This is a genomic window from Pannonibacter sp. Q-1, from assembly GCF_054073275.1.
In genome coordinates this window covers 228,722-285,215 of record NZ_JBSXNB010000006.1, presented here as the reverse complement: position 1 = coordinate 285,215, position 56,494 = coordinate 228,722, and the positions used below count along the sequence as shown (strand labels likewise).

The following is a 56,494-nucleotide window of genomic DNA, read 5'->3' as shown; positions in this document are numbered from 1 at the left end:
GTTTCAGGGGCCGGCTTCAGACGATGCTGCCGAGCTTCATGGCAACGGCCATGTTGCCCTCGACCTTGATCTTGCCGGTCATGAAGGCCATCGTCGGGTTCAGCTCACCAGCCAGAAGATCGGCGAGGTTATCCGACGAGATCTTGATGGTGCAGTCGGCGTCCTTGTCCTCGTTGGTGACGGTCGAGCCGTCGAGGAAGATGACGCCATCGCTGCCGCAATCAAACTTCACGGTGTCGTCGATGCCGCCGCCAGCCACTTTTGCACGTACGGCTTCGGTCAGTTCCTGCAGGCTCATTCGTTCCATCTCCCGTGGCGCAGGGCAAATCTTCGCCCTGCCGTTAAAGTCATGAGGCTTCAATTTCCTCTGCGCTGACCCAAGCATACCGTTTACGTAATCGTCAAGTGGGCAATCGGCCAGCGGAAACGACTATGCCACGGCAATGTTGCAAAAGGCTCAAGGCTTCCAGCGCTTCAGCAGGCCCGCGTTGGTGACAACGGAAACCGAACTGAGCGCCATCGCTGCCCCGGCAAAGGCGGGTGACAGCATGCCAAAGGCCGCCAGCGGAATGCCGATGACATTGTAGGCGAAGGCCCAGAACAGGTTCTGCCGGATCTTCGCCAGCGTTGCCTTGGAAACGCGCACGGCCGCCGCCACCATCAACGGATCCGAGCGCATCAGCGTGATGCCGGCTGCTTCCATGGCCACATCAACGCCGGAGCCCATGGCAATGCCGATGTCGGCGGCAGCAAGCGCTGGCGCATCATTCAGCCCGTCGCCCACCATGCCGACGGCGCCGCCAGCTTCCGCACGCAGGGCCTCGATTGCCTTGGCCTTGCCATCCGGGCGCACGCCTGCGCGCACCTCGTCAAGACCGGTTTCAGCGGCCACCTTGCGGGCAACGGTCTCGCTGTCGCCGGTGATCATCACCGTACGGATGCCCATCTCCCGCAGTTCCTGAATCGCTTGCGCCGAGGTGTCACGCAGCGTGTCGGAAAAGGCGATGACGCCGACGGCACGGCCATCCAGGGCGGCAAGAACGCTGGTCTTGCCTTCGCTCTCCAGCGACTTGCGGATGGAGTCTGCGGTCATGCTTTCCACCTTCAACCGGTCCATCAGGGTCCGGTTGCCGATGACCAGCGAATGCCCGCCCAGCATGGCGGCAATGCCTTCGCCCGGCACGGCCTCGAACTCGTCCGGAGTGGACAGCGGCAGGCCTTTGGCTCTGGCGGCTTCGACCATGGCCCGGGCCAGCGGATGTTCGCTGGCGAGCTGGGCGGAGGCGGCGGCTGCCAGCAGGCCGTCATTGTCCCGGTCAAAGGCGATGACATCGGTGACGGCAGGAGCGCCGCGTGTCAGGGTGCCGGTCTTGTCGAAGGCCACGAGCTTCAGCCGGTGCGCCACTTCCAGCGCTTCGATGTCGCGGATGAGAATGCCGGCCCGCGCCGCAGCGCCTGTTCCAGCCACAAGGGCCGTGGGTGTGGCAAGGCCCAGGGCACAGGGGCAGGCGATGACAAGCACGGCCACACTGGCGCCAATGGCCGCATCAAGGCTGCCGCCCCAGATCATCCATCCGGCAAAGGTGAGAAGGGCGAAGACGATGATCACCGGCACGAAAATCGCCGATACCCTGTCGACGAGCTTCTGCACCGGCGCCTTGCGCCCTTGCGCTGTCTCGACCAGCTTGATGATGCGGGCAAGGACGGTTTCTTCCCCCAGCGCCAGCACTTCAACGGTCAGCGCACCGGAGCCGTTGATGGTGCCTGCGGTGATGTGATCGCCGGCAGAACGGGTCACGGGCAGGCTTTCGCCGGTGATCAGCGTTTCGTCCAGCTCGCTCTTGCCCTTCTCGATCTGGCCGTCCACCGGCACTCTTTCGCCGGGGCGCACCAGCACCCGGTCGCCCAGGCGGATCTCGGTGATGGGAACGGTGGTGACCGTATCGCCGTCAATCTTGTTGGCGGTTTCCGGCCGCAGTGCCATCAGCGCCCGCACGGCGGCAGAGGTGGCCCGGCGGGCGCGGTTTTCCAGCAACTTGCCGAGCAGGACCAGCGTCAGGATCACCATGGACGCTTCGAAATAAAGATGCTCCACGCCAGACGGGTCCGGCACGAAGATGCGGTAGAGGCTGTAGCCATAGGCGGCAGACGTGCCGAGGGCGACCAGCACATCCATGTTGGCACCGCCCGAAAGCACGGCCTTGAAGGCGCCCCGGTAGAAGCGGGCGCCCAGCAGGATTTGCACCGGGGTTGCCAGCAGCAGCTGCACCAGCCCGGGGATCATCCAGTGGATGCCGAAAGGCATCAGGGCCATGGAAATGACCAGCGGCAGGGAAAAGGCAGCGCCCATCACGAACAGCAGGAAGGCCTTGCGGTCTTCCGCCCGCGCGGCGGCTTCTGCCTTTTCGCGCTCTGCCCGGGCCTTGGCGGCTTCATCCTCATGCAGACGGGCCGAAAAACCGGCCTTTTCCACGGCGGCAATCAGGTCCGGCATGGGAATGTCCCGCACCAGCGCCAGCCGGGCATTTTCCATGGCAAGGTTCACATTGGCTTCCGCCACCCCGTCGACGGCGGACAGGGAGCGCTGCAGGCGCGCGGCACAGCTGCCGCAGGTCATGCCGGAGATGTCGAGGGTCAGTTCGCGGGCGCTCGAAGAGCTTGCGGATCGCATGCCGGTTACTCCTCCCGCAGCCGGGCAGGGAAACCGGCATTTTCCAGCACGGCAACCAGTTCCGGTACGGGCACATTCTTTGTGACCGTTACGGCCGCGCTTTTTGCGGCGAGATCGACGCTCGCCGCCGAGACGCCGTCGACGCCGGTCAGGAGCCGCTGCACGCTCGCGGCACAGCCGCCGCAGGTCATGCCGGAAACGTCGAGCATCAGCTGGCGGGGGCTGGAAAGGTCTGCGGATGTCATGGCTGCTTGGTCCTTATGCCTGCACCGGGCCATCGCTTTTGCGGGGCCGGTGTCTTGAATCGCGGGATCTTGCCCAAAATAGGGCTTCCAGCTGCTGGAAGGTCAAGGGTTGTTGCGATGCAGCACATTTCGGCAGGTTGCGAGCCTTTTTGCTCAATATTTCCTCAATTTGAGGCTTTAATTTATTGTGCAACGCGGTAACATCATCTTGTGGAATTTAAGTAGGCCCGGCGTATTTGAGGGCCAGATTTTAGTCCAAGTCATTGAACGGGCGTTAAGTGTTGGGGGGAGGCCATGTGCTTCCCCCCTTTTTTCGCGCTGCTGCCGCCTGGCCAAAGTCAGTCCGCAATCAGGCCGCAATCAGGCCGGACAAAGTGCCGCAGGCCGGTTATTGCTGCCGGATGAAGCGGAACAGGAACTGGTCATCGGCCCGCTGCTCCACATGGAACCGGTTTGAAACACCCCAGGCCAGCTTCTGCTGATGCAGCGGGATATAGGCCACATCCCCGTTGAGCAGGGTGTAGATCTGCGCGGTGATGTCCGCACGCCGGTCCTTGTCTTCCTCGCTGGCAAGCTGGCGGATCAGGGCGTCTGCCTGCTCGTTGCAGTAGCCGCCGATGTTGAAGGCGCCTTCGCCCGTGGCCGTATTCCGGCACATGGCAACCGCCTGCAGCAGGCTGAGGCTGTCGAAGTCGGCCGGAGTCCAGCCAAACAGATAGAAGGACGTGTCATAGCCGCCGGTGGGCAGGATGCGCCCGAAGTATTTCGCCTTCGGCTGGATGTCCGCCCGGGTCCTGATGCCAACCTTCGAGAGCATGGCTGCAACGGCCTCACAGATGCTGGCGTCGTTGACATAGCGGTCATTCGGGCAGTCGAGCGTCAGGGCAAAGCCGTCCGGGTAGCCCGCCTCAGCCAGCAGGCGCCGGGAGGCTTCCGGGTCGTAGGGCAGGCGCGAAAATTCGCCCGCGCGGGCAAACAGTGCCGGGCTGACGAGAAGGGCGGCAGGTTCGGCTGTGCCGCGCATGATCTTGCTGGTGATGGCGCCAGTGTCGATCGCCTGATAGACGGCCTTGCGCACGCGCACATCCTTGAACGGGTTGCTGCCCTTCACGTCGGAGTAAAGCAACTCGTCACGGCTTTGATCGAGGCCCAGAAACAGCGTGCGCAGTTCCGGTCCGCTGAGCACCTGGGTGGACGGGCTCTGGTCCACCCGCGCGATATCCTGCACCGGCACCGGATAGATCATGTCCAGTTCGCCGGAGAGAAGCGCGGCAACGCGGGTGGGGCCGGATGTGACGGCGGAAAACTCCACCCGGTCCGGCAGGCCGTCCGTGGCATCCCACCAGTCGGGGTTCTTGCCGTAGACGGTTTTCAGGCCTGGCTCGTGGCTGATGATCCGGTAGGGGCCGGTGCCGTTGGCCTTGAGGGCAGCAGCGCCCGGCGCCGCGCTGGACGCCGAGGTGACCGGAACGGCGCCGTTTGCCTCCGTCCATTCCTTGTCCATGATGTACCAGGTTTCCCATTCGGCGGGCAGCGCCGGGGCAGGGGACGTCAGATGGAAGTCGATGGTATGGCTGTCAACGGCCACCACTTCCGTGCCTGCGGGCAGCCGTGTGCCCACGTCAGACCCTTGCGACCGGACGCGTGTGGCGGAGAACACCACGTCCTCGGCTGTCAAAATGCCGCCGTCGTGAAAGCGCACATCCTTGCGCAGGTGAAAGCGCCAGTGGACCGGGCTCAGCATCTCCCAGCGTTCGGCGAGCGCGGGCTCCAACTCCAGCTTCGCGTTCCGCCGCACCAGCCCCTCATAGACATTGCCGAGAGCGGAGAGGGAGAAGGTCTCATTGAGGGAATAGGGATCAAGGCTGTTCAGCCCGCCCTGATAGGCATAGCGGAATGTGACCGGTTCCGCATGGAGAAGAGTTGCAGAGGCGGCTAACAAGCCGCCTGCGAGAAACTGTCTGAAGATCATGGGTGCCCCGCCCGTGTCCTGTTTTGCCTGCCCTTCCCAATGGTCCGGGCCGGAGATAGTCGGGCGGGTCAGCTGGGTCTGGCGGCGTGTGTGCCGGTCATCCTATCATCGCAAGAGTGGTGCAGGCCGTCCAGAGCTAGAAATTTGTATTTCCTCGCTTTTCCTGTCCAGAATCCGGCATTTGACGCATCGGCAGTTTCAAAGCGGGAGGCGCCGGCATCGAAAGGCCCGGGATCAGGCAGCCTTGTTGCCGGCGAGGGCTCTCTGCAGCAGTGCCAGGTTCTCCACGCAGGCCACTTCCAGTGGTTCCTTCCGCCCGCGGATCGGCACCTGATGGAAGGGGCGCAGCGGTTCCAGCCACAGGCCCGAGGCGTCCAGAATGTCGCGGGAGACGGCGCAGGTGGCGTTGTGCTCCTTGGCAACGCCTTCCAGCCGGCTGGCGACATTGACCACATCGCCAAGGGCTGTCAGGCCCGAGGCAACGCCGTTGCGCCCGTCAAGGCCGATACGGCCCAGGATGGCCGGGCCGCCATGCAGGCCGACGGCAATCCGCAAGGGACCACTGAGCTGCGATGCAAGATCCCGGTTCACATGCTTGAGTTCGGCCGACAGGCTGACAATGGCCTGCAGCGCATCCCGTGAGCCCTGCTCAAGGGTGCTTTCAATGCCGAACAGGGCCATGATGCCGTCGCCCATCACCTTGTCGATCATGCCATTGTGGCTGCGGATGACGCGCACAACGCTGTCGACATAGCGGTTGAGGATGAAGACGACATCGAAGGGAAGCCTGCCTTCGCTCAAGGCCGTGAAGCCGCGCAGATCGACGAACATCACTGCCACCGGCTGTTCCGTGCCCCAGCGGTAGCGGTCCTGCAGGCCTTCGCGGGGAATGGCCGTGCCGCCATGGAGCAGGGGGCGGACGACCAGATCCGTCTCCGGCCGGATCTGGCAGGCGAGGCGTACATTCTTGCCCGCGTGTATGCGCTTGAGCACATGCGCCTCAGTCTCCCCGGGCGCATGCAGTTCCGCGTTGCCGGAGACGATGAGCGTGCGGCAGGTGGAGCAGCGGGCGCGGCCGCCGCAGACGGACATGACGGGCACACCGCGCATGCGGCTGATCTCGAGCAGGGTTGGACCGGGTCTGGCGCGGACGGTCTTTTCGCCCAGATAGTGCACGGTGAAAGCCTTGCGCCCGGCCGGCGCCAGCTGGCGGACCAGCGAGATGATCAGAACCAGCAGCAGAAGCGAAAAGAACACCACACGGCTGATATCGGTATAGACCTGCAGCTGGGCGGTCTGTTCCGCCGTGACCTTGAGCTGGTACTGGCCTTCCAGAACCAGCCGTCTTGCGCCATTGATCCAGCCCGTCAGCGACAGAACCGGGACAGCTGCGGCCAGCGTCAGCAGCGTGCCGCTCCAGCGCGGATACCAGGGCTTCAGCCGCAGCCAGAAATGAATGCCGATGCAGCCATGCAGCCAGACGAGCATGAGCAGAAGGCTTTGCGTGACGCCGGCACCGGGCCAGAGCACCGACAGTTCATGCTGATAATCCATATAGGCGTGATAGACCTCGACTGCGCCGCGGGTCATGTAGATGTGCCGGATCAGCAGATAGGGAATGGACAGGCCCAGCAGGATCTGGATTGCCTCCCAGACGGGCATCCGGAAGGTGCGCCGCGCTGCGATGCGCCACAGGGCCAGCCCCACGTGCACGGCCAGGGCGCCGTAAAGAGCCACTGTTCCAGGCCATGACCACCAGATGATGAGGCGCAGATCCTGGCCTTTCTGCATCCAGTCCAGCGATATGTTGCCGAGGGCATGGTTGAGAAAATGGGTGCTGGCAAAGACAAAGAGGATCAGCCCGGAATAAAGCCGCAGCTGCTGCTGAAACGGGCCGTTGCCGGGCGGCGTGCGCATCTGCCGTGGTGCCATGGAACTGTCTCTTGAAACAGGGATTTGAGTAAATACACGTAAGCGGCCGCAGTTTGAGCCTGCGCGGGAAACATGCAAGCGGAATGATGCAAATTGCGGAATGCAGCAGCTGTTGAAGCAGGTCACCCGCATGGGCGCCACAGCCTGATAAATCTGCTATGAGGCCGTCAATGTCCATCAACGTGAAGTGAGGCTCGTATGATCGTCTATGGAATCAAGAACTGCGACACGGTGAAGAAGGCCCGCGCCTTTCTGGATGGGGCCGGTGTGGCCTACACCTTCCATGACTACAAGAAGGACGGCGCGGACGCAGAAAAGCTGACGCAGTTCGTCGAGGCCTTCGGCTGGGAGCAGGTTCTGAACCGCCGCGGCACCACCTGGCGCAAGCTGCCGGATGAGGTGCAGGATACGGTCAAGGACAATGCCAGCGCCATCGCCCTGATGCTGGAGCACCCTTCAGCGATCAAGCGTCCGATTGCCGAAGCCAAGGGCCGCACCCTGCTCGGCTATGATCCGGTGGCCTGGGAAATGGCGCTGGAAATGGGCGAACTGGGCTGACACGGACGAGGGCTGGGGCACCCAGGTCCCGGCCTGCTTACCGGCCTGCCTACCATGTCCTGCGGGGGCCGTTGTCGATGTGGTAGAAGCCGCTGGAGTAGCGCTTGTAGCCGCCAACTTCGGGCTGGGCCTTCAGGAAAGCCAGAACCTCTTGCGGGTTGCCGTTCACGCGGAAATCCACGGCGCGGCAATTGAGATGGTAGGAGTTGCTGGCGCCGCCCTTCCACCAGTTCTCCAGCCACCAGCGCTTGGTGGAGATCACCGTCACCCGTCCGAAACGGTCGGACAGGCGGTTGAGGACGCGCTTGAGATCGCGCGGAACGCACCATTTGGTGTCGTTGTAGATGACCTTGTCCGAGGACGGGGTCATCCAGCCAAGCCCGGTGATGCCTGACACCGTGCCGCACCCACTCAAGGACAGAGCGGCGGCAAGAAGGATGGCATGTGTGGACAGTCGGCGGGTCATGAATTCGGCCTTGCTAGGTCAGTGTCCCCTTGCCCCAAGACTCGGCCCCGAAAGTTAAAATTGTCATGAAAAACAAGGTTAACGGTTCATGTAGATGCTGCCGGCTGCATGCGTGCCTGGTGCTTTGCCCATGCAAAAGGCCCGGAAGCTTCAGGCTTCCGGGCCTTTTTCGTAACATCTGTCCGCTTAGGGCAGCTTCGGCTCTTCCACCTCGCCGCCCGTGGCGATCCAGCTCATGATGCCGTCCTGCACATTGGCCACCCTGGTCAGGCCTGCCTGTTCGGAAAGATACTTGGCCAGCATGCCGCTGCGGTTGCCGGTGCGGCAGAGCAGGATGACTTCATCGTCCGGCGAATCGATGATCTTCTCCAGTTCCGGCCCGAAATCCGGGTTCACCTGACCGGCGGCGTCGAAGAAGGTGACAAGGTGCGAGCCGGGGATGATGCCGGTTTCGCGCCATTCATCGGCGGTGCGGATGTCGATCACCGGAATGCCTGCGGCAATGCGGGCCTTCAGGGCGCCATTGTCCAGGTCGGTAAAGCTCTTGGCCTTCACGTCCAACAGTTCGATCTCGAAGCGCAGGGTGGCATTGGGCGGAATGACACCGCCGGCGCCGCGCGGGCCATAGGCCAGTTCCGGGGGAATGACCAATTCGCGCTTGCCGCCGACTTTCATGCCGACGACGCCCTGCTCCCAGCCCGGGATCACGCGGCGCTCGCCCAGCGTGAAGCTGAAGGGCGTGCCACGGTCGACGCTGCTGTCGAACTTGGTACCGTCCATCAGCCAGCCGGTGTAATGCACGAAGACCGTGTTGCCCACATCGGCCTCGGCTCCGGTGCCGATCTGAATATCCTTGATCTGCATTTCCTCAGCCTGAGTCTGTGCCGTCAGGGCAAGCATCAGCGAAAAGACTGCGGCCACAAGTGGCTTCAACATGACTGCCTCACGACTAACGCCGGGTCACGATGAACCGGCTCTTGGCCTGAACTGTTCAGACCCCGCCGCTCAAGTCAAGGGCAGGACCTTTCCTGTGTCCGGTGCAAAGGCCTGCTGCCTCAGTCCTTCAAAGCGTAGTAGCGCCGCGTCAAAGCCCGCTGGCGGTTTTGGGAAAACAGCGCAGCTTTGGCGGGCGGGACATCATACTGGATGCCGGCATTGCAGCCCGACCGCCAGCGCAGGCTTGCGAGCGCCACGGTGTTTTCCAGTTCGTCAAAGAGGACGATTTCCTCCGGCAGGTCCACTTCGGCAGGCAGCTTCAGCCGGGCTCCTGCCGGTGACATGTCGCTGATCAGGCAGTCACACAGGAACGTGTTGCTGCTGTCGGCAACCCGGCCCGCCCTGAGGCGTGTTCTCTGACGCTTGTGCCGGCGCGGTTCCGCCGGTTTGCTGAGCTGACGCAAGGGCTCATCTCCTCATGGCTCTTCTTCCCAGATGCAGGAGCGGCCTTGCGTCAGCCTTGCAGGCCGGGCTGGTCGCACCGGGCTGGCCGGGCCGCGCCGGCCGTTCAGGTCCGGGGAAACGGCGTTTCGGCGACCGGGGTCACCGGTTTGCCGGTGCTGAACCAGCTCTTGAGATTGTCGACCACAAGCTGTCCCATGGCATCGCGTGTGGCGACGGAGGCCGAGCCCACATGCGGCAGAAGCACAGCGTTTGGCAGGTCCTGCAGGGCTTGCGGCACATGCGGCTCATGCTCGAACACGTCGAGGCCGGCCGCCATGATGGTGCCCTTCTTCAGAGCCTCGATCAGAGCCGTCTCATTGACCACCGAGCCGCGGCCGATGTTGATGAGAACGCCGTCCGGCCCCAGCACCTCCAGAACGCGCTCGCCCACCATGTGCTGGGTTTCCGGGCCGCCGGGGGCGACGATCATCAGCGTGTCCACGGCTTCGGCCAGCGAGACCAGGCTGGGATGATATGTGTAGTCCACGCCCGCCTGCTGATTGCGGCCGTAGTAATGCACGCTCATGCCGAAGGCCTCGGCGCGGGTGGCAATGGCCTTGCCGATGCGGCCAAGGCCGAAGATGCCAAGGGTGCGGCCGCGCAGGGTGCCCGGCGTCAGGCGGTAGGCGCCTTTCTTCTCCCAGTTGCCATCCCGGAGCCAGCGCTCGGCGGCAGACAACTCGCGGATGGTCATGATCATCAGGCCGATGGCCGTGTCGGCGACTTCCTCGCTCAGCACGTCCGGGGTGTTGGTGACGATGATGCCGCGCGTGCCGCAGTGGCGAGCGTCCACCTTGTCATAACCGACGCCGAAGTTGGAGACGATCTCCAGGTTCGGGAAGCGGTCGATGAAGGGCTGGTCCACGTTGAAGAAGCTGACGGCGATGCCCCGGATGATGGCTTCGCGTTCCTTCAGGAAGGCTTCCGCATCTTCGGCTTCATAAAGCTTGTGCAGGGTGAAATGCGGCTCGAGGCCGTCGATGATCATGTCCCGGAGCGGGGAGGGGATGAGAATGTCGGGCTTGCTCATGGCGTTTCCTTGGACGTTTTCCGTTGTTCTGCTGTTTGGGGCGTCAGGCGCTCATGCGCTGGCAGACCAGAGGCGGGAGAGATCGAAGGCGTGAATGTCCTTCAGCAGCTCCACGAAGCCTGCTGCGGCATGATCCAGCGAGGCCTTGCCCTTTTCCGCCGTGGCACGGGCGGCATTGCCGACGGCGCCTGCCGGGTTGAGATCCTGCGCCTTCCAGCCGAACTGCTGCTGGCCATGGCCGCGCAGATACTTGAACTCCTTGATGAAGTCCTGCTGGGTGGAGGGGAAGTCGATGGCCTTGTCCATGCGCACCAGGCCGGGCTGCAGGTGCAGCATGATCGAGGTTTCGATGTCGCCGCCGTGGATGCCATAGGTGAATTCATCCGCAGGGAACAGGCCCTCCGGCTGGCCGAAGCGGGACCAGGCGGTGGCGGTGACCAGCATCTCGTGGCTGATGCGCAGCTCACGCGCCACGATGTCGATGATGGGCACGTTGCCGCCGTGGGAGTTGATCAGCACCAGCTTGCGGATGCCTGCGCGGGCGACGCTTTCGCCAATGTCGATCCAGGCGCGGGTCAGCGTGTCCCAGGAAATCGTCAGCGTGCCGGGCGAGGAAATATGCTCGTTCGACTTGCCGATCTGCTGCACGGGTAGAAAGGTGACCGGCAGGTCCTCGGGCAGAAGCTCCAGCGTGCGGGCGATCTGGCCCTCGGCAATCGCCGTGTCGGTCCATACCGGCAGATGCGGGCCATGCTGCTCGATGGCCGCCACCGGCAGGACGGCTATCCAGTTGCGTGTGTCGGAGCCGGAAAATTCGGCCGTGGTCATCTCATGCCAGAAACGGCGCGGCAGGGCGGGCATGTTGTGAAACCTTCTGAAGGAACGATCAGGACAGGATGGGCAGACTAGCCGGGCTGAAGCCCGCCGTCATGCCCCTTGTTGCGGCACGCGCAGGCTTGCCGATGCTCCGCCTCACGCAAATCTGATCAAATGACTTAACGCCCGTTAAGAAACCGGCAATCGGGGCGCGGTACCTTTTGCGGTATGGTGAGTGTGCTTGCAGGACTTTCCGCCGGCATTGGCTCCCGTGCCGATCCGGTGTCTGCTGCCATACGGGACGCCGCCCCTCAAGGTGAACGCGAGGGGCGGGACGATGCTGCACGCCGGAGTGCGGCCAGTACACAGGCCACGGCCGCACTTTCGGGCGCCGCCCCGACGCTCCGCGCGGATGCGGTTCAGTTTCTTCAAGGATTGAACGAGGACGGCAGCAGCCTGCGCGATGTCCGCCGCAGCCGCAGTGCTGAGGGTGTAGAGCCGCAGGCCCAATCTGCAACAGGCGCTCGCAGCGGATCTGCCGGCGAAGAGGATACAGTTTCTGCCGGGGCGCAGCAGCGTGACGGGAGCGCCAGCGCTCAAGCTCCCCCTCCTGCCGGTGGTTCGCCCGCCGCGGAGGAGGGGGAAGGCACCGGCAGCGGCGGCACGGCCGGAGCGTCCGAGCTGACCGAGGAAGAGCAGAAGCAGGTCAAGGAGCTTCAGGCCCGCGACCGGGAAGTCCGGGCGCATGAGCAGGCCCATGCCCGGGTGGGCGGCGCCTATGCCGGTGCGCCCAGCTACACCTTCCAGCAGGGGCCGGACAAGAAGCGCTATGCCGTTGGCGGCGAGGTGCAAATCGACACTTCGAAGGAGCGCACGCCGGAAGCAACCGCCCGCAAGATGCAGATCGTCATCCGTGCTGCCCTGGCCCCCGCCGAGCCCTCCTCGCAAGATCTGCGTGTTGCCCAGCAGGCCCGTGCCAGCCTGCAGGAGGCCCAGGCCGAGATGCGGGCGCAGGCTGCCGAAGAATTGCGCGGCGGCGATGAGGCCGAAGGATCCGGCGATGCCGCCCCGGCGGATGAACGGCGCCCTGCCGGAGAAGAAGCCCGTGAGGCGCCGCGTGAGGAAGACAGCCGCCGCGCCGACCGGGCTTCGGCCCGCACGGCCTATGAACAGGCCCGTTCCCTCTTTGGCGGTGGCGGCTCCAGTGCTCCGCCGGGGCTTGTGGCCTGAGCCGCGTCACCATATCTTCACTTGCAAGCGTCTGCCCGGTTGCCTAGTTAGCGGGCACCTCTATGCCGCTCCATTGCTGGCGGCTCCCTTTCAGGATCAGTTCCGATGTCTGCTATCCGCCGTGCGCGCCATGCTGTTGGCGTGGTTTTTTTCGTCATTGGCACCATGATCGGTGTGTGGGCTTCGCGTATCCCGGATATCAAGATCATCCTTGGCGTTGACGAGAGCGGCTTCGGCATGGTGCTGCTGGTGATGGCCTCGGGCGCCTTCATTTCCCTGCCGGTGACGGGCCGCATGGTCGATGTGTGGGGTGGCGCCCGCATGGCGAAGGTGGCTGTCGCCGTCACGCTGGCCCTGTTCGCCAGCCTTGCCTTCGGCACCTCCGTTGTGGTGATTGCGCCCCTTGCCTTCCTCTTCGGATTCTCGATGGGCTGCCTCGACGTGTCGATGAATGCCTGGGGCGTCGAGGTGGAACAGGCGCTGGGCCGCCCGGTCATGTCCTCCTATCACGGGCTTTACAGCCTCGGTGCAGGCGTTGGTGCCGGAGTGGGGGCGGTTGCCCTCAAGCTGGATCTGACGGTGCCGCAGCATTTTCTGGGCTGGAGCGTGCTGCTGCTGGCGGTGGTCCTGTGGGTCCACCGCACGCCATGGGTATCCGAGCGGGCGGCAAAGGGCAGCGAAAAGGCACCGCTCTTCGCCATTCCGCGTGGCGCGCTGTTCTTTGCCGGCATCATGGCGCTGGTGGCGGCGCTGGCCGAAGGCGCCATCACCGACTGGGCCGCGCTCTATCAGATCCAGGAACTGGGCTTTGACAGTTCGACGGCTGCGGTCGGCTTTGCCGTGTTCTCCGTTGCCATGGTGGTGATGCGCCTGTCCGGTGATCAGCTGATCGCCCGCTTCGGCCCGGTGCCGGTGGCGCGGATCAGCGGCCTTGCGGCGGTGAGTGGCGCTGCGCTTCTGGTCATGGGTGGACCTGTCTGGGTGATCTGGACCGCATGCCTGATCATGGGGCTCGGCAATGCGGTCATCTTCCCGCTTGCCATGTCGCGCGCTGCGGCAGAACCCGGCACCTCCAAGGGGGCGGCGCTGGCCTCCGTCGCCACGCTCGGCTACGGCGCCTTCCTCTTCGGCCCGCCGGTGCTGGGCTTCATCGGCCACGCCCTGTCGCTGCGCACATCCTTCCTTGTGGTGGCCCTGCTGGCCCTGCTGATCCCGCTTCTGGCCGGAACACTGAAGGTCAACCGCGAGGCCTAAAGGACTGCGCACGGCGGTGCCATTCCCGAGGCCGTCACCCCGGCCTTCGAGCCGGGGTCTACTCGTTTCCAGAGCGGTGAAGCTGACGCGTGGCGCGGAGGCCTGCTCCGGCCGGGTGCCTGCCGCAAGACTGTGGAAGCAAGCCTCTCTCTGCAATCGAGTAGGCCCCAGGTCTGCGCTTCGCTTCGCCCGGGGCGACGCCGAGGCAAGGGGCGGAGCCCGTTACAAGCGCGGCGTTGCGCCTATGCCTTACAAGCTTTCCAGAAACCGTTTTGCCGCCTCGCCGTGCTCGTGGCGCAGGCGGGCGGTGTCGACGCCGTGCGGCTGGCCATCCGTCACCTGCCACGCGCCGCCCACCATCACCCGGTCGGCCGCATGGGCGCCGCAGAGGATGAGGGCGGCCAGCGGATCGCCGGCGCCGGAAAAGCGCAGCTCATCCAGCGTGTAGAAGGCAAGGTCGGCCATCAGCCCCACCTTGATGGCGCCGATGTCATCGCGGCCAAGGCAGCGGGCCGAGCCTTCCGTTGCCCAGCGGAACACGTCGTGATGGGTGACCGAGGCCGCATCATAGGTGAGGCGGTTGATCATCAGCGCGTGGCGCAGGCCTTCCATCAGGTTGGAATTGTCGTTGGAGGCCGAGCCATCGACGCCAAGGCCAACGGGCGAACCGGCCGCTTCCAGCTCTTTCGTGCGGCACTGGCCGGAGGCCAGCACCATGTTGGAGGTGGGGCAGTGGCACACGCCGACACAGGCATGGCCGAGGCGCTTCACCTCGTCATCGGTGAAGTGGATGCCGTGGGCCAGCCACACCCGGTCCGTCAGCCAGCCGCAGTCCTCCAGATAATCCACCGGGCGGCAGCTGAATTTCTCGACGCAATAGCTGTTCTCGTCGTGGGTCTCGCCCAGATGGGTGTGCAGGCGGCAGTCGAAACGCTCGGCGAGCGCCGTGCTTTCGCGCATCAACTCCCGCGTCACCGAGAAGGGCGAGCAGGGCGACAGCGCCACCTGCAGCATCGAGCCCTTCGAGCGGTCGTGGAACTTTGACAGCACCCGCTCGCAGTCGGCGAGGATCTCGTCCTGATCCTGCACCACGCTGTCCGGCGGCAGGCCGCCGTCCTTCTGGCTGAGGTTCATGGAGCCACGCGTGAGCGTCATGCGGATGCCGAGGCGTTCGGCCTCTTCGGCCTGTATGTCCATCGCCGCCTCAAGGCCTGTGGGGTAGACATAATGGTGGTCGGAGGCCGTGGTGCAGCCGGACATCAGAAGCTCCGTCAGCGCCAGCCGGGTGCCAAGGCGGAAGGTTTCCGGCGTCACATTGCGCGCCCAGATGGGGTAGAGCGCCTGCAGCCAGGGAAAAAGTTCCTTGTTGATCGCCTGCGGATGGGCGCGGGTCAGCGTCTGGTAGAAGTGGTGATGGGTGTTGATGAGGCCGGGGATGACCACGTGCCGCGAGGCATCAAAGGTGGCCTGAACCGGCAGCATGGGCTCGCGGCCCCGGCCCACCAGTTCCACGATAATGCCGTCTTCCACGACGATGCCCCGTTCCGCCCCTTCGGAGAGAATGGCAATCGGGTCCTTGATCCACAAACGCATGTCCGGTCTGGTCCTTCTGAAGCTGGACCTGCGGGCTTGGATGGCAGGCACTGACCCGCCCGAGTTCCGCACAGGATTTCACCGGGGACGCATCCTGTCACTGCAGGCCTTTGGTGTTACAGGCAGTCCTGAATGCGCGCGCGGGTTTCTGGCACAGCTTCAAGGCTTCTGTCGAGGCGTTCGCGCCATTTGGGGCCATTGCCCCGTGCGTCTTCCCAGGCCTCTGCCAGATCATCGGGCCTGTCTTCGGCCAGCGCCTCGATCAGAAACGCGGCCTGCAGCCGGTCCTTGCGCGCCTTCAGGCTTCCCGGCCCTTCGCGGCGCCGGTCTGCCACGATCAGCTTGTGAATGGCAAAGCGCTCCGGCCTGGGGATCTGCACCAGCACGCCGGAGCGGTAAAGCACGGCAGCGGGAATAGGCGCGGCAATGAGGTAATTCAGGAAATGCAGCGACTGCGCGCTGACGCCAAGCGCTTCCAGCGGGCGCAGATCCTCCTCCGGGCGGAAGGAGGGGGTGAGAAATTCCACCTGAGTGTCGTTGCGGGTCTGCCGCCAGCGCCAGACCCGGCCCGGATCAAGGCTCGGCACCGGATCAAAGGCAAAGCCGGAAAGCACGTCCTGCATGGAGGTGGATACCTGCTCATCCTGCGACAGGGAGAGGGAAAGCCGCTCGAAGCTGGCAATGTCCATGTCCTGCGTCATGGCCGTCTGGTCGAAACGGTAGCGGACGCCGAGTTCCCCTTCATAAAGCCGGAAGGCATGGGTGCCGATAACCGTGCCACCCAGCCGGAACACCCCGGCACCGGCCATGGCCGCCAGCAGGCTGCCGGTTGCGCCATCCGTGCCGAGAAAACCTTCTGCCCGCAGCAGGCGGATCAGGCGCGACCGCTCCTTCCGGCGCGCTTCCGCCTCTTCCTTGAGCGCCTCATGACGGGCAATGCGGGCCTGAAGTGCCTCGCTGTCCTCGCCGATGTAGTGTTTGCGCACATCCGTGCCGACCCGGTAGGTGTCGTACCAGTAGGCCTTGCCATTGCGGGTGACGCGCGTCGGCGTGCCCCTCAGTCCGGCCACTGCCTCATCGAGCAGGGAGCGCAGGAGATCGTGATAGGCTGCGTGACTGACCGGAGAATGCCTTTGCATGGGCTCATGTTCAACGAATGGAAATTTTGTTGAGCATAGCATTTTCAGCGATGTTCAACAAAAATAATTTTTGTTGAACATCGGTATTCCGTGCAGCTCAGTCCGCTCTTGCGGCGATCACTTCCACTTCCACCAGAAATTCCTCCCGGGTGAAGCCGCCGACGATCATCAGGGTGGAGGCCGGGGGCGGCGTGGCGGTGAATTCGTCGCGGGTCTTCATGTAGCCGGGCATGTGCTCGCGCCCTGTGACGAAGGCATTGATGCGCACGATGTCGGCAAGGCTCATGCCGGCGGCTGCAAGAATTTCACGGATGTTCTGAAAGCAAAGCCGCGTCTGCGCCTCGACGCCGGGCGGGATCACGTCATCCGGCCCGATGCCGAGCTGGCCGGAGGTGAAGACCAGTCTGTGGCCGGCGGGCACCTCAATGCCGTGGCTGTAGCGGGCAAAGGGCGGGCGGATGGTGGTGGGCGTGACGGGATTTGACATGAGGCTTTGGGCAGTCCTGCTGGAAAGTCGGCGCATTTGTGCAAGCCAGAGTGCAGCCGGTTTTGCAGTTGCGCAAGGGTTGTGCATGCTGAACCGAGTGGCAAATGCCTGCTGTTTGTGCAAGCTTACGCCTGTCTAGCCAGGGTTCGGAGGGGGCGGGGCTGCCTGTGCAGCAGGCGAATGACGGGAAACCGCCGCCGGGGGCGCCGGTCAAGGCGTTGAAGCGGCTGGCATGGGGTTTGCACCATCAGTTCAGCGTGATTGCCTGAACCGCTCCAAGGGCCTGAGGAGGCACAGCGGCAGAGCTTTAAAAAGCAATACGGAGGCGGAAGACAACATGCGCTTTTTGACTTCTCTTGGCGGGGCTGCGGCCCTTGGCCTCGTGCTGTCCAGTCAGGCCTTTGCTCTGGATGAAATCAAGTTCGCCACCAACTGGCTGGCCCAGGCGGAACATGGCGGCTTCTATCAGGCGGTCGCGGACGGCACTTATGAAAAATATGGCCTGAAGGTCGAGATCGTGCAGGGCGGCCCGCAAGCGGCCAGCCGGGCACTGATGCTGGCCGGAAAGGTCGAGTTCTACATGGCCGGCAACATGCTGCAGCCGCTCAATGCGCTGGCAGAGGATATTCCGGTCGTTGAAGTGGCCGCCATCTTCCAGAAGGACCCTCAGGTTCTGATCACCCATCCCGATGCCGGGCTGGAAAAGTTCGAGGATCTGGCCAAGCTCCCCACGATCTTCATGGGCACAGATGGCTTTGCCTCCTTCTTCCAGTGGATGAAGTCGGCCTATCCGGGTTTCAAGGATGAGCAGTACAAGCCCTATGCCTTCAACCCCGGCCCGTTCCTGGCCGACAAGCAGTCGGCGCAGCAGGGCTATATCACGTCCGAGCCTTTCGCCATCGAGACGGAAGGCGGCTTCAAGCCGAAGCTGTTCCTGCTGGCGGATTATGGCTTCGAGACCTATTCCACCCTCATCGAGGGGCGCAAGGATTACGTCGAGGCCAACAAGGACCTGACCCAGCGTTTTGTCGATGCCACCATCGAGGGCTGGTACAATTATCTCTACGGCGACAATGCAGCCGCCAATGAGCTGATCAAGAAAGACAACCCGGAGATGACCGACGACCAGATCGCCTTCTCCATCGAGACCATGAAGTCCTTTGGCCTCGTGGAATCGGGCGAGGCGCTGGAAAAAGGCATCGGCTGCATGACCGACGAAAAGCAGCAGGCCTTCTACGAGAGCATGGTCAAGGCCGGTGTGGTGAAGGACGGGATCGACATCAAGTCGATCTACACCACGGAATTCGTCTGCAAGGGCGTGGGCATGAACCTGAAGAAGTGACAAGCTGCTCCGGCGGGCGGCATTCGCGTGCCGCCTGCTGCCAGCCGCCGCTCATGTGATGCAGTCAATGCGTCCGTGAGCCGGCGTCCTGTTGTCCATCTGTCAGGGAGCCTGTGTCAGGGCATGTCCGAATTGTCTCATTCTGCCGCTTTGGCTGCAGCCGCGCCCCATGCTGCCTCTTCCCGTCCGCTTGTCCGTCTCAACCGCATTTCCAAGGTCTTTTCCAGCGGCACCGTGGCGCTGAAGGACATGACGCTGGACGTGAGGCAGGGCGAGTTCATCAGCCTTCTGGGCCCCTCCGGCTGCGGCAAGTCCACGGCGCTGCGCATCATTGCAGGCCTTGGCGACACGTCTTCCGGAATGCTGGAATGGCCGACCTCGGATCATGACGCGCTCGGCAAGGCTCATCCGGAAATCAGCTTCGTCTTCCAGGAACCGACGCTGATGCCCTGGGCGACCGTCTTTGCCAATGTCTGGCTGCCCTTGCGGCTCAAGGGCATTTCGAAGGATGCCGCGCGCGAGCGGGTGAGCGAAGCGCTGGAGATGGTCGGGCTTGGCCAGTTCCACGAGGCTTTCCCGCGTGAACTCTCCGGCGGCATGAAGATGCGCGTCTCCATTGCCCGCGCGCTGGTGACACGGCCCAAGCTGCTGCTGATGGATGAGCCTTTCGCGGCGCTGGATGAAATCACCCGCTTCAAGCTGAACAATGATCTCCTGCGCCTGTGGGAGCGGTTCGGCTGGACGGTCATCTTCGTCACACACTCCGTCTATGAGAGTGTCTATCTGTCGAACCGCATCGTCGTCATGGCGGCCCGGCCGGGCCGGGTGGTGAGTGATCTGGCGGTGGATGCGCCCTATCCGAGGGACGAGGAGTTCCGCACGTCATCCGTCTACAACGACTACTGCCGCCAGACCTCGGCGGCCCTGCATGCGGCCATGGATGTGAGGGACCATCTATGACAGTGGTTGAAAAAGAAGCTGCGGCGCCCGTTGCATCTGCGCAGACTGCGGCGCTTTCGCCCGTCTCCGGCGGGCCGGATCTGACGGGGCGGCTGCTGCGCATCGCCATTCCGGTGCTGATGCTGGGGCTGCTGGTGCTGGCCTGGGCCTGGTATGTCAGCGCCTATAACGTGCCGCATTACATCCTGCCCAGCCCCGCCCGGGTGGCGCAGTCGCTCTACAATGACTGGGGCACCCTGTCCGGTGCGCTCTGGGTCACAGTGAAGATCACCCTCACCGCCCTGCTGTTGGCGCTGGTGGGCGGCGTGGGGCTGGCCGTGCTGATGACGCAGTCGCGCTGGATCGAGCTGGCGATCTACCCTTACGCGGTGATCCTGCAGGTGACGCCGATCGTCGCCATTGCGCCGCTCATTCTCATCTATGCGCCAACCACGCAGACCGCGCTGTTGATCTGCGCCTTCATCGTCGCCTTTTTTCCGGTGCTGTCCAACACGACGCAGGGGCTGAAGTCGACGGATCATAACCTCCTGAACCTGTTCGAGCTTTATGGTGCGAGCCGCTGGCAGACGCTGCTTTATCTGAAGCTTCCGGCGGCCTTGCCCTACTTTCTCGCAGGCCTTCGCATTGCGGGCGGGCTGGCGCTGATTGCCGCCGTGGTCGCCGAGTTTGCCGCAGGCTCCGCCGGGGCGCAGTCCGGCCTTGCCTACCGCCTGCTGGAGAGCCAGTTCCGGCTCAACATTCCGCGGCTTTTTGCGGCCTTGATCCTCCTGTCCCTGACGGGTGTAGTGATCTTCGCGGCGACCAGCCTTGTTTCGCATCTGTTGCTGCGGCGCTGGCACGAAAGCGCCATCCGCAGGGAGAACTGACATGACCTGGCTGCTGAAGGCCCCGGTGCGCGGCACGGCCCGTTTCCAGCGCGCAAGAGTGCCCGCCTCCCTCCTGCCTGAGCATGTTGCAGGCAGCGATCCTGCCGCTCTGGTGCAGGTGGATATCGAGGTGCGGGATGGCCGCATCGAGATGATCCGCCCCTCCGGCGGCCTTCCGGTGGCGCCCTGCGGCGACTGCCATGATCTCGATGACGGCATGGTGCTGCCGGGCCTCATCGACATGCACACCCACCTCGACAAGGGCCACATCACCCCGCGCCGCCCCAACCCGGATGGCACCTTCATGGGGGCGCTGATGGCGGTGGGAGAGGACCGCATGGCCAACTGGACGGCGGCGGATGTGCGGGCGCGCATGGAGTTTTCGCTGCGCTGCGCCTATGCGCAGGGCACGGTGCTGATCCGCACCCATCTCGACAGCCTGCCGCCGCAGGAGACGATTTCCTGGCCCGTGTTCCAGGAGGTGCGCGAGGACTGGGCGGGCCGGATCGAGCTGCAGGCGGCCTGCCTCTTCGGCATCGACCGGCTGGATGCGGATGACGGCTATCTGACGTCCATGGCGGACCGGGTCTCCCGCGCCGGGGGCGTGCTCGGGGCGGTCACCTACATGATCCCGCGTCTCGACGAGCATCTGGACGCGATGTTCCGTGCGGCGGCCGAACGGGACCTGCCGCTCGACTTCCATGCGGATGAAACCGGCGACACGGGCGCCCGTACCCTGCGCCATATTGCCGAAGCGGCCCTCCGCAACGGCTTCAAGGGGCAGGTGGTGGTGGGGCATTGCTGCTCCCTCGCGCTGCAGGAGCCGGACGAAATCGGCCGCACGCTGGATCTGGTGGCGCAGGCCGGGCTCGGCATCGTGTCCCTGCCCATGTGCAACATGTATCTGCAGGACAGGCAGGCCGGGCGCACGCCGCGCTGGCGCGGTGTCACGCTGCTGCATGAGATGAAGGCCCGCGGCATTGCCGTGGCCGTTGCCTCCGACAACACCCGTGATCCCTTCTATGCCTATGGCGACATGAACCTGATCGAGGTCTACACCCAGGCAACGCGCATCCTGCAGCTGGATCACCCTTTCGGCGACTGGATCAACACGGTGACCCGGACGCCGGCGCAGCTGCTGGGCCGGTCTGATCTCGGCTGTCTGAGAGAAGGCGCGCCTGCCGACATGGTGCTGCTGCGCGCGCGCAACTGGGGTGAGCTGCTCTCCCGCCCGCATGGGCTGAAGGCGGTTTTGCGCCATGGCCGGACCATCGACATGACCTTGCCGGATTACCGCGAACTCGACCCATTGATGACCAATGCCGTGACACTTGAACGGGGAGCTGCAGAATGAGTGCGCTCGAAAAGCTGAAGTCGGACCTTGCCGGGATTGCCATGGAGGACAATCCGCAGATCGTGAAACAGAAGAGCCGGGATTTCTTCTGGTACTCGCCGGTGCTGAAGCAGCAGCTGGATCACGTGACCGGCGATCTGGTGGTAACGCCGAAGTCCGAGGCGGAGGTGATCGAGGTCCTGAAGGCCTGCTATGCGCAGGACGTGCCGGTGACGGTGCGCGGCGCAGGGACCGGCAACTACGGTCAGGCCATGCCGCTGTCCGGCGGCGTCATCCTCAATCTGGCCGAAATGAACAAGGTGAAATCCATCCGCCCCGGCGTTGTGGTGGTGGAGCCGGGCGCCATCATTTCAAAGATCGATGACGAGACCCGCGCCCATTCCGGACAGGAGCTGCGGCTGCACCCCTCCACCTACCGCACGGCCACCATCGGCGGCTTCATTGCCGGCGGCTCCGGCGGCGTCGGTTCCATCAATTGGGGCGGGCTGCGCGACCTTGGCAACGTGCTGCGCCTGCGCGTCATCACCATGGAAGCCGAGCCGAAGGTGCTGGAAATGACCGGCCATGACCTGCACAAGGTCATGCATGCCTATGGCACCAACGGCGTCATCACCGAAGTGGAGATGCCGCTGACGGCCGCCTATGACTGGGTGGACGTGGTCGTCGGCTTCGATGCCTTCATGGACGGCGTGCGCTTTGCCGATGCGCTGGGCAATCAGGACGGCCTGCTGGTCAAGGAAATCGCCCCCATCGCCGCGCCGGTGCCGCATGACTATTTCCTGCGGCATCAGAAATACATCCGGCGCGACCAGTCGGTGGTGGTGGTCATGGTGGCCTCCTTCGCCATGGATGCCTTTGCCGCCTTCACCGCAGCAGACCGGCGCGCCTCGATCCTCTACCGTTCGGATCTGGCGGACGAGGCGACGCGCAAGGCTCTGCCGCCGGCCTATGAGCTCGCCTGGAACCACACCACGCTGCGCGGGCTGCGGGTCGATCCGTCGATCACCTATCTGCAGGTGCTCTATCCCTTCCCCGATCACGTGGAGAAGGTGCGCCGCATGTGCGACCTCTTCGGCGACGAGGTGCCGGGGCATCTGGAATTCGTGCGGTTTGACGGCAAGATCACCTGCTTCGGCCTGCCCATCGTGCGCTACACCTCCGAAGAGCGGCTGAACGAGATCATCCGCCTGCATGAGGAGGGCGGCTGCCCGATCTTCAACCCCCACCGCTACACGCTGGAAGAGGGCGGCATGAAGCAGACCGACGAGGTGCAACTGGCCTTCAAGCGGCAGGCGGACCCCAAGGGTCTGCTCAATCCGGGCAAGATGATCGCCTGGGAAGACCCGTCCTATGATTTCCGCAGTGGCAAGGTCTTCCTCTTCCCGGGCCTTGCCCGCGCCTGAGGCAAAAAACTCCGTCCGGGCCGTTGCAAGGCGGCCCGGACGCCGGTCTGCCGGGCAGGCCGCTTTGAAGTCCGGTTTTCTCTTTTGCAGCCCCGCCCGTTTGGCCGCCCTTCCTCAATAAACAGGAAGGGCCGTCCCTTCCGGCTGTCCGGCGCAACAGGCAGGAGGTGTGAGACAGTCCGATGCGTGTTCTGGTGCTCTTCGCTCATCCGGTTGAGGACAGCTTTTCCGCAGCCCTGCATGCAACTGTTCTGGAGGGGCTTCAGGCTGCCGGGCATGAGGTCGATGATCTTGATCTCTACAAGGAAGACTTCGATCCCCGCCTCAGCCGGGAAGAACGGCTGGCCTATCATGACCTTGATGTGAACCGGCAGGCCGTCGCGCCTTATGTCGACCGGCTGCTGGCGGCCGAGGCGCTGGTGATCGTGCATCCGGTGTGGAACTTCGGCTATCCGGCGATCCTGAAAGGCTTCTTCGACCGGGTGTTCCTGCCCGGCGTCTCCTTTGGCCTGCGCAATGGCAAGGTCGTGCCCATCCTGCACAATATCCGCAGGCTTTCCGTTGTCACGACCTATGGCGGCTCGCGCCTCAGGGCGCTGCTGGTGGGCGATCCGCCGCGCAAGGTGGGCACACGGGTGCTGCGCGCCGTGATCAAGCCGGGGGCAAGGGTGGATTATCTGGCGCTTTATGACATGAACCGCGCAGACGGTGCGCAGCGCGGCGGATTTCTCGGCAGGGTCCGTAAGGTGATGGAGGCATACAGGTGAAGGCACTCGTCGTTTATTCGCATCCCGTCCCGGAAAGCTTCAACGCCTCCATGCGTGATCACGTTGTCTCGGTGCTGAAGCAGGCCGGACATGAGGTGCGGCTGCTCGATCTTTATGCCGAGGGCTTTCAGCCGGCGATGAGCGCGGACGAGCGGCGCGGCTATCACGATGTGGACAGCAACGTGCTGCCCGTGAAGGCGCATGTGGAAGCAATCCTGTGGTGCGACATGATGGTGTTTGTCTATCCGACCTGGTGGTTCGGGCTTCCGGCCATGCTCAAGGGCTGGTTTGACCGGGTCTGGGTGCCGCATGTCACCTTCGAGATGCCGTCCGAACACACGGGAATGCGGCCGAAAATGCAGCATATCCGCAAGATCGCCATCGTCACCACCTGCGGGGCAAGCTGGTTTGTTTCCAAGCTGATGGGCGAACCGGGGCGCAAGACCATCATGCGGGGCCTGCGCGCTCTTTGCGCGCCACGCTGCAAGACGCTTTACCTCGCGCATTACAGGATGGACAGTTCCACGCAGGAAAGCCGTGACCGTTATGTAAAAAAAGTTGCAAGAAGGCTCGCAAAATTCTGAGCCGGGGTGCCGGGTGTCATTTGACGGTTAAACAACGCGGCTAGGGTTCCGGCGAATCGGCGTCCGGCTTTGGGTGCCGTGCCTGCCATTTCCACTGCGGAGCGAGCGATCATGGCATTCAGTTACAAGAAGAGCGTCACCTTCCGCCTGCTGCAGGCGGCCAAGGCCCAGCGGGCACGCGCCGGCACCCATCTGATGCGTGCGGGCCTGCATCCGGGGCAGGAGCTGGTGCTGAAAGTGCTGGCCGACAGCGACGGCCGCACCATGAGCCAGCTGGCGCTGGCGCTGGGCGTGCAGCCGCCCACCGTGACCAAGATGGTCACCCGCCTGTCCGCACAGGGGCTCGTCCGCCGCCAGATCTCCGACACCGACGGTCGCCTTGCCCGCGTGTTCCTCACCGATGAGGGACGTGACCGGATCGAGGCCGTCGACAAGGCCTGGAAGCGGCTCGAAAAGGAAGCCATCGCCGGTCTTGACGACAAGGACCGCAAGCGCCTGAAGAAGCTGCTGCGCCAGATCGAGAAGAACCTCTCCCTGTCTCTCGATGACGATGAAGGCGACGAAGAGCTGCTGGAGCCGGATGAGGACGATGCGCCGAAGGCCGCCGTGATCGCTCTGGCAACGGCGGAAAGCTGAGACCCTTCCCGGTGAGCCTTCCCTCATCGGGGTCTGGCCCTTCCGCCCGGTTTGCACGCTCAGGAGCCGCTGATTGGCGGGAGCGGCTCCCTGCAAGGCTGCCATACCCAAAGGGCAGGGCGAACCGTACCGTTCGGTCTGTTTGTGGGCTTCCGTTCGCCGGGCACTCACTCTAAGGTGTGAGTGCCGCGCCGGTTCTGGCGCGGGCGTTTCTGGAAGAAAATCCATGACCAGCACTCCGGATGGATCCGGCCCGGGGCAGCGTGAGGAGTCGCGCAGCCAGCTTATCGGTATCGGCATGCTCCTGCTTGCCTGCTTCCTTTTTGCAGGCCTTGATGCCACGGCGAAATATCTGGTCCGTGACCTGCCGGCGTTTCAGGTCGTCTGGGTGCGCTTCGTCACGCATATGGTGCTGGCCTTCTTCCTGTTCCGCATCTGGGCGCATCCTGAATATTTCCGCACGGACCGGCCGGTGCTGATGATCCTGCGCGGCTTCTGCCTGCTCGGGAACACCTCCTTCAACTTCCTCGCCGTGCGGCATCTGCAGCTGGCCGAAACCATGTCGATCATGTTTGCCGGGACCATTCTGGTGACGGCGCTGGCCGTGCCGATGCTGGGCGAAAAGGTTGGCCCGCGGCGCTGGGCGGCGGTCTTCGTCGGCTTCATCGGTGTTCTCGTCATCGTGCAGCCCGGTTCCGGCCCGCTCAACTGGGCGGTGATCTATTCGCTGCTGTCGATGCTCTGCTACGCGCTTTACACGCTGCTGACGCGCATGCTCTCGGCCACTGATTCCACCCTCAGCATGCTGATCATTCCGGCAGCCGTGGCGTCCCTTGCCATGGCGCCGGGCGGCATTTCCGTGTGGCAGGCGCCGCCCAGCCTGTTCCACTGGGGGCTGCTGCTGTCCACCGGTGTTCTGGGCGGACTGGGCCACTGGATCCTGATCGGCGCCTACCGCCGTGCGCCTGCCTCGGTGCTGGCACCTTTCACCTATGTGCAGATCATCTGGATGATCAGCCTCGGCTACCTTGTCTTCGCCGACCTGCCGGGCAGTTCCACCCTGATCGGTGCGTCCATCGTCGTCAGCTCCGGGCTCTACATTCTCTACCGCGAGCAGATCGTCAAAAAGCGTTAGGCTTCCGCTTGCCGGATCTCCCCAGTCTTTTCCATTGACGCCCCGCAGCAGGGATGCTCTGAAACTCCTGCAAGGGGTTGGCGAAGATCGGGGGGTTTTTCGTGCGGGGATGGGGCTTATCAGGACTGCGGGCACTGCTGCTCGCCATGCCGCTGGCCGGTTGCGCGGGGCTTGGCCTGACGGATGGGCAGGCACCGGCAACACCGGCGGAAGCCGCCGGGTTTCAGCCGGGCAGCGAGGAAGAGTTCATGCTGAATGCGGGCCGCCGCATTCATTTTGCCGAAGGCTCGGCGGCCATTGATCCAGAGGCCGAAGCCATCCTGATCCGGCAGGCCGCCTGGCTCAATATTTATCCGCAGTGGCTTGCCAAGGTGCAGGGCCACGCCGATGACCCCGGTGGAGAGGCGGCCAACAAGCGCTTGTCCGAACAGCGGGCGAAGGCTGTCTTTGACAAGCTGGTGGCGCTGGGTGTGGATCCGCAGCGATTGTGGTTCAAAGGCTATGGCATCGAGCGGCCGGAGACCGACTGTGATCCGCAGGACTGCGCCCGTCTCAGCCGTCAGGTCACTGTCAATCTGCGCAACGAGTTCGACGACAGTGCGCCGCAGTTCAAACGGTTTGGCCGGTAAGTGCGCCGCATGGCTTGCGCTTCGCGCCTGCGCCCCGCATGCTCGATAGAACTTGCGATTCAGGGCCTTGCCGGTCTATCAGCCTTTTGTCTGGCTGGTTCCCCGCAAGTGGGCCGGAACTGCTTTGGCGCATGTGAGGGACGGCACGTATGGGTGCAGACACGCCCCGTGACGAAATGGGTGGCGACGGTGACGACACGCCGCGCGGCAAACGGCTGACACTCAGCGACATTGCCGACAGGCTTGGTGTGTCCACGGCCACGGTGTCGCTTGCTCTGCGCGATTCGCCGCTGGTGGCCTCGGCCACGCGCGACAAGATCAAGGAAATGGCCCGCCAGGTCGGGTATATCTACAACCGCTCGGCCGCTTCCCTGCGCACCGCCAAGACGCAGATCGTCGGCGTTGCGGTGCATGACATCATCAATCCCTATTTCGCCGAAATCTTCCGCTCGCTGGAAGACGTGCTGGAAGCGCAGGGGCAGATGGTCTTCATCTGCAACCACCGGGACAATGTGGAGCGCCAGCGCGCCTTTGTGGACGCGCTGATGCAGCACCGCGCCGATGGGCTGATCCTGTGTTCTTCCGTTGGCACCACGGCGGACGAGATCAACCGGCTGACCGATCAGGGCATCCCCGTCACGCTCATGTGCCGTGATGTGGAAGGCGCCCGGGCGCCGGCCGTGCGCGGCGACGATGAGCTGGGCGGGGAAATGATCACCCGGCATCTGATCGCACAGGGGCACCGCCATATCGCCATGGCGGGCGGGCGGCGCGGCAGCTCCACCGGACGCGACCGCAATGCCGGCTGGCGCAAGGCGCTGGCGGAGGCGGGCATCGACCCGGACACGCAGATCGATATTCCCGAACTGATGACCCAGGCCGATGGCCGTGAGGCTGCCCCGCGCATTCTCTCCACCGGCGAGCGCCCGACCGCCGTCATGTGCTTCAATGATCTGGTGGCGCTCGGCATGATGCCGGCTCTGCGGCGGGCCGGTGTGGAGCCGGGGCCGGATATCGCCGTCACCGGTTACGACGACGTGGATGGCGCGGCCTCACGCACGCCCTCGCTCACCACCATCGCCAGCCACCCGGATGAAATCGGCCGCCGGGCCGCCGACCTCATCCTGCGCCAGATCGGCGGCGAGCGCGTGCCCAACACGCTGCATCTGATCCCGCCGGACCTGAAGATCCGCGACAGCTCCCCGCCCCCCGGCGTCCGGCTGGGCAGCAAGCTTTAGGGGTATCTTGAAGGTGTGGATGAGGGCGAAGCCGCGTCACACACTGGTTAAGCCCGTGCAGCGTTTGAGCAAATTCAAGGCGTGATGCGTCAGCATCTCAGCGCCTTGGTATCAGTGTCGCCCCGGGCGGAGCGAAGCGCAGACCCGGGGACCACTCGCTTCCAGAGCTACGATGGATTTGCCTGTGTCTGCGGCAGGCACAGGCTGCCCGGTCTGCCTCGCCGCATGTGTGCGCCGTCACCTCTCTGCAAACGAGTGGTCCCCGGCTCGCGCTGCGCTTGGCCGGGGCGACTCGGTACCTTTTCCCTGCCAGTGCCGGGCAGCAGCGCTCTCACTCCGGCTTTTCACGCTCCAGAAACTCCCGGATCCGCTCCAGCGCCAGGCTGATGTTTTCGCGGGAATTGGCGTAGGAGAGGCGGATGTAGCCTTCGCCCAGAATGCCGAAATCCGGGCCGCCGATGGTGGCAACGCCTGCCTTTTCCAGCAGCGCTGAGGCAAGCGGCTTGGCCTTCCAGCCCGTCGCCTTGATGTTGGGGAAGGCGTAGAAGGCGCCCAGCGGCGTGCGGGCGGAAATGCCGGGCAAAGCATTCAGCCCTTCCACCACCAGCTTGCGGCGGGCATCGAATTCAGCAACCATCGCCGCCACCGCATCCTGCGGGCCTGTGAGGGCGGCAAGGCCGCCGAACTGGGCCGGGGAATTGACGCAGGACCAGCAATTGACGGCGAGCTTGCGTGCCTTGGTGATCAGGGCATCGGGCCACACCGCATAGCCCATGCGCCAGCCGGTCATGGCATAGGTCTTGGACCAGCCGTCGAGCAGGATCACCCGGTCGCGGATTGCCTCGAACGCCAGCAGCGACACATGCTCCTGCCCGTCATAGGTCATCTGGCCGTAGATCTCGTCCGAGAGAATGGCGATATCCGGCCGCTCCGTCAGGCCCTGCACCAGCTTTTCGATCTCGGCACGTCCGGTGATGCCGCCGGTCGGGTTGGCGGGCGAGTTGAGGATGACGAGCCGGGTCTGCGGCGTCAGCAGCGACAGAGTTTCCTCTGCCGAGAAGCCGAAGCCGTTCTCCTCGCGGATCGGCACCGGTACGGGCCGGGCGCCGGTGAACTCGATCATCGAGCGGTAGATGGGAAATCCCGGATCGGGATAGAGAATGTCGACGCCCGGCGCGCCGAACATGAGGATGGCCATGAACATGGTGACCTTGCCGCCCGGCACGATGACCACATTGTCCGGATTGACGGAAACACCCACCCGCTTGTGAATGTCCGCACTCACCGCCTCGCGCAGGGGCAGGATGCCGGTGGCGCCGGTGTAGCCGTGCTCGCCGTCGCGCAGCGCCTTGATGGCCGCCTCCACGATATGCTCCGGCGTCCTGAAATCCGGCTGGCCGATGCCCAGATTGATGATGCTGCGCCCCTGCTGTGCCAGTTCATTGGCGCGGGCAAGCACCGCAAAGGCGTTTTCCTCTCCAATCCGGTCAAAGGCGTCGATGGTCCTGAGCATGTCCTCTCCCTTGCTTCAGCGGTGCCGTTCCTCCCCGCCTGTTGTTGCGCAGGATCGCGGCGGGGCGGGCGCTGCGCAAGGGCGGAAGCGCGTCATTGTGTTCCGCATTTACATTGAAGTGGTGATCTTTGCCTTTGGACTACCTATATTGCCGCCAAACGCATCACCTCTTATGGTTCGCCGCTGCTGCGCCAGTTGCCGCTGGCAGCCGCGATCCGCTTCAGGAAACAGGACTTCACGCCATGAGCACCGATGCCAGCACCGCGTCCAAGCAGATCCCCGTTACCGTTCTCACCGGGTATCTTGGCGCCGGCAAGACGACGCTTCTCAACCGCATTCTGTCGGAGAATCACGGCCAGAAATATGCGGTGATCGTCAACGAATTCGGCGAGATCGGCATCGACAACGACCTCTTGGTCGAGTCGGATGAAGAAATCTTCGAAATGAACAACGGCTGCATCTGTTGCACCGTGCGCGGCGATCTGATCCGCACCGTGCAGAACCTGATGAAGCGCCGCGGCAGCTTCGATGCCATCATCGTCGAGACGACCGGCGTGGCCGATCCGGCCCCGGTGGCGCAGACCTTCTTCATGGATGACGACGTGCGCGCCGCCTCTCGCCTGGATGCGGTGGTGGCCGTGGTTGACGCCCGCCACGTGCTGCAGCGCCTTGCCGACACCTCCGAGGCGGAAGACCAGATCGCCTTTGCCGATGTCGTCCTGATCAACAAGACCGATCTGGTGACGCCTGAAGAGCTGGCCGCCGTCGAGGCGCGCATTCACAAGATCAACCCCTATGCGGTGCGTCACAAGACGGAACGCTGCAGCATCGACATTGCCAAGGTGCTGGACCGGGGCGCCTTCGATCTCGACCGCATCCTGACGCTGGATCCGCAGTTCCTCAACGCCGGTCACGGTCATCATCACCATCACGGTCATGACCATCATCATGACCATGACCATGACCATGACCACGGGCACGAGTGCGGCCCCGATTGCGGCCATGATCACCATCACCATCACGATCATCACCATGATCATGGGCACCACCATCACCACGATCACGCGCATGACCATGACCATGGCCATGATCACGTTTGCGGCCCGGACTGTGATCATGATCACCACCATCATCATGATCACGATGACCCGCATTCGGTGCGCAGCATTTCGCTTCGCGCCGGCGAGCTGGACCCGCATGTCTTCTTCTCCTGGATCAACCGGGTCACCCAGACCGATGGTGCGAAGATCCTGCGTCTCAAGGGCATTCTGGCCTTCAAGGAAGATCCGCAGCGCTATGTCATCCAGGGTGTGCACATGATCGTCGAGGGCGATCACCAGCGCGACTGGAAGGATGGCGAGCCGCGCGAAAGCCGCCTCGTCTTCATCGGCCGCGAGCTGGATTTCGACGCCCTGAAGCAGAGCTTCGACGCCTGCGCCGCCTGACGGACAGCCACGAGAGCCATTGAAGGACTGACCGTGCCGACACTTGCAGCGACTGAACTCTCCGGCTTTGCCGTCAAGGCCGGGTTCCTGAAAGATATTCCCTATTTCGCCCTCGGCAGCGGCGAGGTGGTGCTGGTGGAAGGCGGGCAAAAGACCATCCGCCTGCACTCCGGCGGCCTGCTGGCGGCCGACGAGCGGGTGGAGGCGTCTGGCCACGCCACGGCGCTTGTCACCGGCGGTGACGACGGCAAGGTGATGGAACTGAGTGCTTCGGGCGAGGTGCGCCAGCTTTCCGAGCGGCCGCGCAAGTGGATCGATCTGGTGGCTTGCGGCCCTTCGGGGGCGACGGCCTTCGCCAGCGGCCGCACCGCCTGGGTGCGGCTGGCCGATGGCACGGAAAAGGAATTCCCGCATGAGCGGGCGGTGGGCGGGCTTGCCTTTGCGCCCAAGGGCCTGCGCCTTGCCGTCGCCCGCTATGACGGGGCGACCCTGTGGTGGGTGAACACGCAAGGCCAGCCGCAGCTGCTGGAATGGAAGGGCGCGCATCTGGCCGCCAGCTTCTCGCCGGACGGCAAGTATCTCGTCACCTCCATGCAGGAGGCCGCGCTGCACGGCTGGCGTCTCTCCGATGCGCAGGACATGCGCATGACCGGCTATCCGTCCAAGGTAAAGTCGATGAGCTGGTCCGCGAAGGGCCGCTATCTGGCCACCTCCGGTGCCAATGCCGCGATTGTCTGGCCCTTCTCCGGCAAGACCGGCCCCATGGGGCAAGCGCCCCTGCAGCTTGGCACCCGCAGCGATGCGCTGGTGACCTCGGTTGCCTGCCATCCGAAGGAGGATGTGGCGGCGGTCGGTTATCAGGACGGCATGATCCTTCTGTGCCGCTTCGAGGACAATGCGGAGGTGCTGCTGCGCCGTGCCGCGAAGTCACCCGTCTCCACCATGGCCTGGGACCGGGCAGGCGTCCGGCTTGCTTTCGGGACGGAAGATGGCGAGGGTGGTGTCATCGCATTGGAATGACAGGGACTGGAAGGACTGGGGGAGACAGGTGATGATGCTGGCGAGACCCGTTGCTCTGGCGTTCGGTCTGCTTGCAGGCATTACCGCCTCACAGCTGCCGGAGTTTGCTCAGCAGTACCGTCAGCGGCTCGGCGGGGCGATTGATGCCCTGCAGACGGTCATGCTGCAGGCGGCCGAGGATGCGCAGCGCTCCGGCCTTGATGTGGATGGCGCGATTGCCAGGCTCAAGGCCAGCGGTGACCAGCTTGTCGCCGCTCAGGGCCGAAGCCTGGAGGAGATCGGCGACCGGCTGGCCAATATGCGGGCCGAGCGCGAGGCCTATGCCGAGGCGGATGAATTCGGCCGCCTGCTGGTGTTCCTCACCAGTGCCGACCGGGAATTGGCAAGGCGCACCTATGACGACTTCGAGCCTGCGGTGCCGGTGACGGCGGAGGGCATTCTGACGGGCATCCTGGGCCTGTTTGCGGGCCTTGGCTCCTTGCGGATTTCCGGAGCCTTTCTGCGCGGCCTGTGGAGGGTGTTCGGCCCGCGCCGGTCTGCCGCACGCTGATCAAGCTGACAGGAGAGAACATGGACACCGTTACCTCGTCCGGCGGCATGGTCGTTGCGCCTCACATGGCGGCAGCAGAAGCGGGCGCCGAGATCCTGCGCGAAGGCGGCTCAGCTATCGAGGCGATGATTGCAGCGGCGGCCACCATCGCTGTTGTCTATCCGCATATGAATGCCATTGGTGGGGATGGCTTCTGGCTGATCGCCGAGCCGGGGCAGGACCCGAAGGTGATTTCCGCCTGCGGGCCGGCCGGATCGGGCGCGACGATTGCCGCCTATAACCGCGCCGGGCATGGCGCCGTGCCAACGCGCGGCCCTCTGGCGGCGCTGACGGTTGCCGGCACTGTGGGCGGCTGGCAGAAGGCCTTCGAGGCAGCGGCAAGCCTTGGCGGGCGCATGCCCCGGCGTGAGCTTCTGATGAATGCCATCCGTCACGCCAAGGAAGGCTGTGCCGTTTCCGCCAGCCAGCAAAAGCTGACGGAAGAAAAGCTCGCCGAGCTCAAGGATCAGCCCGGCTTTGCCAGCGTCTTCCTGAAGGATGGCAAGCCGCTGGAAGCAGGCAGCCTGATGCGGCAGGAACGGCTGGCCGACACGTTGGACCAACTGGCCGCTGCCGGGTTCGATGACTTTTACCGGGGCGATGTGGGCGCGGAAATCGCGGCCGATCTGGAGCGCATCGGCGCGCCGGTTACCAAAGCGGATCTGCAGCGCTATGAAGCGCGTATCCGCAAGCCGCTGAAGGTGACGACCAAGGCCGGAACCCTCTTCAATGCCCCTCCTCCCACGCAAGGCCTTGCCTCGCTGCTGATCCTCGGCCTGCACGACCGGCTTCCGGCAGCACGGCCGGAGAGCTTTGCCATGGTGCATGGGCTGGTGGAGGCGACCAAGCGCGTCTTCCTCGTGCGCGACCGGGTTGTCACCGACCCGGACCGCCTGCCGGAGCCGGTGTCGCCTTTCCTCGAAGACGCCTGGCTTGACCGGACGGCGGCTGAAATCAGCGCTGCCCGCGCGCTGGACTGGCCGGTGAAATCCGCGCTCGGCGACACCATCTGGATGGGCGCGATTGATGCGAAGGGCTGTGCCGTTTCCTTCATCCAGTCGGTCTACTGGGAATTCGGCTCGGGCTGCGTGCTGCCGCGCACCGGCATCACCTGGCAGAACCGCGGAGCGAGTTTTTCGCTGCATCCGGAAGCGCTCAACGCGCTGGAGCCCGGGCGGCTGCCGTTCCACACGCTCAACCCTGCCATGGCGCGGCTTTCCGATGGGCGGCTCGTCACCTATGGCACCATGGGCGGCGAAGGGCAGCCGCAGACGCAGGCGGCGATTTTCGTGCGCCATGTGCTGAACGGCATGCCGGTGGGTGAGGCCATCGATGCGCCGCGCTGGCTGCTGGGCCGCACCTGGGGCGATGCCAACACCTCGCTCCGGCTCGAATCACGCTTTGACCCGGATCTGGCCGAAGCGCTGAAACGGGCGGGTCATGACGTGGTTGTGATGAATGAGGCCTATTCCGATACCATGGGCCATGCGGGCATGATCGTGCGCGGCTTGCGCGGCGGCCTTGAGGGGGCGCATGATCCGCGCTCGGACGGCGGGGCGGCGGCGGCCTAGGGCGCGCACCGGAAGGAGAGACGACATATGGATGCCATCACGCGCATGCGCTGCTTCATTCAGGTGGTGGACAGCAACGGCTTTTCCGCTGCTGCCCGCGAAATGGGCCGCTCCAAGGCGCTGGTGTCCAAATATATCGGCGAGCTGGAAGACGAACTGGGCGTCCGGCTGCTCAACCGGACCACACGGCAGATCTCGCTGACGGAAGTGGGCGAGGCCTATTACAAGGAAGCCAGCGACATCCTGCAGCGCATCGATGACCTGCAGGCTTCTGTCCAGTCCACCCATCACGAGGCGCGCGGGCGCCTGCGCGTGTCGGCACCGCGCTCCATGGGCGATGGCTTCATCAATCAGGCGATCATGGAATTTCTGGTGGCAGAACCGGCCATCACCATCGACCTGCGGCTGGATGACCGGTTTGTCGATCTGGTGGAAGAAGGCTTCGACCTCGCCATCCGGGTGACGGATCTGGAGGATTCCAGCCTGATCGCCCGCAAGATTTCCCCCTTCCGCACGGTGGTCTGTGCAACGCCGAAGGTGCTGGCTGACCATGGCACGCCGAAGCACCCTTCTGAACTCTCCAACATGCCCTGCATCGTGGACACGAATTACCGGTTCAAGTCGAACTGGATCTTCATGGACAAGGGTGACCGGGTGACGGTGCCGGTGAAGGGCCGGATCGAGGTCAACAGCGCCTCTGCCGCCCGCGATGCCGCCATGTGCCATCTGGGCTTTCTGCGCACGCCGATGATGTTCGTCTACAACGACATCAAGGCAGGCGGATTGCAGATCGTGCTGGAAGACTACGAGCATGACGGCCCGGCGATCTACGCCGTCTATCCCCACCGCCGCCATCTCTCCGGCAAGGTGCGCTCCTTCGTCGATTTCCTCACCCAGTGGTTCGCCAACATGCGCAAGGCGGGCAAAAGCTGCTGAGTGGCAACGCGGAGGTTATTTTCTCCCCGCTGCCTTTGTCTCTCACTTGCCTGCAGCCGCCAGCCGCTCTTCGGCGAGGCGGTCTGCGACGGTTTCCGGGGTCAGGCCCTCAGCCTCCGCGCGCTGGAATATGCGGGTGAGGGTGGTGCCGATGGCGAGCGTCTTTTCGCGCACCAGAGCGTCATCACCGCCGGGCGTTGCCAGCGCGATGGAAATGACACCGCCTGCGTTGATCGCATAGTCCGGCGCATAGAGAATGCCGCGATCCTTCAGCGCCTGGCCATCTGCGGGGGTGGCGAGCTGGTTGTTGGCGGCACCGGCGACGATCTTTGCCTTGATCTGCGGAATGGTGACGGCATTCAGCACCGCGCCAAGGGCACAAGGGGCATAGACATCGGCCTCCACCGCATGGGCCTCTGCCGGAGAGACGGCCACCGCCTCCAGCTCCGCCACGGCCCGGTCTACGGCCGGCTGGTGAATGTCGGAGACGATCAGCCGGGCGCCGGCGGCCTTCAGCTGGCGCGCTACATCGAAGCCCACATGGCCGAGGCCTTGAACCGAAACGGTGCAGCCGCTCAGGCTGTCCGTGCCGTTGACATGGGCGAGCGCGGCGCGGACGCCGGCGAAGACGCCGAGCGCCGTGTAGGGAGAAGGATCGCCAAGCCCGGTGGCACGGGTGCCGCGCACATGCGCTGTCTCGCGGGCCACGTCCTCCATGTCCTCAGCCGAAACGCCCACATCCTCTGCCGTGATGTAGGAACCGTTCATGCGGGCGACGTGGCGGCCGAAGGCGCGCATCAGGGCTGGCGTCTTGTCCTTGCGCGGATCGGCGATGATCACCGCCTTGCCGCCGCCCAGATCAAGCCCGGCGAGGGCATTCTTGTAGGTCATGCCGCGCGACAGGCGCAGGGCGTCCCGCAGGGCGTCCTCCGTTGTGGCATAGGGCCAGATGCGGCAGCCGCCAAGGGCGGGACCGAGGCGGCTGTCGTGAACGCAGAGAATGGCGCGCAGGCCGGTTTCCCGGTCATGAGCAAACACCACCTGCTCGTGGCCGGAAAACTCGGGATGGTCGAAAGCTGTCATCCCTTGCGTGGAAAAGGGAGCGGTGCGGGACGGGGCGTTCATGGTCCTCTCTCTCATGCCAAGTCTTGCGATGCCGGCGCATCAGGCCGTTCGATGGAAAGTTGATGAGGGAGAAAATGTCTGATCTGCATGGAAATTTGTGATCGATCTTGCGCCACAAGTCGCCTGATGGGGAAATTTCTCTCAAAAATGAATTCTGGAAGGATGAAAAGCGCCAATTCCCTTTCTGCGACGCAAAAGACGCTTGCGGAAGGTCACCTTCCTGCCCCCTTCTCAGGGCAATGAGCCGTGCCGGAATCACGCCCCAACGAGAATGGAATCACCACGAATGTCTCCCGCTGTGAGCCCCACCGTCTTTCTGCACCGGGCCTTTGCGCTGCTGTGCTGTGCGGCCATGCTGATCTCAATGTGTCTGCTTGCCGCAGGCGGGGCTCTCGCGCATCCGCACGTGTTCGTCGAAGCTCGCACCAAACTGGTGGTGAATGACGATGGCCTTGCCACGGCAGTGGACCAGGTTTTCCGCTTTGATGATGCCTATACGGCCTTCGCCATCCAGGGTTTCGACACCAACCGTGACGGCATCTTCAGCCGGGAGGAACTGGCGGAGCTGGCCAAGGTAAATGTGGAAAGCATGGAGGAATTCGGCTTCTTCACCTTCGGTGACAACACCAGGGTGGAACTGGATTTCACCATGCCGGAAGTCTACTGGCTGGAGGTGGTGGAGGTTCCCCTTACCGAATACTGGGCGATGAAGCAGGAAGATATCGCGGCTATCAAGGAAGATGCCGAACGCACCGGCAGGCCGATGATGACCACGGTGAAGCTGCTGGAACTGCACTTCCTGCTGCCGCTGAAAGAGCCGACGGACCTCGCCAATACGATCACGCTCGATGTCTATGACCCGACCTATTACGTCGATTTCCGATTTGCCGCGGATCCCGATGCCACGGGGCTGATCAATGCTCCGGCCTCCTGCACGGTCACCCGCAAGGAGCCGCCTCCGCTTGATCCTGCCGTCGCATTGGCCCTTGCTCAGGTCGGGGCCGATCAGCGGGAACTGCCGCCGGAACTGGCGGACGTTGCTGCGGGCCTCGTCAATCAGATGATCGTCAATTGTGGGCCGGGAGAGGCTGCAGCCACTGCGTCCAAGCCGCCGTTCCCGCCGGTGACGCCGCTTAATGGTCAAAGTCAGGGCCAGACGGCGGGCGCGGACACCGCAGGCGCTCCGCCTTCGGACCGTCAGGCGGAGGCTACCTCCCAGATGCCGCCTGCGCCCATGGAAGGCGTTCCCTCGGCGGCGCTGAAGAGCAATGCGCTGGTCGGCAGCTTCTTTGCGCAAATCGCCCGCTATCAGACCGAATTCTACCAGAAGCTCATTTCCGCGCTGCGCAGTTTCCGCAACAGCCCGGATGCGGGCTGGCTGCTGGCGTTCCTCTCCTTCGCCTATGGCATTTTCCATGCGGCAGGTCCGGGCCATGGCAAGGCGGTGATCTCGTCCTATGTGCTGGCCAGCGAAGACACGCTGAAGAAGGGCATCCTGCTCTCCTTCGCCTCGGCCTTTGCGCAGGCCCTGACCGCCATACTGATCGTCTGCGGCGTTGCCGTGGTCTTCAACCTCACCTCCATTGCCATGCAGCAGACTGCCCGCTGGCTGGAGATCGCCTCCTATGTGATGGTGACGGCGATGGGCGCCTGGCTGCTCTGGGTCAAGGCTTTCCGCCCGATGCTGCTGGGGGCACCTGCCGGGCATGATCATGTGCATCTGCCGGGCGAGGATGGCGCCTGCGGCACCTGTGGCCACGTGCATGCGCCCACCGCGGAGATGGCCGCCGGGCGGCTGACGCCGGGCCGTGCGCTGTCGATCATTCTGGCGATCGGTCTCAGGCCCTGTTCGGGCGCGCTGATCGTGCTGGTCTTCGCCCTGTCGCAGGGCATGATCCTGGCCGGCATTGCCTCGACGCTGGCCATGGCCGTTGGCACGGGCATCACTGTGTCGCTGCTGGCCACCCTGGCCGTCGGGGCCAAGGGGCTGGCCGCGCGCCTTGCCGGGTCCGATGGGGTGTGGGCCTACCGGGTGCACCGGGGCATCGAGATTGCCGCCGCCGCTGCCGTGTTCCTGCTGGGGCTCACCCTGCTGATTGCCATGATCGGCTGGGGTTCCGTCCCGGCCTGATCAGGCTGATGTAAGCCTCAGCTATCGCCGCGCTTGCGGCGGTAGGCTTCCACGGCTTCGCCAAAGGCTGCGAACAGCTTCTGCGAAGGCGTGTCGCAACTGACCCAGTATTCCGGGTGCCACTGGGTGCCGATGGCAAAGTTGCGTGCGCCCTCCACCGAGACCGCCTCGATGGTGCCATCCTCGGCGGTGGCTTCCACCACCAGCGACTGACCCAGCGCGCCAAGGCCCTGCCGGTGCAGGGAGTTGACCTTGAACTGTGCCGTGCCGATGGCCGCTTCAAGCTGTCCGCCTGTGCGCGCGTCAACGGTATGGGCGAGTGCGAAGCGCTCTTCCTGCTTTTCGGATACGGGTGCGCGGTGGTCGTTGCGCCCGTCAAGCTCCTGGATCTCGGTGAGCAGGGTGCCGCCAAAGGCGACATTCAGCTCCTGCATGCCGCGGCAGATGGCAAAGACCGGCAGGCCCTTTTCCAGAGCCCGGCGCAGCAGCGGCAGGGAGGTGGCGTCACGGTCCGGGTCATAAGGCCCGTTTTCTTCCGTCGCCTCGCCGCCATAAAGATCCGGGTTGACGTTGGAGCGCGAGCCGGTGGCCAGCACCCCGTCCACCCGGTCCAGCACCGCGTCAATGTCGAGGGCGCTGCCGAGGGAGGGCAGGATCAGGGGAATGGCGCCAGCGCCATTCAGTACGGCCTCCAGATAGGTGGAGGGCGCTGCATGCCAGCGGTAGCCATCAACGGGCTTTACATCGGCGGTGACAAGAACAATCGGCTTGGACATTCGAGGCTTTGGACCCTTTGGCCGCTAAACGGGATGGGCTGCAAGGTTTGCACGAAGACCACACCGCCGCCAAGGGGGCAGTATCACACCAGCCGCAGTTCCTGGGCGATGCGGTAGAGATGGGCGGCGTTGCCGCTGCCGACCTTGTCGCGGATGTTGAGCCGGTGCGATTCGACCGTGCGCACGCTGATGCCCAGATGCACCGCGATTTCCTTGTTGGCCTGTCCGCGGGCGACCCCTTGCAGCACTTCGCGCTCGCGCTCCGTCAGGCCATAGGGGTTGGTTGGCGAAGGCGAGGGCTTGTTCTCCATCAGCGCCGGTCCGACACGGGAGGAGAAGTAATAGCCGCCGTCCGCCACGGCGAGAATGGCGTTGATCATCTCCTTCGCGGAGATGTCCTTGAGCAGATAGCCCCTGGCGCCGGACTGCATCACACCGCGCACATATTCCGGGTTGTCATAGATCGACAGGACCAGAACGCTGATCATCGGATGCTTGCGGCGGATGGTTTCCGTTGCTTCCAGCCCGTTGAGGCCCGGCATGGAAATATCCATCAGGATGATATCGGGCCTCAGCGTTTCGGCCAGTTGCACGGCCATGCGCCCGTCGGTGGCCTCGCCCACGATCTCGAAGGGGGCGACGCCTTCCAGCCGGGCTCTGATGCCGGCGCGCACCAGCTCATGATCATCCGCCAGCAGCACTCGCACCTTGCGCGGCAGGTCGTCCTTGCGGGCTTGCGGGCTGGTCATGCACTGTGTCTCCTCATCTGCCGGGCGTGGTTCACGCCGCTGTCCGGCTCTCCTCCGGCAGCATGGGCATGGTCACCCGGATCATGGTGCCCTGGGCACCCACCCGCGACATTACCATGGTGCCGCCATGTGTCTCTATCCGTTCACGCATGTTGCGGATACCCAGTCCTCCAAGCTGCGGCAGAGGCAGGGGAATGCCCACGCCATCGTCCTGGATCGTCAGGGTCAGCGCCCGCTCTCCCGCCACCAGCCGGATGCTGACATACGCCGCGGCCGAGTGCCGGGCCACATTGGTCAGCGCCTCCTGCACCACCCGGTACAGTGCGGTCTTGGCCGAATCCGGCAGTCGGCTGCGGCAGCGGTCGGCGGAAATCTCGACAGTGATGCCGGACTGCGCCTCGAAATCCTTGGCAAGGCTTGTGAGGGCTGCGGACAGGCCCATGTCGTCCAGAATGCTTGGACGCAGATCCTTGGAGATGCGCCGCACCTCGCCAATTGCCTCGTCCAGAATGCGCAGGCAGCGCTCGGCCTGGGTCTGCATTTCGCCGCTGCCGGGGCTGCGGGAATGCAGCATCTCGATGCCATAGCGCACGGAGACGAGCAGCTGGGAGATGCTGTCATGCAGCTCGCTCGACACGCGCTTGCGCTCCTGCTCCTGCACATCGACGATCCGGTGGGTCAACTCCTTCAGCTTGCCATCGGCAAACTTCTGCTCCGAGAAGCTGACCGTGGCCACAGCGGTCAGGCTCAGGAGGATGGCGACCATGGTGATGAGGAAGATCACCAGCACCGTCTGCTGCACGTTGGCGGTGAAATCGGCACGGACGAGGGCCACTTCCCGGGCGATGTCGTCAATGTAGAGGCCGGTGCCGACCATCCAGCCCCACTTGTCCAGCATCACGGCATAGCCGAGCTTTTCGGCATTCATGCCGGCGCTCGGCTTGTCCCAGACATAGCGGTGAAAGCCGCCGCCGGCCTCAGCTGCGGCCATGAGATTGCGGATGACGTAATTGCCTTCCGGGTCCTGCAGATCCCACCATTTGCCGCCGACAAGATTGGCCAGTTTGGGATGGACGATGTTGGTGCCGTCGCGCAGATAGACGAAGAAATAGCCGTCTTCGCCGAAGGTGATGTCGTTGAGGATGCGTTTTGCTTCCGTTTGCGCCGCCTCGCGCCCGCCATGCTCCTCCTCATAGAGCTTCTGGATGGAGGTCAGGGCAAGGGATATGGCGTTCTGCACCTCCTGCCGCTTGCTGGACAGGATACGCTCCTCGACGGCATGGGTCTGGGCCTCGATCAGGCGCGAGGCCTGAAAGAAGGTGATGCCGCCAATCAGCCCCGAGACAGCTACAAGGGGCAGGATGGTGATGAGGAGCAGTTTTGTTTTGAATGTCACCGGTGGCCCCCTGCATTCCGAAAGTGATCCGCTTCCGGCAATAAAATTGCCGGAAAGCAGCGTCTTTTCAGTAGTACTACGGAAAAGATGCGCAGAAACACGACTAGCGCCTCATTCAAAGGATCACCTAGACACAGACAGGTGTCAGTGCAAGGCTTCAAAGTGGCTGAGCACTCGCCATATCTGGGAGGATATCGTTATGGATCGTCGTTCGTTTATCAAGAAGGCTGGCATTGGTGCTGGCGGTATTGCCGCTGCAACCACGCTTGCCGCTCCGGCAATTGCGCAGTCCCGCACCGACATGGTGATCGTTTCCACTTGGCCGCGCGACATGCCGGGCCTTGGTGTTTCCGCGCAGCGCCTGGCGGCCCGTATCGCCGAACTGACCGAAGGCCGCATCAACGTTCAGTATTTCGCCGCCGGTGAGCGCGTCGGTGCATTCGATGCCTTCGACGAAGTGGCTTCGGGCAACGCACAGGCCTATATCGGCGCCGACTATTACTGGAAGGGCAAGCACCCGGCCTGGTCCTACTTCACGGCTGTTCCCTTCGGCCTGACCTATGCCGAAATCGACGCCTGGATCAAGGTTGGCGGCGGCCAGGAACTGTGGGACGAACTGGCTGACCAGTTTGGCCTGAAGAACTTCAACGCCGGCAACACCGGTGTGCAGATGGGTGGCTGGTTCAACAAGGAAATTGAAACCGCCGACGACCTCAAGGGCCTGAAGATGCGCATTCCGGGCCTTGGCGGCGACGTCATGGCCAAGCTGGGTGCCTCGCCGGTGTCCCTGCCGGGCGGCCAGATCTATGAAAACCTCGTCTCCGGCGCTGTCGATGCCACCGAGTGGGTCGGCCCGTGGAACGACTATTTCATGAAGTTCTACGAAGCCGCCAAGTACTACTACTATCCGGGCATGCATGAGCCGGGCTCCATGCTGGCGCTGGGCTGCAACAAGTCCTGGTTCTCCAAGCTGTCGAAGATCGACCAGATGATCGTCGAAGCGGCCTGCAACGAGGAAAACGCTTTCTCGATGGCAGAAGCCAACGGCTTCAACGGCGCCTATCTCGACAAGCTCATCAATGAGCATGGTGTCGTGCTGCGCCAGTTCTCGGACGAAGTCTATGACGCCTTTGGCGATGCATCGGCTGAAGTGTTCGAGGAAACCATCCAGCACGGCGACCTGACCAAGCGCGTTCACGAGAGCTTCGTGAAGGCCCGTTCGGAAGTGGGCCGCTGGATGCTTCTGGCTGACACCGGCTACACGGTGCAGCGCAACCGCGTGCTCGGCATCAAGGTCTGACCGCCACTGGCGTCCACCTGACCGGGGGGCGGGGCTAGCCCCGCCCCCTTCCTGGTTCAAACCTTTTTTGACGAGGCGTTTGACGATGACGGCCTTGAACCCGGTTCAAGGCGCCGCTGCTGAGACTGCGCGTGCGCTGGAATCCCGGACCGGTGGTGTTCTTGCCATCCGGCTGTTCGGTTGGATCAATCTGGCAGTCATGACTGCCTTCCTGATCAACAACTACCTCACCTACTGGCAGGGTTTTCCCGGACCTGGAACCGGATCGGCCGGCGCGCAGATGCAGACCGGCCTCTATGCCGTGCTGGCGCTTCTGGCCGCCGCCTATGTGCTTTATCCCGGCTCACCCGGACTGCGCGCCGACAGCGAGCGGATCAACAGGCTGAACGCCTTCCTGATCCGCTGGGCTTTCTGGGCGGTGGTCATCGTCGGGGTCGCCGACGCAACGATTTCTTTCCTGCGTGTCGAAGGCGTGCTGGAAGCGGTGTTCGGCCGGCAGCTGGCGAGCGATCTCGGGCGGGCGCAATTCCGCGGTGGCTATGTGCACATGCCGCTCATCGCACTGTCGGTCCTGCTCGCGGCGATCACGCGGACCCTCGGCTTCTACTGGCTGGCTCTTCTGGTGGTGGTATCCCAGCTTCTGATCGTGCTGGGCCGCTTCGTCTTTTCCTACGAACAGGCGTTCCTGTCTGACCTCGTGCGCTTCTGGTATGCGGCGCTGTTCCTGTTTGCCTCCGCCTACACGCTCCTTGAAGAAGGGCATGTGCGTGTGGATGTGCTCTATGCCAGCTTCGGCGAGACGGCGAAGGGCTTTGCCAATGCCTTCGGTGCCATCGCCTTCGGCATGGTGTTCTGCTGGACCATTCTCTACTTCGGTCTGGGGTCAAGGCAGTCGATCATCAACAGCCCCATGCTCTCCTATGAGACGACACAGGCAGGTTTCGGCCTTTATGTGAAGTATCTGATGGCGGGCTTCCTTGGCGTTTTCGCCGTGAGCATGATGATCCAGTTTGTCAGCTACCTGTTTGCCGCCGTGGCAGACATGCGCGGCGAACCAGGTGGCCGCGAGCTCACCGGCTCCATCAAGCACTGACCCAGCAGGATTTGCACCTATGGAACTGTTTTTCCTTATTCTGCTGATCGTCCTGATGGCGGCGGCGCTTGGCTCGGGCTTTCCCGTCGCCTTTGCCCTGCCGGGATCGGCAATCATCTCCATCGGCCTGGCTGCCGGCGCTGGCTATCTGTTCGCCGGCCACACCGACGCCTATTTCTCCCATGGCGGCCCCACCCAGTGGCTGAGCGCCGGGGTGACCAACTTCCGCGGCATTTACTGGGAGGCGGAGCGCGACACGCTCATCGCCATTCCGCTGTTCATCTTCATGGGCATCATGCTGCAGCGGTCCAAGATCGCCGAGGATCTGCTCATCACCATGGCACGGCTTTTCGGGCCGGTGCCGGGCGGTCTGGGCATTTCGGTCATCCTGGTGGGCGCGCTGCTCGCCGCCACCACCGGCATTGTCGGCGCCACCGTTGTGGCCATGGGCCTCATCTCGCTGCCCGCGATGATGCGCAACAACTATTCGGTGCCGCTGGCCACCGGCACGATCGCTGCTTCCGGCACGCTGGGCCAGATCATTCCGCCCTCCATCGTGCTGATCATTCTGGCCGACCAGCTGTCCTCCAGCGTCGATCAGGCCGGCAACCTGCGTCAGGCTCTCTTCCGCGATGCCAATGGCCCCGGCCAGATGCCGTCCGACCTGGCCATTGCCTCCACCAGCGCGGGCGAGCTGTTCCTCGGCGCGATCCTGCCCGGCATGCTGCTCGTCGGGCTCTATGTGCTGTTCATGCTCGGCTTTGCCCTCATCAACCCCAAGGCTGCACCGGCTGTGCGCGGTCAGGGCAAGATGGACCGGCAGTTCCTGTTCCAGGTGTTCATCACGCTGGTGCCGCCGCTCGCCCTGATCGTGCTGGTGCTCGGCTCGATCATGGCCGGCATCGCCACGGTCAACCAGGCCGGCGCTGTCGGTGCCATCGGTGCCATGATCATGGCCGGCTACCGGCTGCAGGACGGCAAGGGCAAGGGCGTCTATACGCCCGCAATCATTGCCATTCTGGCGCTTCTGGGCATTGCCGTTGCCGTCAGCTTCTATGACACCAACATCAAGCGCGTTCTTTCGAATGGCGATATGACAGGCATCGTCCTCGGTGCCATCGCCGTTTCGATGCTGGTCTTTGCCGTGATCTGGAGCGGCTGGCGCACGATGGTGACGGACAACACCTTGCGCGAAGTGATGATCGAGACGGCCAAGGGCTCGTGCCTCGTGTTCATCATCCTGATTGGCGCGGCCATGCTGACATCGGCTTTCCGCGCCTTTGGCGGTGAGGATCTGGTCAAGGACTTCCTGCAAGGCCTGCCCGGCGGCTTCTGGGCCCAGTTCCTCATGGTCATGCTGGTGATCTTCATCCTCGGCTTCTTCCTCGACTTCATCGAGATTGCCGTGGTGGTGGTGCCGATTGTTGCGCCGATCCTGCTGGCTGACCCGTCCGCCAACGTGACGGCAGTCTGGCTTGGCGTGATGTTCGGCCTCAACCTGCAGACCTCCTTCCTCACCCCGCCCTTCGGCTTCGCGCTCTTCTATCTGCGCGGCGTGGCTCCGGCGGTGGTGAAGACGCTGCAGATCTACAAGGGCGTGATCGCCTTCATCGGCATCCAGCTGGTCGCGCTGGCGATTGTCGGCTTCAATCCGCAGATCGTGAACTATCTGCCGAACCGGTCCTCGCTGCTGTCCGAGACCGCGCCGCCGCCGAAGAACCCGCGTCTGCAGTATTGCATCGAGACCTACACCAGCCAGCAGTTCCGCCAGAACGGCGCCGCGATCACCGCTGCCATCAGCCAGCTCAAGGGAACGGATGTCAGCTATCTGCCGTCCGATCTGCAGCAGGAGCTGAAGTCCGGGCTGCAGAACGCTGAAAAGGCCATTCCGCAGATGGCGGAGATCGATGCTGCCGTTGCCGCCGTCACGCAGGCCGCAGTGACCTACCGTCCGTTGCAGGTTCAGGTGCGGGCGATCGAGCGGGATGCGCGCAAGATCGAGCGTGAAATCAAGGAACTGGAGGTGATCATTTCGCGCTCCGGTCCGACCGGCATCTATTCCGCGGAGCGGGGAGAGGATGCAAAGGCGGAAATGGCGGAGCTGCAGGCCGCGCATGATGCGCTGCTGGCGAAGATCCCGGCCAGCTGGGAAGACGTCCATACCGGCTTTGCCAAGGTGCAGGATGCGGAGAACAAGGCACGCCTCGCCTACCGCCGCCTCGCGGACAATGCCTCCGAGCCTGTGATGAAGGTGACAGCCGCGCTTCAGGCCGCACCTGCCCTGCAGGAGATGGAGGAGAAGTTCACGGCCCTGCAGGATGCGGTCATCTCCAAGCCTCTGCCCGAGGTGCTGGAGCAGATCGACTTGCTGCGCAGCGAGGTCTCCGCCCTTGAAGGCACGGCAGAGATCCGCAAGGGGATCAACGAGGCCCGCAAGATCATGCGCTCCAATGCGCCCGATCCGCAGGCAGCTGTGGCCGAGCTGGACAACTCCATCGCCGCGCTCAAGCAAGATCTCGCGTGGCGCCAGCGCGCCTTCGACGAGTTGCTGCCGAAGATTAGCGCCTATGATGCTGCCACCAGCGGCACCATCGGCCTGCGCCAGCTGCCGCGCCTGCCGCGTGATGTGGCGGTCGCGCTGGCGCCGTGCCTGTCGAAACACCGGGATGTCTCGCTGAATTTCTGACAGCTGGCTATTGACGAAAGCAGGGCGGGGATGGCTGATGGTCTTCCCCGCCCTTTGCTTTTCCGAAAAGGTTCCGCGATGTTCCGCACCGCTCAGGTGATCACGTTTTTCAATTCGGCGATTGGCCGCGCCGTGTCCTGGCTGATGCTGGGCATTGTGCTGGTGCAGTTTGCGGTGGTCATCCTGCGGTATGTGTTCGGGGCAGGTTCGGTCTGGGTGCAGGAAAGCATCCTCTACATGCATGGCTTCCTGTTCCTGCTGTCTGCCGCCTACGCGCTGGCCATTGATGCCCATGTGCGGGTGGATGTGTTCTACCGGGACGCCAGCCCCGCCCGCAAAGCGCTGGTGGATCTGGCCGGGTCCGCCCTGTTCCTCCTGCCCATGTGCGCCGTCATCCTCTGGCACGCCTGGCCCTTCGTCCAGATCTCCTGGATGATCCGGGAAGGCTCGCGCGAGACGTCGGGCATTCCGGCGCTTTATGTGCTGAAGACAGCGATCCTCGTCTATGCCGGGCTGCTGGCGCTGCAGGGTCTTGCCCTGATGCTGCGCGCTGCCGCTGCCCTGTCGGGCAACGCCCCGGCGCTTGAAACATTCGCCCGGAAAGAGGGCTGAGACATTCCATGGACCTGATTTCCATCCTCGACATTCTCATGTTTGCCACGGCCGTCATCTGCCTGATGGCCGGTTTCCCGGTGGCCTTCACGCTGGCAGGCGTTGCTCTCGTCTTTGCGCTGCTGGGGCATTTCTCAGGTGCCTCCTTGTCGCTCGGCGCCATTCCGCTGCGCATCTTCGGCATCATGACGAACGAGACGCTGATTGCCGTGCCGCTCTTCATCTTCATGGGCGTCATGCTGGAGCGCTCCAAGGTGGCGGAAGATCTGCTGGAGGCCATGGGCCGGCTTTTCGGCAAGATGCCCGGCGGGCTGGGGCTGTCTGTTTCCATCGTCGGCGCGCTGCTGGCCGCCTCCACCGGCATCGTCGGGGCGACGGTGGTGACCATGGGGCTCCTGTCCCTGCCCACCATGCTGCGCAATGGCTACAGCCCGCGCCTTGCCACCGGCTCGATTGCTGCAGCCGGAACGCTGGGCCAGATCATTCCGCCGTCGATCGTGCTGGTGTTTCTCGCCGACCAGCTTTCCAGCGCCTATCAGACAGCGCAGCGCAATCTTGGCAACTGGTCGCCGGACCCGTTCTCGGTGGGGGATCTCTTTGCTGCCGCGCTCATTCCCGGTCTCTGCCTCGTCGGGCTCTATATTGCCTATCAGATGGCCGTTGCCTTCCTGTCGCCCCACAAGGCGCCGCCCATGCGCGGGGCAGATGGCGGCGCGCCGCAGAAGGTGAGCCTGAAGGAGCTGGTCAGCGTGCTGGTGCCGCCGCTGGCCCTGATCATCGCCGTTCTCGGCTCAATTCTGGCCGGTGTGGCAACGCCGACGGAAGCTGCCGCAGTCGGCGCCGTGGGTGCGCTGCTTCTGGCAGGCTTCCGGGCGGATGTGTCCCGGCCCTTGCCCGTTTACGCCGGAGCTGCCTGCCTGCTGGCGGCCCTTGCCCTGTCGCGGGTGGTGGATCTTCGCATCACCCGGCTGGAAATCGGGCCGCTGGAATGGGCCGGGATCAGCCTTGCAGCGCTGCTGTGTCTTGTTGGTGCCTGGGGCATTGCCGTCTGCCTTGCCCGCGTGCTGCGCTCGGGCGTGCTGGCGCCGGTCATCCAGTCCTCGACGCAGATCACCGCTATGGTCTTCACCATCATGATCGGTGCGACGTTCTTCTCGCTGGTGTTCCGGGATCTGGGCGGCGACGAGCTGGTGCATTCGCTGCTGAAGGACCTGCCGGGCGGCGCGCTTGGCGCCATGCTGGCGGTCATGCTCGTCATGTTCGTGATGGGCTTCTTCCTCGATTTTCTGGAGATCGTCTTCGTCGTGGTGCCGCTCGTCGCCCCCGTGCTGCTGCAACTGCCCATGCCCGACGGCAGTTCCATGCATCCGGCCTGGCTCGGCGTGATGATGGCGGTCAACCTGCAGACCTCCTTCCTCACCCCGCCCTTCGGCTTTGCCCTGTTCTATCTGCGCGGTGTAGCCCCAGCCTCCGTGCGCAGCTCGGACATCTACCTCGGCATCATCCCCTTCGTGCTGATCCAGGTGCTGATGCTGGTGATCCTCTGGTTCGTGCCGCAACTTGCCACCTGGCTGCCGCAGGCGATCTACGGGTAGCCGCTGGAGTTTACGCCCAGTCTACCTGTGACGTCAGCATGTAGCCCGAGCCGTAAATGGTGCGGATGAGGGGCGTCGCGGATTCGGTCGCCAGTTTCTTGCGGATGCGGGAGATGCGCACGTCGATGGACCGGTCGAGGCTGTCGTCGCGGCCGCCGTGCTCCAGCAGGTAATCGCGTGAGAGCACGCGCTTGGGCGCCCGCAACAGGGCTTCCAGCAGGGTGGCTTCACCCGTGGAGAGGAACGTCTCCTCGCCCGAGGGCGAGACGAGCCGCAGGGCGCCGGGATGAAAGGTCCAGCCGGCAAAGCGGGCGGCATTGCCCTTGCCGGGGGCGGCGGCCTGACGCTCGGATGAGCGGCGCAGCACGGAGCGCAGCCGCGCCACGATCTCGCGCGGGTCGAAGGGCTTCACCACATAATCGTCAGCACCCATCTCCAGCCCCATCACCCGGTCGGAGGAATGGCTGCGGGCGGAAAGCACGATGACGGGCAGGGAGGTGCGTTTGCGGATCTCGTTGATGAGGCTCATGCCGTCCATGTCCGGCAGCCCAAGGTCGATGAGGCAGGCATCGGGCAGCTGCTGGTCCATCATGGCAAGCATCTTGCCCGCCTGCTGGAAGCAGACCGAGCGGAAGCCGTAGACCTCCAGCGTGCTGGCCAGAATGGCGCAGATCTCCGCTTCGTCGTCGCAGATGTAAACAAGTCCGGACATGGCTGTTGTGCTGCTTCCGGGGCCGGGCGTCTCAGGCGTCATGAGCGGTGATCTTCCTCAAGGTTCCAGACAGCGCTGCCATGTCAAAGGGCTTGGTCAGAAGCGGAAAAGCTGCGGTATCGGGCTTCTGGCCTGACCCTTCCGCGGGCGCGCCATAGTCGGCATAGCCGCTCATCAGCGCAATGCCGATGTCCGGGCGCTCCTGCCGGATCTGGCGCACGAGGGCGAGCCCGTTCATCTGGCCGGGCATCACCACATCGGAAAGCACGGCCCGGATTTCCGCCACATCCTGCGCCAGCTCAAGGGCATCTGCGGGGCTTTCCGCCGTCAGCACCGTATAGCCGAGGTCGCGGATCTGCAGGGCGACTGCCTCGGCCACGGCCGCTTCATCCTCCACCAGCAGGATCAGTTCGCCGTTGCCCATGGCAAGGGCCGTCTGCACGCCCTCAGCTCCCGTTCCAAAAGGGCCGGTGCCGGCACTGAGGGGCAGCAGCAGCGACACGGTGGTGCCTGCGCCGGGGGCGGTGGAAATATCCGCATGCCCGCCCGCCTGCCGGGCAAGGCCATAGACCATCGACAGGCCTAGGCCGGAACCGGTGCCGAAAGGCTTTGTCGTGAAGAATGGCTCGAAGGCCCGCTGCCGGGTCGCTTCATCCATGCCCTGGCCGGTGTCGCGCACGCTGATGCGGGCATAGGGGCCTGCCGCCAGACCCGCGCCGGGCAGATCGCGCTCCACCAGCTGCTCCTGCGACAGGCTGACGGTGATGCTGCCGCTGCCGCCTTCCGGCATGGCATCGCGGGCATTGAAGACAAGGTTGACGATGGCCGTTTCCAGCTGCGCCGGGTCCACACGCGCCACCAGCCGTTCATCGGAAAGGTCAAAGGACAGGCTGATGGCGCCGGGAAGGGAGCCATGCAGCAGCGTCGCGGTGTTGGCCAGAAGCGGCGCCAGTTCCACGGTCTGCAGGTCTGAGGACTGGCCCCGGCTGAAGGCCAGCATGCGCTGGGTCAGGTCCGCCCCGCGCTGTGCCGCCTGCAGCATGGGGGCAAGGTGGGCCTCCACATCGGCGGGCGTCACCTCACTGCCCTTGCGCTTCAGGCTGAGGAGATTGCCCATCAGGATGGCAAGCAGATTGTTGAAGTCATGCGCCAGCCCGCCGGTCAGCTTGCCGACCGCATCCATGCGCTGCGACTGGGCGAGCGCCGCCTCGTTGCGCTTCTGCTCCGTGGCATCGAGCGACAGCACGAAAACGCCGAGCGTGCGCCGGTCCACGGTCATGTCCGGAATGAGGGTGGAGCGCATGTAGGCCAGATCGCCGTTCGGCTTGCGGCGGCTGTACTCATAGGACACCGCATGGCCGCTGAACGCATGCTCGATCTGCGGCTGCAGTTCGGTGAAGAGTTCCGCCCCCAGCACTTCGCGGGCGGGCCTCCCCGCAATGGAGGCGATGGAATGGCCGAACCATTCTGCATAACGCCGGTTGGCAAAACGGAAGACGGGACCGGCTCCAGAACCCGTGTCCGGGGCCATGTAGGCCACAAGAGCCGGGATGTTGTCGGTGACGAAGCGCAGCCAGTCCTCGCTCTGGCGCAGGGCGCGGGTGCGCTCGGCCACGGTCCGCTCCAGCTTCTCCTGCCGCCGCCGCTCCTCGGTGATGTCGGTGTAAATGGTGACGAACCCGCCCTGCGGCAGGGGCGTGCCGCGCACGGCAATCACCTGGCCGTTGGGGCGGATGCGCTCGAAATAATGCGGCACGAACTGGCGTGCCCGTTCCAGCCGCCGCTGGATCTTGCCTTCCACATCACCGGGGCCGTATTCCCCGCGCTCCGTGTTGACCCGCAGGAACTCCGCCAGATGCGCGCCGCGCCGGGCCAGCTCCTGGGGGAAGTCCAGCATCTCCCAAAGACCCCTGTTCCAGGCCACCAGCTGCAGGTTTGCATCGAAGACCGAGAAGCCCTGATTCACATGATCAAGGGCAGCCTGCAGCATGTCGATATATTCGGTGGTGCCGGAGCTGATCGTCATGGCGTGAGTTTAGGCAGAAGGCCGGAGGGAACACCAGTCAGCCATCGGATGAATGGAGGATGGCCCTGAAACAATTCGTCACAGTCTGAACATACTGGCGCAATGCACCGGGTCTACCGTCAAATGCAACCCATGGTGAGACATCCGCAGGCTCCGCCAAAGAAAGAGCTTGCGGCCCTTCGGGAGGAAGGCGTTTCATGAGGGCCAAAACGCGACTCCGGTAAACGGGGCGCCTGGGAGGGTGGACGACGCGATGGCAAGATTGACCAGCGCTGCGAGGGAAGGTGCGGACACCTTTCCGAAGATTCTCTTGTGCAATGCGAAAGAACTTGGAAGCCGTACTGCAGTGCGGGAGAAGGACCTTGGTATCTGGCAAAGCTGGACCTGGGCTGAAGTTCTTGACGAGACGCGCAGCTTTTCGATCGGGCTTGGCAGTATCGGCTTGAAGGCAGGCGACAAGGTCGCAATTGTCGGTGCCAACAGGCCCCGGCTTTACTGGTCGATGGTGGCGGCTCAGGCGCTCGGCGCCATCCCGGTTCCGGTCTATGCTGACTCCGTCGCAGAAGAAATGGCCTATGTTCTGGGTCATGCCGAAGTTCGCTTTGCGGTTGTGGAGGATCAGGAGCAGGTCGACAAGCTTCTCTCCATGGCGGAGATCGTGCCGAGCCTGAGTGCCGTGATCTATGATGATCCGCGCGGCCTGCGGGACTATGACCACGGCCGCCTGTTCAGCTTCACCGGCGTGCAGGATCTTGGCCGCCAGCATGTTGCAGCAGATCCGAAGGCGCTCAGCGCCTGGGAAGAGGGGCTGGCACAGGGCAAGGGCAGTGACATTGCCGTGATGCTCTACACTTCCGGCACCACCGGCCGCCCCAAAGGCGTGATGCTGTCCTTCGACAATCTGGTCATTTCGGCGCGCAACGCCAATGCCTTCGACAAGCTGGACGAGAGCGAGGACATCCTCGCCTATCTGCCGCTGGCCTGGATCGGCGACCACGTGTTCTCGCTGGCACAGGCCTATACGGCCGGTTACTGCGTCAACTGTCCGGAAAGCCTTGACACGGTGGATCTGGACCGGCTGGAGATCGCGCCGACCTATTTCTTCGCTCCCCCGCGCGTTTTTGAAAGCATGCTCACCCGCATCATGGTGCGCATGGAAGATGCAGGCCGGATGAAGAAGGCCATGTTCGACTATTTCATGGGCGTGGCCCGCCGGTCGGGCGAAAAGATCCTCAACGGCCAGCCGGTGCCGCTCAGCGACCGGCTGCTCTACGGCCTTGGCGAGCTTCTGGTCTATGGCCCGCTGAAGAATCGCATTGGCCTGACCCGGCTGAAGGTCGGCTACACGGCGGGTGAAGCCATCGGCCCGGAGATCTTCAGCTTCTACCGCTCGCTCGGCCTCAATCTGAAGCAGCTCTACGGCCAGACGGAAGCCAGCGTCTACATCACCCTGCAGCCGGATGGCGAGATCTTTGCCGATACGGTCGGCAAGCCCGCGCCGCAGGTGGAGTTGAAGATCGCGGAAAACGGCGAGGTGCTCTACCGCTCGCCGGGCACCTTCGTTGCCTATTACAAGAACGACGAGGCCACCCGCACCACCAAGACGGAAGATGGCTGGGTGTTCACCGGTGACGCCGGCTTCATTGCCCCCAACGGCCACCTGAAGATCATCGACCGCGCCAAGGATGTGGGCAAGCTCAACACCGGTGCGCTGTTTGCCCCGAAATACATCGAGAACAAACTGAAGTTCTTCCCCAACATCAAGGAGGCGGTGGCCTTCGGCAATGAGCGGGATTTCACCGGCGTGTTCCTCAACATCGACCTGACGGCGGTGGGCAGCTGGGCGGAGCGCAACAACGTCAATTACGCCAGCTATCAGGAGCTTGCCGCCCATCCGGACGTCTACCGGATGATCCAGCAGCATGTGGACCAGGTGAACCGGGATCTGGCGGCAGAGCCGATGATGGCAGGCGCGCAGATTCACCGCTTCCTCATCCTGCACAAGGAGCTGGATGCGGATGACGGCGAGCTGACGCGCACGCAGAAGGTCCGCCGCTCCTTCATCGCCGAGCGCTATGCGCCGCTGATCGAGGGGCTCTATGACGGCTCCACCTCGCGCCATGTGCGCACCGAAGTGACCTTCGAGGACGGCCGCACGGGCGTCATCGAGGCAACGGTCGAGATCAGGGACATGACGCCGCACGCCCCGGTGCAGGCCATGCGGGAGGCTGCAGAATGAATGCCGTGACAGCAACCAGCCTGCCCGCAGCCGAACCGGCGGCCAGAGCAGAACCTGCTCCGGAAGTGCTGCTGAAGGTGGACAACGTCTCGCTGTCCTTCGGCGGGGTGAAGGCGATTACCAACATCTCCTTCGACATCCGCAAGGGCGAGATCCGCGCCATCATCGGCCCCAACGGGGCGGGCAAGACGTCGATGCTCAATGTCATCAACGGCTTCTACCATCCCCAGCAGGGCACCATCACCTGGAAAGGCACGGCCCGCAGCAAGATGCGGCCCTATGATGCGGCGGCGCAGGGAATTGCCCGCACTTTCCAGAATGTCGCGCTGTTCAAGGGCATGAGCACGCTGGACAACATCATGTCCGGCCGTTCGCTGAAGATGCACCGCAACTTCTTCTGGCAGCTCCTGCATTACGGCCCGGCGCGGGACGAGGAAATCGAGCACCGCCGCAAGGTCGAGGACATCATCGACTTTCTGGAGATCCAGGCCATACGCAAGACGCCGGTGGGCAAGCTGCCCTATGGCCTGCAGAAGCGGGTGGAACTGGGCCGGGCACTGGCCATGGAGCCGGAGCTTCTGCTGCTCGACGAGCCGATGGCCGGCATGAACCTTGAGGAGAAGGAGGACATGAGCCGCTTCATCCTCGATGTGAACCAGCAGTTCGGCACCACCATCGCCCTCATCGAGCATGACATGGGCGTGGTCATGGACCTGTCCGACCGGGTGGTCGTGCTCGACTACGGCAAGAAGATCGCCGATGGCCCCCCTGCCGAGGTGCAGGCCAGTCAGGAAGTCATCGACGCCTATCTCGGCGTGGCGCATTAAGGGGGGCGGCGATGCTCTATGATATTTTCATCCTGCCGTTTGCGCAGATGGCCGATCAGCCGGATTTCCTGCTGCAGGTGCTGTGGGAAGGCTTCGTGGCGGGCATTCTCTATGCCCTGATTGCCCTTGGCTTCGTGCTGATCTTCAAGGCGTCCGGCGTCTTCAATTTCGCGCAAGGCATCATGGTGGTGTTCGCCGGGCTGACGCTGGTCGGGCTCTATGAGCACGGGGTTCCCGCGTTTCTGGCGCTGCTTTTGACCATCGGTGTGATGGGCATTCTGGCCTACACGATCGAGCGGGTGGTGATGCGGCCGCTGGTGAACCAGCCGGAAATCATCCTGCTGATGGCGACCATCGGCATGACCTATTTCCTCATCGGCTTTGGCGAGTTCATCTTCGGCGGTGAGCCGAAGCGGATGATCACGGAAGAGCTGTGGCTGCCGACCGGTTCGACGGCGCTGGAGCTTGGGGAGGACGGCCTCGTCATCCTGCAGCATATCGACATTGCGGCGGCGGTGATCGCCATGCTGATGGTGGCAAGCCTCGGCATCTTCTTCAACAAGACCCGCATCGGCCGGGCGCTGCGGGCGGTGGCAGATGACCATCAGGCGGCGCTTTCCGTCGGCATCTCGCTGAACCAGATCTGGGCCATCGTCTGGTTTGCCGCCGGTATCGTGGCGCTGGTGACGGGCATCATGTGGGGGGCGCGTTCGGATGTGTCCTTCGCGCTGGAGATCGTCGCCTTCAAGGCGCTTCCCGTGCTCATCCTTGGCGGCTTCACCTCGATCCCCGGCGCCATCATCGGCGGACTGATCATCGGCTTCGGCGAGAAGCTCGGCGAGATCTATTGGGGTCCGCTGGTGGGCGGGGGCATCGAGTCCTGGCTCGCCTACATCATCGCCCTGATCTTCCTTCTGTTCCGTCCGCAAGGTCTCTTCGGCGAACGCATCATCGAGCGCGTGTGAGGTCCCATGTTTTACCGCGAGGCAGGCCAGTTCAAGACGAGCTACGAGGCGGATCAGGCGCTGTTCCCGATCCGGCAGGACCGGATCGGCATTGCGATCCTGATCTTCGCAGCCTTTGTTGCAGTTCCTTATCTGGCTAATGACTTCTTCCTGAGCTCGATCATGATCCCGTTCCTGGTGTTCTCGCTGGCGGCGATCGGGCTCAACGTGCTGACGGGCTTTGCCGGTCAGCTGTCTCTCGGCTCCGGCGCCTTCATGGGTGTCGGCGCCTATGCAGCCTACAAGCTCACCTCCATCTTCCCGGATGTGAACGTGATCCTGCTGGTGCTGGTGTCGGGCGTGTTCTCGGCTGGTATCGGCGCGATCTTCGGTCTGCCGAGCCTGCGCATCAAGGGGCTCTATCTGGCGGTGACGACGCTGGCGGCGCAGTTCTTTCTGGAATGGTGCTTCATCCGCATCGGCTGGCTCTACAATTACAACGCCTCCGGCGCCATCGAGATCCCGCACCGGACCATGTTCGGCATCACCATCGCCGGGGCCGAGTCCACACCGCTGACCCGCTATTTCATCGTGCTGTGCATCACGCTTGCCATTGCGGTGCTGGTGTCGAACCTCATCCGTGGCCGCATCGGCCGGAGCTGGATGATGATCCGCGACATGGATATTGCGGCGGAACTGATCGGCATCCGTCCGCTCCGGGCCAAGCTCTTGGCCTTCGCCGTGTCGTCCTACATCTGCGGCGTGGCGGGTGCGATGATGGTGTTCTTCTGGCTGAATGCGGCCGAGCCCTCGTCCTATTCCATCGCCCTGTCATTCCAGATCCTGTTCATGGTCATTCTGGGCGGGCTTGGCAGCATCAGCGGCTCGTTCCTGGGCGCGGCCTTCATCTGGATCCTGCCGGTCGTGCTGCGCGCCATTCCGGCGATGACCGGTATCGAGGTGGGGGCCGAGACGATCCAGCATCTGGCCCACATGATCGTGGGTGCGCTGATCATCTTCTTCCTGATCGTGGAACCGCATGGTCTCGCCCGGCTGTGGCAGATCGGCAAGCAGAAGCTTCGGGTCTGGCCGTTCCCGTACTGACGGCCGCCTGCAATCGAAACCGGCCGGATCCGGCATCCGCAATAATGACAAGGGTAGGCGGACCAGAAAGCCAGCCGTTCTTTGGGAGGAAAGCAAAATGAACTTCAAGGCAATCGCATTGGGAACCGCACTCGCGCTGGGGGGCGCAGCGCCCTTCACCGTCCAGACCGCCGCAGCGGAAGGCAACTATATCCCGCTTCTGACTTACCGCACCGGCGCCTTTGCAGGCTCGGGCATCCACATCGCCAACGGCATGTATGACTATCTGCAGATGCTGAATGAGCGCGATGGCGGCATCGGCGGCGTCAAGATCATCCTGGAGGAATGCGAGACCGGGTATGACCCGCAGAAGGGCATG

Annotated in this window: 50 protein-coding genes (1 of these 50 only partly in view); 30 read left to right on the top strand and 20 right to left on the bottom strand. The window is 63.8% G+C overall.

Translation table 11 applies throughout. The annotated features are described in order from the left end of the window. Positions 1-16: 16 nt before the first annotated feature. The 5 genes from ACVNHC_RS18385 to ACVNHC_RS18365 form a co-directional block, all read right to left on the bottom strand. A complete protein-coding gene (locus ACVNHC_RS18385) occupies positions 17-298 on the bottom strand; it encodes an SCP2 sterol-binding domain-containing protein (protein WP_019964911.1) in 282 nt (93 codons plus the stop codon). Between the two features lie 159 nt (positions 299-457). Continuing rightward, a complete protein-coding gene (locus ACVNHC_RS18380) occupies positions 458-2,671 on the bottom strand; it encodes a heavy metal translocating P-type ATPase (protein WP_457168529.1) in 2,214 nt (737 codons plus the stop codon). A gap of 5 nt (positions 2,672-2,676) precedes the next feature. Further along, positions 2,677-2,916 (bottom strand): heavy-metal-associated domain-containing protein, encoded by a 240-nt coding sequence (locus ACVNHC_RS18375; protein WP_026355779.1) that lies wholly within the window; start codon positions 2,914-2,916, stop codon positions 2,677-2,679. A 388-nt stretch (positions 2,917-3,304) separates the two neighbouring features. Further along, on the bottom strand, positions 3,305-4,888 hold the full coding sequence (locus tag ACVNHC_RS18370) for an ABC transporter substrate-binding protein (protein WP_058898708.1): 1,584 nt from the start codon (positions 4,886-4,888) through the stop codon (positions 3,305-3,307). 234 nt (positions 4,889-5,122) lie between these two features. Then, positions 5,123-6,820: an adenylate/guanylate cyclase domain-containing protein gene (locus ACVNHC_RS18365; protein ID WP_457168526.1), complete on the bottom strand. Its 1,698-nt coding sequence runs from the start codon at positions 6,818-6,820 to the stop codon at positions 5,123-5,125. 198 nt (positions 6,821-7,018) lie between these two features. Here ACVNHC_RS18365 and ACVNHC_RS18360 point away from each other — a divergent pair, with 198 nt between their 5' ends. Further along, positions 7,019-7,378 (top strand): ArsC family reductase, encoded by a 360-nt coding sequence (locus ACVNHC_RS18360; RefSeq protein ID WP_457168524.1) that lies wholly within the window; start codon positions 7,019-7,021, stop codon positions 7,376-7,378. A 49-nt stretch (positions 7,379-7,427) separates the two neighbouring features. On the opposite strand, the gene ACVNHC_RS18355 is transcribed toward ACVNHC_RS18360, so the two are convergent. The 5 genes from ACVNHC_RS18355 to ACVNHC_RS18335 form a co-directional block, all read right to left on the bottom strand. Then, positions 7,428-7,844 carry a YcbK family protein gene (locus ACVNHC_RS18355; protein ID WP_050472364.1) on the bottom strand — a complete coding sequence of 139 codons (417 nt, stop codon included), beginning with the start codon at positions 7,842-7,844 and terminating at the stop codon, positions 7,428-7,430. Positions 7,845-8,030: 186 nt separating this feature from the next. Then, positions 8,031-8,780 carry an FKBP-type peptidyl-prolyl cis-trans isomerase gene (locus ACVNHC_RS18350; protein ID WP_058898711.1) on the bottom strand — a complete coding sequence of 250 codons (750 nt, stop codon included), beginning with the start codon at positions 8,778-8,780 and terminating at the stop codon, positions 8,031-8,033. 119 nt (positions 8,781-8,899) lie between these two features. Next, positions 8,900-9,244 (bottom strand): PilZ domain-containing protein, encoded by a 345-nt coding sequence (locus ACVNHC_RS18345; RefSeq protein WP_457168522.1) that lies wholly within the window; start codon positions 9,242-9,244, stop codon positions 8,900-8,902. Between the two features lie 104 nt (positions 9,245-9,348). Beyond that, positions 9,349-10,314 (bottom strand): 2-hydroxyacid dehydrogenase, encoded by a 966-nt coding sequence (locus ACVNHC_RS18340; RefSeq protein WP_457168520.1) that lies wholly within the window; start codon positions 10,312-10,314, stop codon positions 9,349-9,351. Positions 10,315-10,365: 51 nt separating this feature from the next. After that, a complete protein-coding gene (locus ACVNHC_RS18335; protein ID WP_457168518.1) occupies positions 10,366-11,175 on the bottom strand; it encodes a creatininase family protein in 810 nt (269 codons plus the stop codon). A gap of 183 nt (positions 11,176-11,358) precedes the next feature. Between ACVNHC_RS18335 and ACVNHC_RS18330 the strand changes: the two genes are divergently transcribed. Both ACVNHC_RS18330 and ACVNHC_RS18325 read left to right on the top strand, forming a co-directional pair. After that, the gene (locus tag ACVNHC_RS18330) at positions 11,359-12,360 is read left to right on the top strand and encodes a putative metalloprotease CJM1_0395 family protein (RefSeq protein ID WP_457168516.1); all 1,002 of its coding nucleotides are present in this window, start codon (positions 11,359-11,361) and stop codon (positions 12,358-12,360) included. Between the two features lie 105 nt (positions 12,361-12,465). Then, entirely contained in the window at positions 12,466-13,614 is a 1,149-nt protein-coding gene (locus ACVNHC_RS18325; RefSeq protein WP_050472370.1) for an MFS transporter, read from the top strand. Positions 13,615-13,863: 249 nt separating this feature from the next. Here the strand turns inward: ACVNHC_RS18325 and ACVNHC_RS18320 are convergent, their stop codons facing one another. The 3 genes from ACVNHC_RS18320 to ACVNHC_RS18310 all read right to left on the bottom strand — a co-directional run bounded on the left by ACVNHC_RS18320 (position 13,864) and on the right by ACVNHC_RS18310 (position 16,833). Next, on the bottom strand, positions 13,864-15,207 hold the full coding sequence (locus ACVNHC_RS18320) for an 8-oxoguanine deaminase (RefSeq protein ID WP_457168513.1): 1,344 nt from the start codon (positions 15,205-15,207) through the stop codon (positions 13,864-13,866). A 116-nt stretch (positions 15,208-15,323) separates the two neighbouring features. After that, entirely contained in the window at positions 15,324-16,346 is a 1,023-nt protein-coding gene (locus ACVNHC_RS18315) for a nucleotidyltransferase family protein (RefSeq protein WP_374629521.1), read from the bottom strand. 97 nt (positions 16,347-16,443) lie between these two features. Then, positions 16,444-16,833, bottom strand: a complete 390-nt coding sequence (locus ACVNHC_RS18310; protein ID WP_457168511.1) for a RidA family protein — start codon at positions 16,831-16,833, stop codon at positions 16,444-16,446. A gap of 337 nt (positions 16,834-17,170) precedes the next feature. On the opposite strand from ACVNHC_RS18310, the gene ACVNHC_RS18305 reads away from it, so the two are divergent. From ACVNHC_RS18305 to ACVNHC_RS18255, 11 genes are all read left to right on the top strand, one after another. Then, entirely contained in the window at positions 17,171-18,175 is a 1,005-nt protein-coding gene (locus ACVNHC_RS18305) for an ABC transporter substrate-binding protein (RefSeq protein WP_122522110.1), read from the top strand. Positions 18,176-18,298: 123 nt separating this feature from the next. Continuing rightward, on the top strand, positions 18,299-19,135 hold the full coding sequence (locus ACVNHC_RS18300) for an ABC transporter ATP-binding protein (RefSeq protein WP_457168509.1): 837 nt from the start codon (positions 18,299-18,301) through the stop codon (positions 19,133-19,135). Continuing rightward, a complete protein-coding gene (locus tag ACVNHC_RS18295; RefSeq protein ID WP_099052090.1) occupies positions 19,132-20,001 on the top strand; it encodes an ABC transporter permease in 870 nt (289 codons plus the stop codon). Before ACVNHC_RS18300 ends, ACVNHC_RS18295 begins: the two co-directional genes overlap by 4 nt. 1 nt (position 20,002) lies before the next feature. Beyond that, the gene (locus tag ACVNHC_RS18290) at positions 20,003-21,355 is read left to right on the top strand and encodes a cytosine deaminase (RefSeq protein ID WP_457168506.1); all 1,353 of its coding nucleotides are present in this window, start codon (positions 20,003-20,005) and stop codon (positions 21,353-21,355) included. Then, on the top strand, positions 21,352-22,758 hold the full coding sequence (locus tag ACVNHC_RS18285; protein ID WP_457168504.1) for an FAD-binding oxidoreductase: 1,407 nt from the start codon (positions 21,352-21,354) through the stop codon (positions 22,756-22,758). Before ACVNHC_RS18290 ends, ACVNHC_RS18285 begins: the two co-directional genes overlap by 4 nt. Positions 22,759-22,940: 182 nt before the next feature. After that, a complete protein-coding gene (locus ACVNHC_RS18280; protein ID WP_058898723.1) occupies positions 22,941-23,525 on the top strand; it encodes an NAD(P)H-dependent oxidoreductase in 585 nt (194 codons plus the stop codon). Next, positions 23,522-24,109, top strand: coding sequence for an NAD(P)H-dependent oxidoreductase (locus ACVNHC_RS18275; protein ID WP_050472379.1), 588 nt, complete (start codon positions 23,522-23,524; stop codon positions 24,107-24,109). The genes ACVNHC_RS18280 and ACVNHC_RS18275 overlap by 4 nt, the downstream gene beginning before the upstream one ends. 111 nt (positions 24,110-24,220) lie before the next feature. Next, positions 24,221-24,745, top strand: coding sequence for a MarR family winged helix-turn-helix transcriptional regulator (locus tag ACVNHC_RS18270; protein WP_050472380.1), 525 nt, complete (start codon positions 24,221-24,223; stop codon positions 24,743-24,745). A 226-nt stretch (positions 24,746-24,971) separates the two neighbouring features. Further along, positions 24,972-25,880: a DMT family transporter gene (locus ACVNHC_RS18265; RefSeq protein WP_457168501.1), complete on the top strand. Its 909-nt coding sequence runs from the start codon at positions 24,972-24,974 to the stop codon at positions 25,878-25,880. A gap of 101 nt (positions 25,881-25,981) precedes the next feature. Further along, the gene (locus ACVNHC_RS18260) at positions 25,982-26,509 is read left to right on the top strand and encodes an OmpA family protein (RefSeq protein ID WP_082205894.1); all 528 of its coding nucleotides are present in this window, start codon (positions 25,982-25,984) and stop codon (positions 26,507-26,509) included. Between the two features lie 149 nt (positions 26,510-26,658). After that, the gene (locus ACVNHC_RS18255; protein ID WP_082205876.1) at positions 26,659-27,747 is read left to right on the top strand and encodes a LacI family DNA-binding transcriptional regulator; all 1,089 of its coding nucleotides are present in this window, start codon (positions 26,659-26,661) and stop codon (positions 27,745-27,747) included. Between the two features lie 331 nt (positions 27,748-28,078). Here ACVNHC_RS18255 and ACVNHC_RS18250 read toward each other — a convergent pair whose 3' ends face one another. Then, the gene (locus ACVNHC_RS18250; RefSeq protein ID WP_457168499.1) at positions 28,079-29,260 is read right to left on the bottom strand and encodes a pyridoxal phosphate-dependent aminotransferase; all 1,182 of its coding nucleotides are present in this window, start codon (positions 29,258-29,260) and stop codon (positions 28,079-28,081) included. Between the two features lie 242 nt (positions 29,261-29,502). Between ACVNHC_RS18250 and ACVNHC_RS18245 the strand changes: the two genes are divergently transcribed. The 5 genes from ACVNHC_RS18245 to ACVNHC_RS18225 are packed head-to-tail and all read left to right on the top strand — an operon-like array spanning position 29,503 to position 34,821. Then, positions 29,503-30,705 carry a CobW family GTP-binding protein gene (locus ACVNHC_RS18245; protein WP_457168497.1) on the top strand — a complete coding sequence of 401 codons (1,203 nt, stop codon included), beginning with the start codon at positions 29,503-29,505 and terminating at the stop codon, positions 30,703-30,705. Between the two features lie 33 nt (positions 30,706-30,738). Next, positions 30,739-31,725, top strand: a complete 987-nt coding sequence (locus ACVNHC_RS18240) for a WD40 repeat domain-containing protein (RefSeq protein ID WP_457168495.1) — start codon at positions 30,739-30,741, stop codon at positions 31,723-31,725. A 31-nt stretch (positions 31,726-31,756) separates the two neighbouring features. Further along, a complete protein-coding gene (locus ACVNHC_RS18235) occupies positions 31,757-32,275 on the top strand; it encodes a DUF2937 family protein (protein WP_050472386.1) in 519 nt (172 codons plus the stop codon). Between the two features lie 20 nt (positions 32,276-32,295). Next, complete coding sequence (locus ACVNHC_RS18230) at positions 32,296-33,885, top strand: gamma-glutamyltransferase family protein (RefSeq protein WP_457168492.1); 1,590 nt, start codon at positions 32,296-32,298, stop codon at positions 33,883-33,885. A gap of 27 nt (positions 33,886-33,912) precedes the next feature. Further along, positions 33,913-34,821 carry a LysR family transcriptional regulator gene (locus tag ACVNHC_RS18225; protein ID WP_050472387.1) on the top strand — a complete coding sequence of 303 codons (909 nt, stop codon included), beginning with the start codon at positions 33,913-33,915 and terminating at the stop codon, positions 34,819-34,821. Positions 34,822-34,863: 42 nt separating this feature from the next. Here ACVNHC_RS18225 and ACVNHC_RS18220 read toward each other — a convergent pair whose 3' ends face one another. Next, on the bottom strand, positions 34,864-35,946 hold the full coding sequence (locus ACVNHC_RS18220) for a Glu/Leu/Phe/Val dehydrogenase dimerization domain-containing protein (protein ID WP_457168490.1): 1,083 nt from the start codon (positions 35,944-35,946) through the stop codon (positions 34,864-34,866). Between the two features lie 286 nt (positions 35,947-36,232). Between ACVNHC_RS18220 and ACVNHC_RS18215 the strand changes: the two genes are divergently transcribed. Beyond that, the gene (locus ACVNHC_RS18215) at positions 36,233-38,077 is read left to right on the top strand and encodes a HoxN/HupN/NixA family nickel/cobalt transporter (RefSeq protein WP_457168488.1); all 1,845 of its coding nucleotides are present in this window, start codon (positions 36,233-36,235) and stop codon (positions 38,075-38,077) included. A gap of 17 nt (positions 38,078-38,094) precedes the next feature. Here the strand turns inward: ACVNHC_RS18215 and ACVNHC_RS18210 are convergent, their stop codons facing one another. The 3 genes from ACVNHC_RS18210 to ACVNHC_RS18200 all read right to left on the bottom strand — a co-directional run bounded on the left by ACVNHC_RS18210 (position 38,095) and on the right by ACVNHC_RS18200 (position 40,998). Further along, positions 38,095-38,853 carry a gamma-glutamyl-gamma-aminobutyrate hydrolase family protein gene (locus tag ACVNHC_RS18210; RefSeq protein WP_186391732.1) on the bottom strand — a complete coding sequence of 253 codons (759 nt, stop codon included), beginning with the start codon at positions 38,851-38,853 and terminating at the stop codon, positions 38,095-38,097. A gap of 83 nt (positions 38,854-38,936) precedes the next feature. Then, complete coding sequence (locus tag ACVNHC_RS18205) at positions 38,937-39,602, bottom strand: response regulator transcription factor (protein WP_050472391.1); 666 nt, start codon at positions 39,600-39,602, stop codon at positions 38,937-38,939. A 31-nt stretch (positions 39,603-39,633) separates the two neighbouring features. Then, positions 39,634-40,998: a cache domain-containing protein gene (locus tag ACVNHC_RS18200; RefSeq protein ID WP_050472392.1), complete on the bottom strand. Its 1,365-nt coding sequence runs from the start codon at positions 40,996-40,998 to the stop codon at positions 39,634-39,636. A gap of 199 nt (positions 40,999-41,197) precedes the next feature. Between ACVNHC_RS18200 and ACVNHC_RS18195 the strand changes: the two genes are divergently transcribed. The 5 genes from ACVNHC_RS18195 (at position 41,198) to ACVNHC_RS18175 (ending at position 48,284) form a co-directional block, all read left to right on the top strand. Further along, positions 41,198-42,298 carry a TRAP transporter substrate-binding protein gene (locus tag ACVNHC_RS18195; RefSeq protein ID WP_050472393.1) on the top strand — a complete coding sequence of 367 codons (1,101 nt, stop codon included), beginning with the start codon at positions 41,198-41,200 and terminating at the stop codon, positions 42,296-42,298. 85 nt (positions 42,299-42,383) lie between these two features. Next, positions 42,384-43,391 carry a TRAP transporter small permease subunit gene (locus ACVNHC_RS18190; protein ID WP_050472394.1) on the top strand — a complete coding sequence of 336 codons (1,008 nt, stop codon included), beginning with the start codon at positions 42,384-42,386 and terminating at the stop codon, positions 43,389-43,391. 19 nt (positions 43,392-43,410) lie between these two features. Next, a complete protein-coding gene (locus ACVNHC_RS18185) occupies positions 43,411-46,077 on the top strand; it encodes a TRAP transporter large permease (RefSeq protein ID WP_058898734.1) in 2,667 nt (888 codons plus the stop codon). A 78-nt stretch (positions 46,078-46,155) separates the two neighbouring features. Then, complete coding sequence (locus ACVNHC_RS18180; RefSeq protein ID WP_457168484.1) at positions 46,156-46,689, top strand: TRAP transporter small permease subunit; 534 nt, start codon at positions 46,156-46,158, stop codon at positions 46,687-46,689. Positions 46,690-46,697: 8 nt separating this feature from the next. Next, complete coding sequence (locus tag ACVNHC_RS18175) at positions 46,698-48,284, top strand: TRAP transporter large permease (protein WP_457168482.1); 1,587 nt, start codon at positions 46,698-46,700, stop codon at positions 48,282-48,284. 10 nt (positions 48,285-48,294) lie between these two features. On the opposite strand, the gene ACVNHC_RS18170 is transcribed toward ACVNHC_RS18175, so the two are convergent. Together ACVNHC_RS18170 and ACVNHC_RS18165 are read right to left on the bottom strand one after the other, a co-directional pair. Next, positions 48,295-48,996, bottom strand: a complete 702-nt coding sequence (locus ACVNHC_RS18170) for a response regulator transcription factor (RefSeq protein ID WP_209005011.1) — start codon at positions 48,994-48,996, stop codon at positions 48,295-48,297. Between the two features lie 31 nt (positions 48,997-49,027). Continuing rightward, positions 49,028-51,022, bottom strand: a complete 1,995-nt coding sequence (locus ACVNHC_RS18165) for a PAS-domain containing protein (protein ID WP_457168480.1) — start codon at positions 51,020-51,022, stop codon at positions 49,028-49,030. A gap of 253 nt (positions 51,023-51,275) precedes the next feature. Here ACVNHC_RS18165 and ACVNHC_RS18160 point away from each other — a divergent pair, with 253 nt between their 5' ends. The 5 genes from ACVNHC_RS18160 to ACVNHC_RS18140 all read left to right on the top strand — a co-directional run. After that, complete coding sequence (locus ACVNHC_RS18160) at positions 51,276-53,261, top strand: AMP-binding protein (RefSeq protein WP_457168478.1); 1,986 nt, start codon at positions 51,276-51,278, stop codon at positions 53,259-53,261. Continuing rightward, positions 53,258-54,088, top strand: coding sequence for an ABC transporter ATP-binding protein (locus ACVNHC_RS18155; RefSeq protein ID WP_457168476.1), 831 nt, complete (start codon positions 53,258-53,260; stop codon positions 54,086-54,088). The genes ACVNHC_RS18160 and ACVNHC_RS18155 overlap by 4 nt, the downstream gene beginning before the upstream one ends. 11 nt (positions 54,089-54,099) lie before the next feature. Next, positions 54,100-55,053 (top strand): branched-chain amino acid ABC transporter permease, encoded by a 954-nt coding sequence (locus ACVNHC_RS18150; RefSeq protein ID WP_050472402.1) that lies wholly within the window; start codon positions 54,100-54,102, stop codon positions 55,051-55,053. Between the two features lie 6 nt (positions 55,054-55,059). Then, positions 55,060-56,136, top strand: coding sequence for a branched-chain amino acid ABC transporter permease (locus ACVNHC_RS18145; protein WP_457168473.1), 1,077 nt, complete (start codon positions 55,060-55,062; stop codon positions 56,134-56,136). A 97-nt stretch (positions 56,137-56,233) separates the two neighbouring features. Beyond that, a protein-coding gene (locus ACVNHC_RS18140) for an ABC transporter substrate-binding protein (protein ID WP_050472404.1) crosses the window boundary here: on the top strand, positions 56,234-56,494 show its start. Its footprint extends 1,062 nt past the window's final position; only the first 261 of its 1,323 coding nucleotides appear in the window; its start codon is at positions 56,234-56,236; its stop codon lies beyond the right edge, outside the window.

What these genes read in the sequence shown, in the direction of transcription:
- ACVNHC_RS18385 (WP_019964911.1), bottom strand. Translation starts at nt 298, where the DNA reads ATGAGCCTGCAGGAACTGACCGAAGCCGTACGTGCAAAAGTGGCTGGC.
- ACVNHC_RS18380 (WP_457168529.1), bottom strand. Translation starts at nt 2,671, where the DNA reads ATGCGATCCGCAAGCTCTTCGAGCGCCCGCGAACTGACCCTCGACATC.
- ACVNHC_RS18375 (WP_026355779.1), bottom strand. Translation starts at nt 2,916, where the DNA reads ATGACATCCGCAGACCTTTCCAGCCCCCGCCAGCTGATGCTCGACGTT.
- ACVNHC_RS18370 (WP_058898708.1), bottom strand. Translation starts at nt 4,888, where the DNA reads ATGATCTTCAGACAGTTTCTCGCAGGCGGCTTGTTAGCCGCCTCTGCA.
- ACVNHC_RS18365 (WP_457168526.1), bottom strand. Translation starts at nt 6,820, where the DNA reads ATGGCACCACGGCAGATGCGCACGCCGCCCGGCAACGGCCCGTTTCAG.
- ACVNHC_RS18360 (WP_457168524.1), top strand. Translation starts at nt 7,019, where the DNA reads ATGATCGTCTATGGAATCAAGAACTGCGACACGGTGAAGAAGGCCCGC.
- ACVNHC_RS18355 (WP_050472364.1), bottom strand. Translation starts at nt 7,844, where the DNA reads ATGACCCGCCGACTGTCCACACATGCCATCCTTCTTGCCGCCGCTCTG.
- ACVNHC_RS18350 (WP_058898711.1), bottom strand. Translation starts at nt 8,780, where the DNA reads ATGTTGAAGCCACTTGTGGCCGCAGTCTTTTCGCTGATGCTTGCCCTG.
- ACVNHC_RS18340 (WP_457168520.1), bottom strand. Translation starts at nt 10,314, where the DNA reads ATGAGCAAGCCCGACATTCTCATCCCCTCCCCGCTCCGGGACATGATC.
- ACVNHC_RS18335 (WP_457168518.1), bottom strand. Translation starts at nt 11,175, where the DNA reads ATGCCCGCCCTGCCGCGCCGTTTCTGGCATGAGATGACCACGGCCGAA.
- ACVNHC_RS18330 (WP_457168516.1), top strand. Translation starts at nt 11,359, where the DNA reads ATGGTGAGTGTGCTTGCAGGACTTTCCGCCGGCATTGGCTCCCGTGCC.
- ACVNHC_RS18325 (WP_050472370.1), top strand. Translation starts at nt 12,466, where the DNA reads ATGTCTGCTATCCGCCGTGCGCGCCATGCTGTTGGCGTGGTTTTTTTC.
- ACVNHC_RS18320 (WP_457168513.1), bottom strand. Translation starts at nt 15,207, where the DNA reads ATGCGTTTGTGGATCAAGGACCCGATTGCCATTCTCTCCGAAGGGGCG.
- ACVNHC_RS18315 (WP_374629521.1), bottom strand. Translation starts at nt 16,346, where the DNA reads ATGCAAAGGCATTCTCCGGTCAGTCACGCAGCCTATCACGATCTCCTG.
- ACVNHC_RS18310 (WP_457168511.1), bottom strand. Translation starts at nt 16,833, where the DNA reads ATGTCAAATCCCGTCACGCCCACCACCATCCGCCCGCCCTTTGCCCGC.
- ACVNHC_RS18305 (WP_122522110.1), top strand. Translation starts at nt 17,171, where the DNA reads ATGCGCTTTTTGACTTCTCTTGGCGGGGCTGCGGCCCTTGGCCTCGTG.
- ACVNHC_RS18300 (WP_457168509.1), top strand. Translation starts at nt 18,299, where the DNA reads ATGTCCGAATTGTCTCATTCTGCCGCTTTGGCTGCAGCCGCGCCCCAT.
- ACVNHC_RS18295 (WP_099052090.1), top strand. Translation starts at nt 19,132, where the DNA reads ATGACAGTGGTTGAAAAAGAAGCTGCGGCGCCCGTTGCATCTGCGCAG.
- ACVNHC_RS18290 (WP_457168506.1), top strand. Translation starts at nt 20,003, where the DNA reads ATGACCTGGCTGCTGAAGGCCCCGGTGCGCGGCACGGCCCGTTTCCAG.
- ACVNHC_RS18285 (WP_457168504.1), top strand. Translation starts at nt 21,352, where the DNA reads ATGAGTGCGCTCGAAAAGCTGAAGTCGGACCTTGCCGGGATTGCCATG.
- ACVNHC_RS18280 (WP_058898723.1), top strand. Translation starts at nt 22,941, where the DNA reads ATGCGTGTTCTGGTGCTCTTCGCTCATCCGGTTGAGGACAGCTTTTCC.
- ACVNHC_RS18270 (WP_050472380.1), top strand. Translation starts at nt 24,221, where the DNA reads ATGGCATTCAGTTACAAGAAGAGCGTCACCTTCCGCCTGCTGCAGGCG.
- ACVNHC_RS18265 (WP_457168501.1), top strand. Translation starts at nt 24,972, where the DNA reads ATGACCAGCACTCCGGATGGATCCGGCCCGGGGCAGCGTGAGGAGTCG.
- ACVNHC_RS18255 (WP_082205876.1), top strand. Translation starts at nt 26,659, where the DNA reads ATGGGTGCAGACACGCCCCGTGACGAAATGGGTGGCGACGGTGACGAC.
- ACVNHC_RS18250 (WP_457168499.1), bottom strand. Translation starts at nt 29,260, where the DNA reads ATGCTCAGGACCATCGACGCCTTTGACCGGATTGGAGAGGAAAACGCC.
- ACVNHC_RS18245 (WP_457168497.1), top strand. Translation starts at nt 29,503, where the DNA reads ATGAGCACCGATGCCAGCACCGCGTCCAAGCAGATCCCCGTTACCGTT.
- ACVNHC_RS18235 (WP_050472386.1), top strand. Translation starts at nt 31,757, where the DNA reads ATGATGCTGGCGAGACCCGTTGCTCTGGCGTTCGGTCTGCTTGCAGGC.
- ACVNHC_RS18230 (WP_457168492.1), top strand. Translation starts at nt 32,296, where the DNA reads ATGGACACCGTTACCTCGTCCGGCGGCATGGTCGTTGCGCCTCACATG.
- ACVNHC_RS18225 (WP_050472387.1), top strand. Translation starts at nt 33,913, where the DNA reads ATGGATGCCATCACGCGCATGCGCTGCTTCATTCAGGTGGTGGACAGC.
- ACVNHC_RS18220 (WP_457168490.1), bottom strand. Translation starts at nt 35,946, where the DNA reads ATGAACGCCCCGTCCCGCACCGCTCCCTTTTCCACGCAAGGGATGACA.
- ACVNHC_RS18215 (WP_457168488.1), top strand. Translation starts at nt 36,233, where the DNA reads ATGTCTCCCGCTGTGAGCCCCACCGTCTTTCTGCACCGGGCCTTTGCG.
- ACVNHC_RS18210 (WP_186391732.1), bottom strand. Translation starts at nt 38,853, where the DNA reads ATGTCCAAGCCGATTGTTCTTGTCACCGCCGATGTAAAGCCCGTTGAT.
- ACVNHC_RS18205 (WP_050472391.1), bottom strand. Translation starts at nt 39,602, where the DNA reads ATGACCAGCCCGCAAGCCCGCAAGGACGACCTGCCGCGCAAGGTGCGA.
- ACVNHC_RS18195 (WP_050472393.1), top strand. Translation starts at nt 41,198, where the DNA reads ATGGATCGTCGTTCGTTTATCAAGAAGGCTGGCATTGGTGCTGGCGGT.
- ACVNHC_RS18190 (WP_050472394.1), top strand. Translation starts at nt 42,384, where the DNA reads ATGACGGCCTTGAACCCGGTTCAAGGCGCCGCTGCTGAGACTGCGCGT.
- ACVNHC_RS18185 (WP_058898734.1), top strand. Translation starts at nt 43,411, where the DNA reads ATGGAACTGTTTTTCCTTATTCTGCTGATCGTCCTGATGGCGGCGGCG.
- ACVNHC_RS18180 (WP_457168484.1), top strand. Translation starts at nt 46,156, where the DNA reads ATGTTCCGCACCGCTCAGGTGATCACGTTTTTCAATTCGGCGATTGGC.
- ACVNHC_RS18175 (WP_457168482.1), top strand. Translation starts at nt 46,698, where the DNA reads ATGGACCTGATTTCCATCCTCGACATTCTCATGTTTGCCACGGCCGTC.
- ACVNHC_RS18170 (WP_209005011.1), bottom strand. Translation starts at nt 48,996, where the DNA reads ATGTCCGGACTTGTTTACATCTGCGACGACGAAGCGGAGATCTGCGCC.
- ACVNHC_RS18165 (WP_457168480.1), bottom strand. Translation starts at nt 51,022, where the DNA reads ATGACGATCAGCTCCGGCACCACCGAATATATCGACATGCTGCAGGCT.
- ACVNHC_RS18160 (WP_457168478.1), top strand. Translation starts at nt 51,276, where the DNA reads ATGGCAAGATTGACCAGCGCTGCGAGGGAAGGTGCGGACACCTTTCCG.
- ACVNHC_RS18155 (WP_457168476.1), top strand. Translation starts at nt 53,258, where the DNA reads ATGAATGCCGTGACAGCAACCAGCCTGCCCGCAGCCGAACCGGCGGCC.
- ACVNHC_RS18150 (WP_050472402.1), top strand. Translation starts at nt 54,100, where the DNA reads ATGCTCTATGATATTTTCATCCTGCCGTTTGCGCAGATGGCCGATCAG.
- ACVNHC_RS18145 (WP_457168473.1), top strand. Translation starts at nt 55,060, where the DNA reads ATGTTTTACCGCGAGGCAGGCCAGTTCAAGACGAGCTACGAGGCGGAT.